34 protein-coding genes and 1 tRNA gene are annotated in these 44,833 nt (G+C 34.8%); 18 read left to right on the top strand and 17 right to left on the bottom strand.

Annotation, left to right across the window (positions count from 1 at the left end; translation table 11 throughout):
- The first annotated feature begins 7 nt into the window (after positions 1-7).
- From purN to lnt, 3 genes are all read left to right on the top strand, one after another.
- Positions 8-628: a phosphoribosylglycinamide formyltransferase gene (gene purN, locus N2201_02230; protein MCX7785036.1), complete on the top strand. Its 621-nt coding sequence runs from the start codon at positions 8-10 to the stop codon at positions 626-628.
- 72 nt (positions 629-700) lie between these two features.
- Positions 701-1,717: a Gfo/Idh/MocA family oxidoreductase gene (locus N2201_02235; protein ID MCX7785037.1), complete on the top strand. Its 1,017-nt coding sequence runs from the start codon at positions 701-703 to the stop codon at positions 1,715-1,717.
- A 214-nt stretch (positions 1,718-1,931) separates the two neighbouring features.
- A complete protein-coding gene (gene lnt / locus N2201_02240) occupies positions 1,932-3,467 on the top strand; it encodes an apolipoprotein N-acyltransferase (GenBank protein MCX7785038.1) in 1,536 nt (511 codons plus the stop codon).
- A 294-nt stretch (positions 3,468-3,761) separates the two neighbouring features.
- Here the strand turns inward: lnt and hypE are convergent, their stop codons facing one another.
- The 5 genes from hypE to N2201_02265 form a co-directional block, all read right to left on the bottom strand.
- On the bottom strand, positions 3,762-4,829 hold the full coding sequence (gene hypE, locus N2201_02245; protein MCX7785039.1) for a hydrogenase expression/formation protein HypE: 1,068 nt from the start codon (positions 4,827-4,829) through the stop codon (positions 3,762-3,764).
- 52 nt (positions 4,830-4,881) lie between these two features.
- Positions 4,882-5,940: a hydrogenase formation protein HypD gene (hypD, locus tag N2201_02250; protein MCX7785040.1), complete on the bottom strand. Its 1,059-nt coding sequence runs from the start codon at positions 5,938-5,940 to the stop codon at positions 4,882-4,884.
- 49 nt (positions 5,941-5,989) lie between these two features.
- Positions 5,990-6,709 (bottom strand): tetratricopeptide repeat protein, encoded by a 720-nt coding sequence (locus N2201_02255; GenBank protein MCX7785041.1) that lies wholly within the window; start codon positions 6,707-6,709, stop codon positions 5,990-5,992.
- A gap of 76 nt (positions 6,710-6,785) precedes the next feature.
- Entirely contained in the window at positions 6,786-10,022 is a 3,237-nt protein-coding gene (locus N2201_02260) for a hypothetical protein (protein ID MCX7785042.1), read from the bottom strand.
- A 98-nt stretch (positions 10,023-10,120) separates the two neighbouring features.
- A complete protein-coding gene (locus N2201_02265; protein ID MCX7785043.1) occupies positions 10,121-14,176 on the bottom strand; it encodes a choice-of-anchor J domain-containing protein in 4,056 nt (1,351 codons plus the stop codon).
- 515 nt (positions 14,177-14,691) lie between these two features.
- On the opposite strand from N2201_02265, the gene N2201_02270 reads away from it, so the two are divergent.
- The 5 genes from N2201_02270 (at position 14,692) to N2201_02290 (ending at position 18,852) form a co-directional block, all read left to right on the top strand.
- On the top strand, positions 14,692-15,135 hold the full coding sequence (locus N2201_02270) for a DUF296 domain-containing protein (protein ID MCX7785044.1): 444 nt from the start codon (positions 14,692-14,694) through the stop codon (positions 15,133-15,135).
- A 31-nt stretch (positions 15,136-15,166) separates the two neighbouring features.
- Complete coding sequence (gene uvrB / locus N2201_02275; protein MCX7785045.1) at positions 15,167-17,179, top strand: excinuclease ABC subunit UvrB; 2,013 nt, start codon at positions 15,167-15,169, stop codon at positions 17,177-17,179.
- 118 nt (positions 17,180-17,297) lie between these two features.
- A complete protein-coding gene (locus N2201_02280; GenBank protein ID MCX7785046.1) occupies positions 17,298-17,651 on the top strand; it encodes a nucleoside recognition protein in 354 nt (117 codons plus the stop codon).
- Between the two features lie 200 nt (positions 17,652-17,851).
- Positions 17,852-18,274 carry a nucleoside recognition protein gene (locus N2201_02285; protein MCX7785047.1) on the top strand — a complete coding sequence of 141 codons (423 nt, stop codon included), beginning with the start codon at positions 17,852-17,854 and terminating at the stop codon, positions 18,272-18,274.
- Positions 18,275-18,480: 206 nt separating this feature from the next.
- Positions 18,481-18,852, top strand: coding sequence for a hypothetical protein (locus N2201_02290; protein MCX7785048.1), 372 nt, complete (start codon positions 18,481-18,483; stop codon positions 18,850-18,852).
- 110 nt (positions 18,853-18,962) lie between these two features.
- Here the strand turns inward: N2201_02290 and N2201_02295 are convergent, their stop codons facing one another.
- From N2201_02295 to N2201_02330, 8 genes are all read right to left on the bottom strand, one after another.
- Complete coding sequence (locus tag N2201_02295; GenBank protein ID MCX7785049.1) at positions 18,963-19,205, bottom strand: hypothetical protein; 243 nt, start codon at positions 19,203-19,205, stop codon at positions 18,963-18,965.
- 77 nt (positions 19,206-19,282) lie between these two features.
- Positions 19,283-19,765, bottom strand: a complete 483-nt coding sequence (locus N2201_02300; GenBank protein ID MCX7785050.1) for a hypothetical protein — start codon at positions 19,763-19,765, stop codon at positions 19,283-19,285.
- Between the two features lie 229 nt (positions 19,766-19,994).
- The gene (locus N2201_02305) at positions 19,995-20,171 is read right to left on the bottom strand and encodes a 2-oxoisovalerate dehydrogenase (protein MCX7785051.1); all 177 of its coding nucleotides are present in this window, start codon (positions 20,169-20,171) and stop codon (positions 19,995-19,997) included.
- Positions 20,172-20,789: 618 nt separating this feature from the next.
- Entirely contained in the window at positions 20,790-21,482 is a 693-nt protein-coding gene (locus N2201_02310; protein ID MCX7785052.1) for a hypothetical protein, read from the bottom strand.
- Between the two features lie 189 nt (positions 21,483-21,671).
- Entirely contained in the window at positions 21,672-23,588 is a 1,917-nt protein-coding gene (gene mnmG, locus N2201_02315; GenBank protein ID MCX7785053.1) for a tRNA uridine-5-carboxymethylaminomethyl(34) synthesis enzyme MnmG, read from the bottom strand.
- 270 nt (positions 23,589-23,858) lie between these two features.
- Positions 23,859-24,137 (bottom strand): hypothetical protein, encoded by a 279-nt coding sequence (locus N2201_02320; GenBank protein MCX7785054.1) that lies wholly within the window; start codon positions 24,135-24,137, stop codon positions 23,859-23,861.
- An 11-nt stretch (positions 24,138-24,148) separates the two neighbouring features.
- Positions 24,149-27,070 carry a HEAT repeat domain-containing protein gene (locus tag N2201_02325; GenBank protein MCX7785055.1) on the bottom strand — a complete coding sequence of 974 codons (2,922 nt, stop codon included), beginning with the start codon at positions 27,068-27,070 and terminating at the stop codon, positions 24,149-24,151.
- Between the two features lie 6 nt (positions 27,071-27,076).
- A complete protein-coding gene (locus N2201_02330) occupies positions 27,077-28,975 on the bottom strand; it encodes a metallophosphoesterase (GenBank protein ID MCX7785056.1) in 1,899 nt (632 codons plus the stop codon).
- Between the two features lie 624 nt (positions 28,976-29,599).
- On the opposite strand from N2201_02330, the gene N2201_02335 reads away from it, so the two are divergent.
- The 5 genes from N2201_02335 to N2201_02355 all read left to right on the top strand — a co-directional run bounded on the left by N2201_02335 (position 29,600) and on the right by N2201_02355 (position 33,880).
- Complete coding sequence (locus N2201_02335) at positions 29,600-30,385, top strand: tRNA (adenine-N1)-methyltransferase (protein ID MCX7785057.1); 786 nt, start codon at positions 29,600-29,602, stop codon at positions 30,383-30,385.
- 48 nt (positions 30,386-30,433) lie between these two features.
- The gene (locus tag N2201_02340) at positions 30,434-31,402 is read left to right on the top strand and encodes a cobalamin-binding protein (protein MCX7785058.1); all 969 of its coding nucleotides are present in this window, start codon (positions 30,434-30,436) and stop codon (positions 31,400-31,402) included.
- A gap of 106 nt (positions 31,403-31,508) precedes the next feature.
- Entirely contained in the window at positions 31,509-32,405 is an 897-nt protein-coding gene (locus tag N2201_02345) for an iron ABC transporter permease (protein MCX7785059.1), read from the top strand.
- A gap of 146 nt (positions 32,406-32,551) precedes the next feature.
- The gene (locus N2201_02350; protein ID MCX7785060.1) at positions 32,552-33,325 is read left to right on the top strand and encodes an ABC transporter ATP-binding protein; all 774 of its coding nucleotides are present in this window, start codon (positions 32,552-32,554) and stop codon (positions 33,323-33,325) included.
- A 12-nt stretch (positions 33,326-33,337) separates the two neighbouring features.
- Positions 33,338-33,880 carry a hypothetical protein gene (locus N2201_02355; protein MCX7785061.1) on the top strand — a complete coding sequence of 181 codons (543 nt, stop codon included), beginning with the start codon at positions 33,338-33,340 and terminating at the stop codon, positions 33,878-33,880.
- A 66-nt stretch (positions 33,881-33,946) separates the two neighbouring features.
- Here N2201_02355 and hutU read toward each other — a convergent pair whose 3' ends face one another.
- The gene (hutU, locus tag N2201_02360; GenBank protein ID MCX7785062.1) at positions 33,947-35,590 is read right to left on the bottom strand and encodes a urocanate hydratase; all 1,644 of its coding nucleotides are present in this window, start codon (positions 35,588-35,590) and stop codon (positions 33,947-33,949) included.
- 55 nt (positions 35,591-35,645) lie between these two features.
- Positions 35,646-35,719, bottom strand: a tRNA-Met gene (locus tag N2201_02365).
- 470 nt (positions 35,720-36,189) lie between these two features.
- Here N2201_02365 and rho point away from each other — a divergent pair.
- From rho to N2201_02390, 5 genes are all read left to right on the top strand, one after another.
- Complete coding sequence (rho, locus tag N2201_02370; protein ID MCX7785063.1) at positions 36,190-37,446, top strand: transcription termination factor Rho; 1,257 nt, start codon at positions 36,190-36,192, stop codon at positions 37,444-37,446.
- A 19-nt stretch (positions 37,447-37,465) separates the two neighbouring features.
- Entirely contained in the window at positions 37,466-37,669 is a 204-nt protein-coding gene (rpmE, locus tag N2201_02375; GenBank protein ID MCX7785064.1) for a 50S ribosomal protein L31, read from the top strand.
- Positions 37,669-38,770, top strand: a protein-coding gene (prfB, locus tag N2201_02380) for a peptide chain release factor 2 (protein ID MCX7785065.1) whose coding sequence is annotated in 2 segments (ribosomal slippage) — positions 37,669-37,734 and positions 37,736-38,770 — 1,101 coding nt in all. Because the reading frame shifts where the segments join, the coding sequence is not laid out codon by codon here. Before rpmE ends, prfB begins: the two co-directional genes overlap by 1 nt.
- A gap of 326 nt (positions 38,771-39,096) precedes the next feature.
- Positions 39,097-40,539, top strand: coding sequence for a proline--tRNA ligase (gene proS, locus N2201_02385; protein MCX7785066.1), 1,443 nt, complete (start codon positions 39,097-39,099; stop codon positions 40,537-40,539).
- A 481-nt stretch (positions 40,540-41,020) separates the two neighbouring features.
- The gene (locus N2201_02390) at positions 41,021-42,634 is read left to right on the top strand and encodes a HEAT repeat domain-containing protein (protein MCX7785067.1); all 1,614 of its coding nucleotides are present in this window, start codon (positions 41,021-41,023) and stop codon (positions 42,632-42,634) included.
- 82 nt (positions 42,635-42,716) lie between these two features.
- On the opposite strand, the gene N2201_02395 is transcribed toward N2201_02390, so the two are convergent.
- Both N2201_02395 and N2201_02400 read right to left on the bottom strand, forming a co-directional pair.
- Entirely contained in the window at positions 42,717-43,316 is a 600-nt protein-coding gene (locus tag N2201_02395; GenBank protein MCX7785068.1) for a Maf family protein, read from the bottom strand.
- A 590-nt stretch (positions 43,317-43,906) separates the two neighbouring features.
- On the bottom strand, positions 43,907-44,257 hold the full coding sequence (locus tag N2201_02400) for a helix-turn-helix domain-containing protein (GenBank protein ID MCX7785069.1): 351 nt from the start codon (positions 44,255-44,257) through the stop codon (positions 43,907-43,909).
- Positions 44,258-44,833 lie beyond the last annotated feature (576 nt).

Consider the following 44,833-nt stretch of genomic DNA (forward strand, 5'->3'; position numbering starts at 1 on the left):
ATTAATTATGGCGATAATTAGACTCGGTGTCTTGGTCTCTGGTTCTGGCACAAATTTGCAAGCAATTATTGATGCAATCGAACGAAAAGAAATCCCGGCTGAAATTAGTGTGGTGATAAGTAATAAAAAGGACGCTTATGCTTTGGAGCGTGCGAAAAGACATAATATTCCTGCAGTTTTTATTAATCATAGAGATTATCCGACACGCGAACTTTTTGAAGCAGCGTTGATAAAAGAATTGGATGCGAGAAGTGTTGATTTGGTCTGTTTGGCCGGATTTTTACGAGTGCTAACGCCTTATTTTGTTAATCACTACCAGATGAGAATTATGAATATTCATCCGGCTTTACTACCGGTTGCAAAAGGTTTGTATGGCGAATATGTGCATAAAGCAGTCTTAGATTCTGGAGCCAAATTTTCAGGTTGCACCGTTCATTTTGTAACGGAAGATGTTGATGGTGGTCCAATAATTTTGCAGAAAATCGTTGTGGTCGAGGATGATGATACGCCCCAGACATTAGCCGAACGAGTTTTGCAACAAGAACATCTCGCTTATCCAGAAGCAATTAAACTTTTTGCGGAGAATAAATTAGAAATAGTCGGTAAGCGAGTAAAAATAAAGAAATGATGTTATTAAAGAAATGATAATATAATAAATATTTTTCACTATGCTTTGTTATTAATTAAAAAAGGGAGTAATATGAAAGAGAAAATTGGCATTGGTATTGTTGGATGTGGTGCTCAAACTCAATTGGTTTATTTGCCCGCACTTAAGCGAAATAAATTTGCCGAAGTTGTCGCGATTTGTGATAATGATGTGAGGAAATTAAACTATTTGGCAGAACGGTATAATATCAAGCACCATTATCAAGTTTATAATGACTTTATTGCGGATGCGGAAATTGATGCGGTGATTGTTGCTACTCCCAATTATCTTCATGCACCAATGGCAATTGGCGCTTTGGAATATGATAAAGATGTTCTGGTAGAAATTCCGATGGCGGTAAATGCTAATGAAGCCAAAATAATGGTAAAAATGGCTGAAAAAAAGAAACGCATTCTAATGCCCGCATTAAACCATCGGCTACGCGCTGATGTCCAATTAATTAAAAACTTCATTGATGGTGGCGAAATTGGTTCTTTATATTACTGTAAAGCTGGTTGGCTCAGAGGACGAACTGAATGGTCGTTTTCCGGTTGGTGGGGCGAACGATTACGTGCTGGTGGAGGTGCTTTCCTCTCTTTGGGAAGCCAGATTTTAGATATCGCAATGTATCTGCTTGCCCAAGAAAAACCAATTTCTATTGTCGGCACAGGTTATAAGAGAAGTCCAGCCAATCAAGTTGAAGATAGTGCGTTTGCCTTGATACGCTTAGAAAAACAAATTCTGACAATTGAAGTAGGATTTAGTATGCTTCAAGACAAAGACTTTACCTATTTTAATCTTTTTGGTAATAAAGGTGCGGCTTTACTTAATCCTGTACAGATTCATCGTGAAATGCATGGCCATTTAGTTAATGTCACGCCATCCAATATTTCTGCACAGAAAGATTATGTAAAAATTGCTTATCAACTATTGGTTGATTTATTTGTCGATAGTGTGTTGAAGAAAATAAAACCGCCTATTACTGGTGAAGACGGTCTCTTAATAAATCAGATTACAGACTCATTTTATAAATCTTACAAAACTCAAAAAGAAGTTACAATTAACTGGTAATCAATGAGTCAAACTAAAGATTAAAGACTCAAATGGAAATTGCTTTAATAATTTATAAATCTTACAAAATCCCCAAAGTCAGTAATCACCAAATCAAACTAAAGATTAAAGACTCAAACGGTAATTGCTTTAATAGTTTATAAGTGTTACAAAGACCAAAAGTAGTTACAATTAGTTGCTAATCACCAAGTCAAACTAAAGATTATAGGCTAAAATGGTAGTTGCTCTAATAGTTTCAGCACTTATCTTAAATTTTGCTTTTGCTCCATTTGGCGTCCGATTTCTCGCCTACTTTACTTTGATTCCGTTGTTATTGTTAATTTATCGCTATCCGTATAAAAAAGTATTTTGGTATGCCCTTATTTTCGGTTTTGCCTTTGCTTTTTTTCATCTCTGGTGGTTGTATTTTTTAATTGTGCCTGTTGAACCGATGACTAAAATTTTATTATATTTAGGAGTCACAATTCTTTTTGGATATTTGGGTTTATATACCGCAATCTTTGCTGTGACGACAAAATTTTTAGGGCTACTTTTTGCACCTTTGGTTTGGGTAATTTTAGAATTCATTCGGACAAAATCAGAAATTGGTTTTCCCTGGGGATTTTTAGGATATACCCAAACCTCATATATTCCGATTGTGCAAATAGCATCAATCTTTGGAGTTTATGGTCTTTCAGCCTGGGTCATCTGGATTAATCTTATAATCTTTTGGATACTTCAGAGAAAACATAAATTAACTTATTTTGTGCTTTTAATAATTTCTTTTATTATCCCAATTAGTTATGGATTAGTCAGAATTAATACACCTAAATTAAAACCTCAAATAAAAGTTGCCGTTATCCAACCTAATGTTAGTCCTAATGAAAAAGGTGATTATGAAAGTCGTCAGCGATTGTTAAAAGAATTGATTGATTTAGTAAAACAAGCCTCAGTCCAAAAACCAGATTTGATAATTTTACCGGAAACAGCAACTCTGGTCGATATCACTCGTAACGAGGAATTGAGAAATAAACTTCAGACAATTGTTGATTCCAATAAGGTTTATCTTTTTACTGGCACACCATTATATGAACCAACGAGTCCAGTGTATTATAATGGCGCGGTGCTTTTTGAACCCAATAAAACGGATAGTATTATATGTATCGTACCCGGTGATTCTTTGCTAAAAATTCGAGCACCATACTTTACCAAAATTTATCGTAAAATTCACTTGGTGCCTTTTTCCGAAAGGATTCCTTATGTCGATAGAATAAAATTTTTACGTAAAATTGAGACCGGCGATATGGGTGATTGCACACCAGGAAAAGAATACACAATATTCCAAATCACAAATTCAAAATCCCAAAGTCCCAATCGATTTGGATGTCTTATCTGTTTTGAATCGATATTTCCGGATTTGACTCGAGAATTTACTAAACGTGGTGCAGAAATGTTAATAAACATCACAAATGACGGTTGGTTTGGTAAAACTCCTGGACCGCATCAACATTGTGAGTTAGCAATTTTGCGTTCAGTAGAAAATGGTGTTCCTTTAGTGCGCTGTGCTAATAATGGCATTTCTTTAATTACTGACCCATTTGCAAGGATTGTTGATAAAACAAAACTATTCATTCAAGATATTTTAGTTGCGGATATAACCAGTGCCCTTAAATCAACATTTTATCGCAAATATGGCGATATTTTTATTTATATTGCTTTAATAATATTATTTCCGGCAATAATTCTAAATCTATTTAGGAAAAGCAAATGAAAAGTAAATTATTTACAATCACAATGACAATGAAAATCTTATTGATTGCATTACCGCTATTGGGGGCAAGAAAAGGTTAAAGACACTTCATTTTTGATTCGAGTCTTTTTAGTTTATAAAAAAGATAAAAAAGTAGGATAAAAAATAATATATAAAAAATAATTATAAAAAATAAGTTATATAAAATAAGTTATAAAATAAGTTATAAAATAAGTTATATAATAAGTTATATAATCAGAATTATTATGTAAAAATCAAATTTATTATTAAAGATATTTAAATTTTTCTTGAGTTTTAACAGATACGAGGGATTTGATGACCTTCTAATTGAAGAACAGGCCTTTGGCTTCCAATTTTTGTATTTAACCAAACACCAATACCGTATTTTCGTTCGGTAACTTTACCAATTAGTGCCGAGTTTTTACCGAGTGGATGTTTTCTCATTATTTTTAATATTCTCTGGCTATCTTTAGTATCAGCAACAATAACTACTTTACCTTCATTTGCTAAGTATAATGGGTCAAAACCAAGTATCTCACAAATGCCTCTAACTGATTTCTGTATCGGAATTGATTTTTCATCAATAACAATGCCTAAATTAGAGGCATCAGCAATTTCATTTAAGGTTGTTGCCAAACCACCGCGCGTTGGGTCGCGCATCATTTTTATCTTACATTTATTTTGTGCTAAAGTTTCAATTAATGGATATAAAGATACACAGTCGCTTTTGACATTTGCCTTAAAGTCATATTCTCCTCGGGCTAAAATAATTGACGCTTCATGTTCGCCGATTGAACCATTGATAATTACCGCATCGTTCAATTTAATATTTTGAGCACCTAAAGTGGGATTTTGAAAGTGCGTTAATATTTTACCAATGCCACAAGTTGTGATAATAATTTCTTCACTATTAGTCCTTTTCTCAATGATTTTGGTATCACCTGTGACGAGTGGAACATTAACTGCTTGAGATGCCTTAGCAATTGAAAGACAAATTTGTTCTAAAGTTTTTATGCTAAGCCCTTCTTGGATGACAAAGGAAATGGCAATATAGAGTGGTTTTGCACCTTTGACTGCTAAATCATTTATTGTGCCACAAATTGATAGTTTACCAATATCGCCACCAGGAAAGAATAGCGGTTGTACAACATAAGAATCAATCGTATAACAGAAATCCGGTTGATTCGTTTGAAGTTTTAGTTCAGCCGAATCTTCAAATTTTGCTAAAATAGGATTTTGAAAATATTTATAAAATAATTCGCGAATGAGCCGATGCATTTTACGACCACCAGAGCCATAATCGAGAGTTAGATGCAAGTCTAATTCTGATTTCGGATTTTTGATTTCTGATTTTTCTTTCATTTTCGGTTATTTAGTATTTGTAGAGTAATTTAAGTGCTTTCAAGTTTATCTCTTATCTTTCATATTTATAGTACGCAGCACAGGCACCTTCTGATGAGACCATACATGGTCCATATGGATTTTCTGGTTGGCAGGATTTAGCAAATAATGGACACTGTGGAGGAATAATTAGACCCAGCAGTATTTCGCCGCATCGACAAGAAGATAATTTGGGTTTAGGAATTTTGAGGTCAAAGTAATGCCGGGCATCAAATTTATCATATTCACGAGTAAATTTTAAGCCGGAGTCCGGGATTGTGCCAATGCCGCGCCAATTCGCATCCGTCTTGTCGAAGACTTGATTCATTATTAATTGGGCTTTTTGATTACCGAATTCTTTGACACTTCTTTTATATTGAATCGTAACTTCGGGTTTTTGTTTTGTGATTTGTTCCAGCAGAAAATAGACGCCTTCCAAAATATCCAATGGCTCAAAACCAGTAATAACACAAGGCAGATGAAATTCTTTTACTAAAAACTCATATGGTTTCCTGCCGATAATTGTGGAAACATGTCCAGGTAAAATAAAGCCGTTAATATTTACCTTTGGATGTTGTGCGATTACTCTTAAAGCAGGAGGGATTAGTTTAAATAAAGGTAAGACATAAAAATTTTTAATGTTTTGTTGTTGGGCTTTTATGATTGTCGCAGCAATGGTTGGCGCGGTAGTCTCAAATCCAACACCAAGAAAAACCACAGGTTTATTAGAATTAAGAGCAAATCTTAAGGCATCGAGAGGTGAGTAAACTACTCTAATGTCAGCGCCTTTACTTTTTTCTTGGGCTAAAGAACTTTCAGTGCCAGGGACACGGAGTAAATCACCGAAGGTAGCGATAATCGCTTGATGAGAACGGGCTAATGCTATCATCCAATCAATATCTTTCTGGTCTGTGACACAAACCGGACAACCAGGACCGGACAGTAATTTTATTGGCGAAGGAATGAAATGACGAATTCCTGAAGATGAAATGGCATTGGTGTGTGTCCCGCAGACTTCCATTAAGGTGACAGTTTTTTTAGTTAATCGTTCTATTTTTTGGAGATATTGCTGTGCTTTATCAGATAAATCCATTTAATAATATATTTTTATTTTATTTCGGTTAATATTATATATTCACAAATTATTTAATCTTGCTTTCTTTCTTACCTTCTGTGTCAATAATTGCTAACTTAGCGCGTGCAAAAAAAGCCGGTATTGAAAACGGAAAATCCGTAATGAGGTCTTCCAAGACAGTCCTGGCACGAGCAGTGTCTTTAAGCGATTCTAAGTAAATTAATCCTAATTCATATCGTGCCTTCGGATTGAGGTGGCTTTCGGGAAATCTTTGCACGAACTCATCTAATGTTGCAATAGATTGATTGATTTCCTTTTTTGCCCGATAGATTCTTTCTAAAAGCAGATAGGCATATTCAGAGACTTTATTCGTTTTGACAATTAATTGCTTACAATCTTTTATTGCATTATCATAATCGCCAATTTCATAATCTAAATGGGCTCGTGCATAAATTTTTAAATCAGCGTCACTGCTTTTAGTTTCCGTAATTAAAATTCCTAACTCTAATGCATCGTTAAGATATGGACTCTTTGGAAATTTTGTTGCTAACTCGGTAATAAATCTTGGTATCGTGTCAAATTGATGAGCATAAAAAAGTACCCTAATATGTCCCCAAAGAAGACGGTCACTTAAATCATATTTAGTCAATTGCTGAGCGAATTTAATATCACCAATGTGAAGAAAAGATTTTTGTAATCCAAACCAGGCAGATTCATTATTAGGGGCTTTTTTTATTATTGATTGATAATATTCGATGGAGTCTTGAAAAATTTGAGGTTGTGCCATAAGTATGGTGAATGTAAATAATATAATCAATAGATATTTGCTATTTACGATGAAATTAACATTTAACATATTTAATCTATTCTTGAATAATTGTCTCAAAGTAATTTTTTATCATTGTTTCATATTCTTTGGGATAACCTTCCTGCAGAGCCCGTAATAGTTCTTCGCGTAATCGTTTTTTGGTTTCGCCTAAATTTTTATCTAAAATTGGACTTGGAGGTATGGAATAGTCTTTACCAATTTCCCGTTCCCGTTTTTCTGAATATTCTTTTTGCCGGATACTTCTCTGCGCATCTAACATCCGATTGATGATTTTTTCTTGACGTTCGATTGTTTTCCGAGAGATGTTAAGTTCGGAGAGGTCTTTTTCAATATTTTTCATTTCCTCAATAGCGCCTTCAACACTGCCACTCAAACCGGGCAACTCGCCATATTTGCCGGTATTAATATCTTGTAATAACTGCTCGAGTGCTGACCGCAATTGACTTTGCATTGATAAAAGTCTTTGCAATTGAGAGAGTTGTTCTTGTGATAAGCCACCCGAGATGGGCAAAGGAATCATACCACCCATTTGTTGACCCAGCATCATTTGTTCGGCAGTAAGTTGCGATAATGCTTGTAAGAGGCTCTCAAGACCGGCACCAAAATTATTTGGCATTTGTCCTTTGGATAGAAACTGCAGAATTTGTAAAGTAGTCTTATCAATTTGACTAATTGCTTCCTTTTGAAGAACCTGTGCCTGAGTGATTTGAGCATTATTGTGGAGCGCATCTTCAATTATGGTTGATGCACGTTCCATTAAAGTAAATGTTTTCACTAAATCTTTGACCCAATGAATAGGGATTAAAATAGATTTTTCGGAAAGACTGGCAATACTTTCGGCTAAAACGCGTGTTGCTTCTACTAATCGCATCTGCGTCAATACCAGATTTCGGCTTAGCGCTTGGTTTGATTGATTGATAATTTGCTCTTGTTCCTGAGAAAGTTGATTTAAAGCAAGCGCATTTTTTAATAGGCGCTCCATAATTGCTAAGTGCTGATTTTGTTTATAACTATCTGCCAACTCTTGCAAACGTTCTTTTAAGCGTTTCAAATCTTGTAATAGTTCTTGAGAACCTTTTTTGGCCTGACCTTTTTGATTTTGAGATAGATTTTGAGTAATGGTATTAACTTGCGAAGATAACTGCATTTTATTGAGTTCATTGGCAATATCAGAAAGTTGTGCTTGAATAGCGCTATCGTCGAAAGTTTTGCTTAATCCATTAATCTGGTTCTGTAAGTCTTTTATCTCTTCACCGATTTGCTGTTGTGGTTGAATGAGATTAGATAGTTTTTCATTGTCAATGCGATGATGGAGTTGCGATTGTTGTTTAAAAACTTCTTCGGCTTTACGCGCTAAAGATTGTAACAGCGCTTCTTTTTGCAGATTTTTTAACAATTCCAGCGCACGAGATAACGCTTGTTTCATCTCATCTGAGGATAGTTTTAGTTGTTCTAAGGATTTACTTAGATCAGGATTTTTTTGTAAGGCCTGCTCGGCTAAAATCTGTAATTTTTCCTTTAAGTCCTGAGGAAGAATCTCTGAAAGAATTTTGCTGATTTCTTGTAGTTTTTCTAAGGTCTCTTTATCAATCATTAAGCCTTGATAGAGTTCTGATATTGTATTATTAATTTCGTCCTGTAAGGCTTTAATCTCAGAAATCAATTTTTGTTTTTCAGATAATACTTCGGATAGTGTCGATTTTTCTTCCCAATCTAAATTTCGGTATGCTTTTAATTTCTCTGTTATCTTTTCAAGTTGTTGTGAGATTTTCTGCTCGGTTTTAGCAAGTGGAGATAATTTTTCAATTGTTGTTTGCGTCTTTTCGGTGACTTGTGAATAGATTTCATTGAGTGTGGGAAACCTTATGATATAAGTTTCACTCCGGCTGAACTTATTACCGGAAACGGCATCATTGTCATAAATTTCTGCAAAATAATTTATTTCTTCACCGGGTAAAAAGATAATTTTATTCAAATCCCATAAATAATAAGCAGTATCTTCGTTTTTACCAAAACTTGATTTTACTAAGATTCGAGATGTTTCGGTGCTAGTCGATTTGAACCAATATAAATAGAAACGATTTATGCCGAAGTCATCAATGCCATACATTCCAATTAACACTTGCATATTTACTGGAACATCAAGGTCTTGGCCTGGTGCAAAGATTCGGACATAAGGTGATTCATCGAAACGCGGTCGAATCGCATACCAAAATGATTTACCTTGGGTTTGCTGGTTACCTTTAAGAAGAAAATAGAATGAGTCGGGCTTTATAACCGTAAAATGTCCTTTGAATTCTCGATTGTTGACACTTAAAGTTTCGGTCAAACCGATTGAATTAATTCGATATGCAGAAATTAATGAATCAGATGCGATTGCTTGGAAATATACTTTAGTGCCGAGTAAAGCGTTTATTTCTTGGACACGCTGTTGAGAAACAGGGAGTTTTGTATAAGATGGATAATGATAAAAAAAGACTAAATCAGTAATCTCAATTGGCTCAAAAAGTTTAATTTGATAAGTTGGGCTTCTTCTAATCGGAACTCCCCATGCGGACCGTATGATAAAATAATAGGAAAATGCTTTATCGGCTTTAATATTAATCGATAATGATTCCTTACTCGTATATTCTACTCCTTTGGCATAAATAGTAGCGGATAAATTTTTAATCGGGGTTGTGAAATTTAATCTTAAATTAACCACACTATCTTTATTAACAAAGGTATTGCCGGGGCTTATATTTAAGAAGAGAGGAGCATCTTGAGGAGCGAATGCTAATTTCCAACCAAATCGGAAATGAGTTGGAGTAACATAGATAAATCCAAGCATTATGAAAATTAAAATAAATGTTACTATTAATGCATACCAAGTTTTTTTGTAGTTGATAAGATTTTTTAAGGGTAAATTTTTTATTTGGTTATTGACTTGTTCTATTGCCGCAGTGATAAGTTCTGAAGAATAATTCTCTTTTTGGACAAGCAATGTTTGTTGATATTGATAAAGTTGAAGTGCCGGAATTAATTTACCTTTGATTTCGGAGAAACTATGCTCTATTCTCTGGGCTATTTTGAAGAAGGAACACCGAGAAAATGAATACAAGGAATATAAGGGAATTGATATTAGGGCTAATAAGATTAACCGGTTTAGGAAAAGACCAGTAATCAGTAGCAACAATAATATGAGTAGAGCAATAAAGACTGAAATCAAAAAAATAATTTGATTCTTAATAAATCGGTGCTGAAATTGTTTAAGGCGATAGTATAAATCCATATGCTTTATTATACTACCTATTTATCTGGTATTCAAGATTAGTTTGTGAACTAAAAGATTTTGGTTATTGAATGATTAGAATATAATTTTATATTAGTCTACTCTTTGACAATTTTCAAAACTTTTTTCCCGGTTATATCTCCATTTAACACTTGGTAGTCGATTACGATAAAATAGACTCCTGCAGGAATATCTTTCAAAAACAACGGTATATGATATTTGCCAGATGCAATTGAAGATTCTTTGACTAATCGGTTAAGCGAACCGGTTTGGTTAAAAAGTTTAATGGAAATTTTACTTGGTTGCGGAATGTTGCAAGAGACATTTGCTGAAATATTACACGGATTAGGTTTAACATCAAAAAGAAACTTCGAGACTGAAACTGTAGTTTTTTCTTGAATTACAGGATATGTTATGGTCGAATTGGTGTTGTCCGCTAAGAAGTTTTTGTCAACATAAGGAACATAATTCCAGAATTCACGAGTATTATTACCTTTCTGGAGATAGATTTTGGCTGTACTTGCAGTTAATCCAGCACCGCCTTTAGGTACACTCTTTTTATCAAGTCTTCTTATCGTATCTAATAAAGTCCAAGTGCCTTTATTGTCATTGGGAGTATATTTCCAAAATTCGTTGACGCCACCGCCTTTGATAGCATAAATTTCATTATTGAGCACAGTCAGGGCACCACCGGCTTTTACTCGGGTTTTCTTATTTACATCCCAGAATGCTCTTTGAGGAATTGTATCGCGTAGACTATCTCCGGGCCGATAAGACCAGGAATCACCAATAATATCATAATAATAGAACTCGTTAACTTTAGAACATCCTTTGAGCGCATAAATTCGGGAATTACCGTCAAAAACAATTGCAGAGCCCGCCTTGAATAATTTATTATCTGGACCAGCCGGAGCATTCGGTTTTTTTATCCAGGTGTCGTATTCGACCGCATAAGCGTAAAATTCAAATTGATTATTAGCACCTTTCAGTAAATAGACAAAAGAGGTTTCTTCAAATTGTTTATTATTTTGAGGCATCTTCTTATCGATTAGTTGTAAAAACTTTTTACTCTGAGCAGGAACATAAGTTATACTTGAGCCATCTTTACCACAGCCACCAGGAATTGATTTCTTTTGAATCCAAGTGTCAGTTTTGGGATTATAAACCCAGAATTCGTCGGCATTGTTACCTTTGATTGCGTAAATTAGAGTATCACCGAAACACATTGAAGCGCCTTTTTTCACTTTGCGTGCTTTAGGTTCAATGCCAAGATAGGCAAATGGTATTTCAGATTTATTTATCCAAGATGAGTCCTTAATCTTATAAGCAAAGAAGTCTCGCGTATTATTACCTTTTAACACATAAATACTGGAGTCTAATGGACAATAGACTAAACAACCACCATCTTTAACATTTTTGCCACTGATCCCTAATGGAATATCCTTTAGTTTATACCAACCGAAAATAGGTTGTGGTGGAGGAATTACAGTCAATTTTCTTGGTTCTGAGGTCGGTCCGTATGGCATACCAGCTCTTACTCGCCAATAATAAGTGCCACCGGGCATTGAAAGATTATAAAAAGTATCCGAAGTTGTATTAACCGAATAAGCAATTTGGAATAATGAGTCACGAGCAATTTGCAACTCATAAATAGTAGCACCAGCAACCGAGTGCCATTGGAAAGGAATTGTAATTGCTAAAGTTTCAAGTCTGTTAGTTGGATAGATTAACGAAGGACCAAGTGGATACCAGGTGACAGAAAAGTCATCAAGATACCACCAGTATTCATCATAGGCACCATAAAGAAAACAGACCCGAACATCAGGTTTTCCTGATGCATAAGCAGAGATGTTATGCACTTTTCGACCCGAATCAGTAACATTGGTATATTGAGCAATTCTGGTCCAAGTCAAACCGCCATTATTACTTATCATTACAACTCCTGAATCTCGTCGGGTTGAATTCCAATCCCGGTACCAATGCCAATAAGAAAGATTATAAATGCCCGGATTAGAGCAATTCAGTCGTGGTGAGATTAATCGGTCATTATGGTTTTCTCGTGGACTGAAAAAGATTTTAGCAATAGTTCTGATATTAGAACCATAACGACAAGTATCACGGTACCAATCATTGGTGTTCCAAGTCGCAGGATTTTCCGTGCCGCCAGCAACAATCCGCCAGCCACCAAAAGGCGGCGCATCACCATAAGGACCCCAGTTTTCATTAAAATTGGCAGAATAGGGAATAGTTTGATATTTAGGCGCAATTACTGCATTGCGTCTTAAGGTATCGTTAGCAGGGTTCTGGTCATTGGGATTTTTCGTCCAGGTTTTTATGACAATTGTATCATATTCAGTCGGATTAAAGGGGTCAAAGGTAATCGTGCAGATTTCTCCTTCTTCTAAGGAGAGAACTTCAGTTGAATCAAGATAATTGAGCGTATTACCAGTGATTTGATAGAAGACCCAAACATCACTGGCACCGGTGTTGATGCTGTTGTTTCGAAAAGTCGCTTTTGGTGTATAGACAGAGTCAATAATGATTGGTAAATTCGGTGCGTCAATTCTTTCGGCAAAAAAATCGTAATGCGGAATTGGCTGAGGTAATATAATATCATCTAATCCAATCCAGTATTTATCAAAACAACGATAATGGAATGCAATATACAAATTAGCACTGTCAGTGAGATTTAAGGGGATAATTTTTCTTTGCCAATTGGTATTGTTAGTCACAATTCTTTGTAGTAAGACAAAATTTGCCGTGTCGAGATTATTTGCCGATGAGATGCGCACTAATAGTGTTTCGTAATAACTGGCTGATGCTGAACGATACCAAAAGATTATTGAGTCATTAGGAGCACAAGCAACCTGAGGACTTATTAACCAGTCATTATTGGGCCAATAAGGATATTGGTCATAAACAATACGAACACCAGCAGGTTTAGTATAATAAGCACTTAGAGTATCCCGCATCCATTGGTTACCGCCATTGAAATTATAGATTGTCCAGCCAGCCGGTGGAAAATCAGTTGATTCAAAAGTCTGGCGGTACCCATGAGTATATACAAACACTGAGTGTTGAGCCGTATCATTGTCAGGAACTGGGTCACCGCTCAGTTCGGTCCAAACTTTTATTTGCCAATCTCCAGGTTGATTGGGAACATTCCAGGCTGGTTCAAATGTGATAATTTCAGTTCCATTACGAGCAAGCGAAGTTTGGGTGTAACCAGTATCCATATAAGTCTCAGTGCCTGTGATTTGCAGAATTACCGGAATACCTGGAGATAAAGTATTTCTGCCGTAATTTCTTACTTGGGCTTTAATGGATATTGAGGTATCACTTTTTTGTACTTTATCAACATCAACTATTTGCTCTGTGCCAATATTATTATCTAAAGGCGTATAACTGACTACTGCTTCTTGAAGAAAATCATAATTGTAATAACTCCAAGATTGAGTAGGCAATCTCCGTGCATTTCTGGTTGTATCGGAATTTAATGAACCATCAATGAGTTGATAAACATCTGTAGTTAAACAGAAAATACCAATCCAGAAATTTTCGCCTGGATTGAAAGTGATATTAGAAGTTGTAAAAGTTAAACTAAACCAGGCATAGTAACCTGCCTGCCAAGTGCCGATTGTATACAAAGATCTAAATACAGATCGGCCTGGTCGGTGGACATCATTTACAATTGTGTCGCGCCAAATTAATAAACTGCAAGGTGCAGGCGCGGTACTTGCGGGTCGATATAATGCAAAACGAATTGCTTTCACTGTACACTGAGATGCGGATAAACTTGGCATAGTTAAGCGAGTAGCAAAATAAGTTGAATCGATTGTAAAATAACTGCTTGCTGTTCTATCATGATTGCGAAGTGTGTCTAAGCCAGCGCCGGTTAAAAGAAGGTGCGATGCGTGAGGAACGATAGAAGAGAAACGAGGCGAAATTTTAGAAACAGTGAAAGAAGGTAAGTCAGGTTCATATTCAATAATTTCGGATTTAAGAGCAAAATTTTTACCAATTTGTTTCGCAACAACTGGAATAGTTAAATCCGTAAAAGAGGATTTCGGTTCTGACTTTGATATTGCATCGGAAAAAGAATATAAATTGAAAATTAAAAACCAAAAACTAAAAATTAATATTCGTATTTTCATAGATATAAGTATAATTTGAAATTTGATAATTGTCAAGATTTTTTAAGAGATATCCACAAAAGCCATTTTTAACACGAAAGCACGAAAAATAAACAAAAGTAAGAAACTCGTTCTGGCTCGAAACAGGATAGGTTAAAACTGGATATTTTGGGCCTTTGTGCTATTTTCATATCTTTGGGACTTTTTAGTGTGTTTCCTTTGAGAGCTAAAAAAACAATATACACGACCGGATTTTGTGATAATTTTTGGTAAGACTATCTAAATGTTGGTATAAGTTCTGAGTTATTTGTAGAATGCCAAATCGGGAATTTTTTCTGCGAGCCAGAGCCAATGGCATCTAAATGTTGGTATAAGTTCTGAATTATTTGTAGGGTTGACATTCATTTTTAGTTAAGGTAAATTTTATTATGATTGTTAAAGTAATTATATGAATAAAAGTAATTATATGAATATTCGAATAAATAATTATATGAACACTATATTAAAAGTAAAAAAATAAATTAAGGGAAATTTTTATGCAAGTCTTAAAAGTAAAAAATGGATATGTTTTGAAATTAGAAACAAACGAAGATATAATGGCATTACTCAAAGACTTTACGAAACAAAAGAAGATTAAAGGAGCATTTCTCTTTGGACTCGGTGCTGGTAAAGAGATTACACTGGGATATTATGACCCGTTAAAAAAGAACTATCAGAAACGATTTTTTGCGGAAGATTATGAGTTTGCTTCCATCATCGGCAACATTGCCTATTTAGATGAAGAGCCAATATTACATATTCATTGCACAATTAGCCCGGGTAATTTTAATACTTATAGTGGCCATCTGTTTTCAGCAAAAGTAGCAGCAACGGTCGAACTCTTGATAATTCCTTTAGATAAAAAATTATTACGAAAACCTGATACCAAAACCGGACTTAACCTGCTATTTTTTGACCCGAGTAAAACAAGTAAAAGGTAAACGCAAAAACTCGAAATTCGATTCTCAAAAAATGTTCAAATTAAAAGCACCTTTTAAGCCCACTGGCGACCAACCATCAGCAATCTCCGCTTTAGTTAAAGGTCTTAAGGAGAATAAAAAGTATCAGACGCTTTTGGGTGTTACTGGTTCTGGTAAGACCTTTACAATGGCTAATGTAATTGCTCAAATTAATCGGCCGGTGATTGTTATCTCCCATAATAAAACTTTAGCTGCACAACTATATGGAGAATTCAAACAGTTCTTTCCCGAAAATGCCGTAGAATATTTTATTTCTTATTATGACTACTATCAACCGGAAGCCTATGTGCCGGAAATGGATTTGTATATTGAGAAAGATGCTTCAATTAATGAAGAGATCGAACAGATGCGTTTACGAGCAACATCAAGTCTCATTGAACGCAGAGATGTTATTATTGTTGCTTCGGTCTCTTGTATTTATAATTTAGGTGAACCTGAAGAATATAAAGAATCATTATTGCCCATTAGTTTGGATAAGAATATCAGCCGAGATGAATTGATTGAAAAACTGGTCTATCTGCAATATGCACGCAATGACACTGAACTTAAAAGGTCTTGTTTTCGCGTGCGTGGGGATGTTATTGAAATTCATCCTTCACATCGTGATTATGGAGTAAGAGTTGAATTTGGCGCAAATAATATTGAACGGATTTCAATCTTTGATATTCTTAATCGGTCAGTATTAGAAACCAGAGAACGGATTGTTATCTATCCGGCAAAATATTTTGTTACCAGCGGTAATAAGTTGGAACGTGCCATTAGAAGTATTGAAGCCGAACTTTCCCAAAGATTAGCCGAACTCCAGTCCCAAAATAAGTTATTAGAAATGCAAAGATTAAAAACCCGAACCAAATTTGACATTGAAATGTTACGCGAATTTGGTTATTGCCCAGGAATTGAAAATTATTCTCGACATCTTTCGGGACGGCCACCAGGTTCAAGACCTTATTGCCTTTTAGACTATTTTCCGTCTGACTATTTAATGATTATTGATGAATCACATCAGACAATTCCTCAAATAATCGGAATGTATAATGGCGACCGAGCGCGCAAAGAAGTCCTGGTGGAACATGGTTTTCGTTTACCTTCTTGTTTAGATAACCGACCATTGAAATTTGATGAGTTTCAGTCTTTAATCAATCAATGCATCTTTACTTCAGCAACCCCAACTGAGTTTGAAATTCGGTTAAGCGGGGGAGAGGTAGTGGAACAAATAGTGAGACCAACTGGATTAGTTGACCCTCAAATGATTGTCCGGCCAACAACTAATCAAGTTGATGATTTAATTAAAGAAATCCGCATCAGAATGGAAAGAAAGGAACGCGTCTTGGTTACAACCTTGACAAAACGGATGGCAGAAGATTTGGCAGAATATCTGACCGAAATGGGGCTTAGAGTAAAATATCTCCATTCAGAAATTGATGCCATTGAAAGAATTGAGATTCTACGCGGATTGAGATTAGGTGAATTTGATGTACTGGTCGGAATTAATTTGTTGCGGGAAGGACTGGATTTACCCGAAGTATCATTAGTCGCAATTTTAGATGCTGATAAAGAAGGATTTTTACGAGATGAACGCAGTATTATTCAGACCGCAGGTCGTGCGGCACGCAATGTTTCTGGAGTTGTTATTCTTTACGCGGATAATATCACAAAATCAATTAAAAACGCTTTGGCTGAAGCCGAACGCAGACGACAAAAACAGATTGAATATAACCGCCAACATAAGATTACGCCCAAATCCATCGAAAAATCAATAACTCAAGTAATCAAAACAACCATTGTGGCTGATGCAAAAGTAAGCAGTGATGTTATTGAAGAGATCGAGCAAGGTGCAGATAAAAAGGAAATTTTGACTCGTTTAGAACAAGCAATGCGCCAAGCCGCAGAGAATTTAGAATTCGAAAAAGCAGCAAAGATTCGTGACCAAATTAAAAAACTAAAGCAAGAATTACTTGACCAGGAATTCATTAAGAACCGAAAAAAACCGACGATTCACAAGTAACTAAGTCGCAATGTGTCTTGCGAAGTTCCTTGAGGGCTAATCATTGAAAATTTTTCCCCTGATTTATAATTTCTTTATTTCAGTAAGCAAACGGACAATAAATACCTTTTTAAGTCTAATGAAAATAATTATTCCTGTTTACACTTTGGTGTATATACTTTCTTTAACACCGGTATTAAAAACCTTCGCCGATTTTCTTAAACCCGCAATGAAGCATTTTGGATTACCAGGAGAAAGTGCTTTAGCACTAATTCTGGGCAATTTTATTAATCTCTATGCCGCAATCGGCGTAATCCCATTATTAAAACTCTCACCGCACCAAGTTACGACCATCGCCTTAATGCTTCTAACTTCTCATAGTCAGATTCTGGAAACATCGGTCTTTATTAAACTCAAGACACGATTTTTATTCCTCTTATTTTTAAGAATTATCATTGCGATAATTGTTGGTTATGTCTTTGCCCGCATATGATGATTGTAATCTCCAATAAACATTATTGTCAGAAATTATTTTTTTGTTCAATCTCTCGTTATCTACCTCATAGACATTATCAGCAACATTACGGGCGATATCTTTTCTCACTTATGATTATTATCTATTTTGGATGTTTGTTCGGACCGGGTTTTCTAAAAACAATTATGATAATCGCTTGATTATCTTTCTGCGCACTTATGATTATTGCTAATTATTTGAAAGGTATTTCCAGTTTAGGTATTAAAACCTTCATTATTCTTTTCTTAGTCTTTGTTTTATTGGAACTAATCCAAAGAAGCGGAATCTTAAGTAAAGGTTATCAAGCAATAGCAAAAGTTGTTAAGTTTATCGGATTTAATATTCAAGGCACGGCACCCCTTTTAGCCGGGATTATCTTGGGTATTATTTATGGTGCCGGAGTTATTGATGACTTGATTAAACAGGGAAGTGTTGATAAGAAACAAGTCTTTTTAGTGTCCGTATTTCTTTCAATGTGCCATGCAATATTTGAAGATACAGGGTTATTTCTCATGCTCGGGGCAAGTTTTTTTTGGATAACCGTGCCCAGATTATTACTGGCAATAGTCGTAACATTTATAATCAGTAAACTCACTAAATAATACCTGAAAAAAACAACAATTACCCAAAGAAACATTATAAAAATTAGTTTTCGTTACTGAAAGCACAAATCAATTTATATTTTCTGTATTTTCCGTGAATGAAGCGGTATATTCTGAACCTCTAAAACTTTTTACTTGACAAAAATCCTAAAATCTGTTATACTATAACAAAAGTAAGGATTTTAATAAGAAAGGCGGTGATAGAAATGCCGGTAAGAACTACTTTAAGAAGAGTGCAAAAGTTTAAGGCAAAGTATGACCCGGAAGTAATTCGCAATGCGGTTGAAAAACAATTGGATGCAATTATTGAACAGCAGACTTATGCTCAAACGCAACTGGAGAAAGTTGAAAACCTGACTAAAGTTATTTTAGGCCAAGAAGGTGTGCCTTCGCCATTGATTCCAGCCTATTTAAACTTTGCTCGGCAGGTTTGGCGGATTCGAAATAAATTTTCGGCTGAAACCTTAAAGATTGAAACCGATATCGCATTATATAAATGGGTAAGGCGTTCATTGCAAGAATCAGTCTTAATTCGGATTCGGGACCAAATCTTTACTCTTGAAGCACCTGCGTCATAAGAGACTGTCGACATATCCAGAGTTATAGAGCCGATTAGTTTCTCTAAGTTTCAGTTTCTACCTGTTTCTATAGATATTCATTTTATAATATGCTTTTTTGTGTTTGATTTTTATTTTGTAAGGCCTGAAGGGTGTGATTGGTTGCCTAAAGGGCGAGCCGGTCGGCAAGCCGGGGGGCAGGCCGAGGGGCATACCCCTCGGCAACCCACCGGCTCGCTCAATCGACTGCCAAATCTATAGATTTTTAGATTACCTTTTATATTACCCTTTGGTTTAACCTCTAAGTTATCAATAGGATAACAGGGTAAGTTGCCTAATATTTTGCCTACTATGTCGAGCAGACCAGCAGACAAAAATCTTTAGCAAGTCGGACCTACTTTCTTCTTTTCGGTTTTCCAATATTATATACTATACAGATCAATTACTTCCATTACTTCCATATTATAAGAGTTCCACATATAAATTCTGCAAGAACTTTTCTTTCACCACTGAAAAAACCATATCGCGGATTTATAAATCCCATTGAAGGAACCTCACGCCATTCGCGTATATACTCAATATTTATTACAGCATCGACGTTTCTTCTAAACGCTTCTTCTCTTAATGCTTCAATTGCCTCTTCTGGGGATATGTCTCCGAGTTCTGTTCCTAAACAACTTTTAACTACTTTTAATGGAATAGTGACTTCTCCAATGCCTTCATATTGATATGGGATAGCCTCACCTTTCATAATTAATTGGATATCTTGAGAAGACTGATGTTGGCGTCTCTCATATGATAATTTAATCGGGCGGTAATTGATTATTGGTTTTGGTGTACATTGTAATAAGAATATACAGAAAAAAGAATAAATTATAGATTTTGTAAAAACAATTTTTTTATTTTGCTTTTTTCTAATTTCAAATATTTTCATTGCTACTCCTTGTTGCTATATCTATTTTAATATAGATTATAGATGAATAGATTACTCATTATTTCAATTCCTACCGTTTGTTGTCAAAATTATTTTTGATATTCGTAGAAACTCAGTAGCAAATCATTTGAAGTTTATTGTTTAACTAAACGATTCTTTAATTACTTCTTGCTTATCTTTTTTTAATGTAATCCGCAACATCATTCAAAATATTATTTAGCGTCCTTTTTTATCGATTAATACGCGGTAAATCTTTTTCATCAAAATGACATTTAACTGCATCAATTATCGATGTCTTCAATTCATCCAAAGAATCTGCCTCAGTAAAAATAGAGTAACCTAAAGCCCGTGCTTCATAACAACCTTCTTTTGACTCTTCAATTAAAAATATTATCTCTTTATCCATTTAATCACCTCCTGATTTATTTATTTAATACTCATACAATTTTATGGTATTGATTAAAGTTTTATTGTTAATACTTGTAACACGAGTAATATTTGTAATATAATTAAGTATTTGCATTTTTCATAGATTCAATCTTTATAATTATTACAATCTCAATCGCTTGATTGTCAAGATTAATTTTTAAGCCTTCTGAAAAAGTGCCACTGACTGTTCTGCAGTACCGCAGACATCACTCACTAAAAATACAGAAAGCCTGATACCCGATACAAGTATCCGAACCGGATACAGATTCTATTAATTTAATAACAAACATTTGTGATATGCACCAGTTTCTGGGTCGGTCAACAGCGAAGGAACAAAGTACTTGAGACCATTCTCCATCGTTTCACTCAGGTCAGGGAGATATCGGAAACAAGAGGCATTCTGAGCCTCGTGAAGAATCCTAACAGCGAAGAAACTCAATATTTGAGACCCTTTGACAAATTTAGAGTGATATAGTATGTCTATTTCAAGTTTATTTCGTGGTTAAAATTCATTATGAATTGAACACCAATTACACAAAGTTTAGCGATTGCAGTATTACGAATAATAATTTAAGAATAATTTGTGCGATTCGACTTATTCGTGGTTAAAATTCCTACCGGAACAAATTTTAACACATACTCCACAGATATATTGTCCGACATATCCTTTTCGCTGAAATTCTTTTAACTTTTCAAAACACTTTAGATGGTCAAAGGCTTCAGGTCTTTCTTTTATTGCCTGTGCCGGACATATCTCAAGACATTTATAACATTCTTGGCAGTTTTCCGATACTGGCATATCAGTTGGAAGGGGCATATTGGTTAGCACTGTTACTAAGCGAAATTGTGAACCATACTCGCGGTTAACTAAAAGATTATTTCTGCCAATCCAACCCAGTCCAGCAAAAAGACCAATCCTTTTATGAGAAAGATGCGCCCGCTGATTTTGCCAGTCAACAATCTGTGATGCCGGAATCGGTAAGGCTAAAAAATTGTTGCTTTCAATAGATAGTGTAATCTTTAACGCAATCCGGTCTAATAATGCATTGACTTGACGATAATGGTGAAAATAAAGTTGAGTCGGATGGTCAACGATTTCTTCTAAAACTGCTTTTGATAAGACAACACCAACACTGATGGCATATGAAAATTTTGCCAGCAGTGATTTTGCTAATATGAAATCATCGGTTTTAATTTTGCTTAAATCAGCCACGCCAAATAATGACGCACCTTCTTTTAGGGCAAGTTCTTTTAGTGCAGAATATCTTTGTTGATTATCGATTGTCATTATCCGCCTTTTATTTCCTTCCTTTTTGTTTTTGGGGATTAAATATCGCTGATTATCGGCAGTCATATTTTAAAAATGACTTTCCTTTAAGTGACTCTATTATTTCTAATTTTTCTCAAACCAGCAATTCTAAAGAATATATTATCTTCTTTTAATGCGACTTGTTTAACTTCTAAATCTCGTTGATGATTATTTTTCATTTTTGATATTTGATTTTTGGTCTTTCTTTAAGTGGACCATTAAAGCAAATATTGCTGAGGGGGTCACGCCAGGAATTCTTTGCGCTTGGCCAAGATTATCCGGCTTAAATTTAGTTAGTTTTTCTTTTATTTCATTAGATAAACCATGGACAGTTCGAAAATCGAGACTGCTCGGAATTTTGATATTCTCCAATTCGTTAAATTTTTCAATGTCATTTAAGGTTCTCTCAATATATCCTTTATATTTCACTTCAATTTCAATGTTCCAAATTAAAGAGGTGTCTTTTAATAAGGGAATATTTGCTGGGGAAATGATTTCTGCAAGATGCGAATAACTTATTTCAGGTCTTCTTAATAATTCTTCTAAAGTAACCGAATACCTCAGGGGAGCAGTATTAAATTGTTTAAGTTTCCTATTAATTTTATCAGATGGTGAGATACGGGTTCGCTTCAACCAATCTAAGGTTTCGTTAATCTTTTTCTGTTTTTGTAAAACTTTTTTATAGTATTTATAAGGAATCAAACCAAGTTGATAACCTTTGGGTGTTAATCTTAAATCGGCATTATCTTCGCGTAAAAGTAGTCGATATTCAACTCGGGAAGTAAACATTCGATAAGGTTCATTCGTGCCTTTAGTAATTAAATCATCAATCATTACACCAATATAAGCATCAGCCCGGGTCAAAATAAATTCGGGTTTTTCTTGGGCTTTTAATGCCGCATTAATACCGGCAATCAAGCCTTGAGCACCAGCTTCTTCATAACCAGTTGTGCCATTAATCTGACCAGCAAAAAATAAGTTCTCATATAGTCTTGTTTCTAAAGTTGGCTTTAATTGTGTTGGGTCAGAATAATCGTGTTCAATGGCATATCCTGGTCTTAAAATTTCAACCTCTTCCAATCCTTTAATACTTCGTAACATCTTAATCTGAATATCTAAAGGTAGGCTAGTCGAAATACCATTAGGATAATATTCAATTGTATTTAATCCTTCGGGTTCAATAAAAATTTGATGTCGGTCTCGTTCAGGAAACTTTACAATCTTATCTTCAATTGATGGACAATATCTGACACCAGTTCCTTTGATAATTCCAGTATATAATGGCGAGCGATTAAGGCCAGATTTTATAATTTGATGGGTTTTGGGATTAGTATAAGTGATATAACAAGGACGATAATTTTTGACTTTCTTCTTGGTCCAGAATGAGAAAGGAATTGGTGGTTCATCGCCATATTGTGGTTCTAATTTAGCAAAATCAATTGTTCTGCCATCAAGTCGAGCCGGAGTCCCGGTTTTGAATCGGCCCATTGCAAAACCGAGTTCTTTTAAGTTTTGACTCAATTCGTTTGCCGGATATTCGCCTAATCTGCCTGAAGGAAAATTGACTAAGCCAATATGGATGAGACCTGATAAAAAAGTGCCTGGGGCAAGCACAATAGCTTTGGCATAAAACTTTTCACCAATTGTCGTTTCCACGCCAATTGCGATATTGCCTTTTACTAAAATTTTGCACACCGTGCCAGTATGAAGCAATAGATTTTGTTGTTGTTCTAACACTTCACGCATATAAGTCTTATAAAGTTGTCGGTCAGTTTGAGCTCGGGACGAATGCACTGCCTGACCTTTTTTAGTATTAAGTTGTCGATATTGAATTGCACTGCGGTCAGTATTTTTTCCCATCTCGCCACCAAGGGCATCAAGTTCTTTTACTAATTGGCCTTTACCAATGCCACCGATTGCGGGATTGCATGACATCAGTCCAATTGTATCAATATTCATTGTAATGAGCAAAGTTAAAGAACCGATTCGTGATGAGGCTAAAGCGGCTTCAATACCCGCATGACCACCGCCAACAACAATCACATCATATTTTCCACTATTTGGTGTAATGATATTATTCCGCATTGTATGATATTTTATAATCTAAAAAATCAAATGTCAATTAAATACTCATTGAGACGAACTCTAAAAAAGTTAATTTTGTTATTAGTTGTAATTAGTGAAGTGTTTCGAAGTGGTTATTTAAATGTTATGTACCTACTTTATACTCATTATTAAAAATAAAAGTAGTTTCTCCGTTTTTACCAAAGCCCGATTTTATCAAGATTCGAGATGTTTATAAAGAGAGTTTAAGAAATAACAATTTTGAATAGATTTAATAAATACGGAACAGGTTTAACGGAAGGCGTTGACTAATAAATAAATAATCCCGATAACTGCAGTGATTACCCAAAGAAAGTCTTCAATCGTCCGAAATTGCCAGGGTTGCTCAAAAAACGATTTGGTGCGTTTGCCAAAAAAGAAAAGAATATAAAGCAGAATCGCAATTAACCAACCGAGTGCTTGATTAATATTCTTAATCTTAAATGCAAAGGATAAGAAAAATATAAGGACGATGATTTTAATTATTATATATAGCACTTGTCTTGACTTTTTCTCTTTTATTTCATCCATTATTATCACCCCTATTTCAATATTTCTTGATACTTTTTTATAACAAACTCATTTGTTTCTATTGCCATCTTTTCTTGTAATATTAATTTTGCTTCTTTGAATTGAGATAAGACTTCTACTGCTTTTAAGCGCACACTTGGATTGGAATGTTCTAAATAGGGTTTGATGATATTAATGATTTGTGCTCGGTCATTTTTCTTTTCAATTGTATCTAATTTAGCACCTAATACTCCGATTACTCCCAAAATTTTCGGGTCATTAGTTTTTGTTAATAAAAATTTTAAGGATGAATCACCGATTGAAACTAAGGCAGATTCTGCGGACATCCGCACAGTAAAAAACCTATCATTTAACGCATTATAAAGAGCAGGAATTGCTCTTGGGTCTTTAAGTTTTGCTAAGGCTCTGGCTGAGGCAATTCGTGTTGGTTCTTCTTTATCTTTAAGATAAGGAATTATTATTGGTACAATTGATGAGTCGCCAATATCTTCAAATGCTCCAATCATTGCTCGTGCTCGAATTCGTTTCTGATGGTATGCTAAGATTAAAGAGTCAATCGCATCTATCGCTTTGATTTTACCCAGTAAATAAGCCGAATTACTCCGTGCCCATCGGTCTTTATGATACAGTGACTGGTAGAGTAATTTTTTTAATTTATTTTTAATTAAGGTATCAGGATAACTCGTATCCTGGATTGATTTTGTCAATTCTTCAATTGCTCTTAACTCTAATCCATCTTTAGTAGCAATTTTCTTGTCAAAAATATAATTAATTGCTTGTTCCCCGCGTTTTAGTAATTCTTTTCTTCCGGCTCTGACTCTTTTTTTTGCACTGCCAACTTCCCATAAAGATGCCTCTTTGAACACATCTTCAATTGGTCCAGTGATTAATTTTATTGTATCTGGTTCTTCTTGAATTTCGGCTTCAAGATCTCGTGGTTTGCCTTTAATGTCAATACCAAAACCGTAAACTGATTGCGTCCAGTTTGTATTATTCTCAGCGAAAGATTCGCGCGGATATTTATCATCGCCCTGCAAATCTAAAAAGACGCCGATGCCACCAAATCCACGAGACCAGTTTGCCATTCCTTGACCAAAATATTTTTCTTTTGTTGTGTAAATATCATCGCCTTCATTATCAATAAACAATCCCAATGAGTTCGTCAAACCAATGCCTTGTCCACCACTTGTGACATAGTAATCATTACCTTTTTTATCAATGAGAATGCCGACTGAAAAATCATGGCCTTCACCTTGTGCTGGTCCAAATCGGGAAAAATAATGGTCATTGCCTGAACGGTCAACTAATATTCCAATTGATAGGTGAATTCCGGCACCTTGAGAGTATTGTGTGGCATTATAAAAATCATTCCCTTCCTTATCGTATAACATTCCCAGTGAATACCAATAACTTGTGCCTTGCGCGTAAACACTGCCATTATAATAATCTTGACCAGATTTATCATAAAGCAAAGCAATACCACCACTGGCAGTTGGACGAAAACCTATAGAGAAACCTTGACTCAAGGTCCGATAATCATTGGGCAATAGTGGTTTGTGAAGATATTTGCCACCCGCATAATATAAGTCATTGCCGTCAAAATCGGTAAGTAGTCCATATCCCCAGGTAGAACTGAACGCTTGACAATTCTCATAGCCATAATATTTATCATTACCTTTAATATCAGTAAGCATACCGACACCGAGATTACCGGCTCCTTCACTAAAACATCCGGCAGAATAAATGTCATCGCCTTCATAATCTAATAAAACACCTGTGCCTAATAGTCCTGCACCTAATGAATTATGAAAACTTCGGTAAGTATCATTTCCTTTTTTATCAATTAAGATGCCACAACCTATTAGTGCAGCACCAAAGTTGAATAATTTTTCAGGAGTGTCATATAAATCATTCCCTTCTAAATCGATAACAACTGAGAAAGGATTAGATAAAATGCCGATAGCACTGCCAATTCGTGCTTGATATTTGTCGTCACCTCCAATATCAATAATTAAAGCATAATTTTTGTAAGTTCGTGCGCGATATTTATCATTACCAAAAGTATCATTTCCATAATAGACGTTATCTTCTTCACTACCAATGACAATTTTGCCCCATTTAGTCTCTTGATAAAAATAGACTGAGCCAATAATACCGTCAACATTAAATTTTGGCAGAGAATCAAAAAATATCTTCCCTAAATCCGGCATAACATTTTCAATTCCCATAGCAACTGCTAATCCACTAAGTGCCAATGCTTTTCGGTCAATCTTGGTAAATAGTTCTAAAATCGTGTCGATTTCAATCTTTTTACTCGTATCAATCTCAATACCGAATTCTCGATGTAAAGCACCTTTCAGACCACTTAAAGTATCTTCTTCATCACTCCACAAAACAGGTGTCATCATTAAAAGTTTATCAATTTCAGAACGAGATAAATTTCTAATGGATTGTCTTAAATACTTATCAGCGCACTCATAACTGGCTAAAATAGTGTTTACTTTTGAAATAAGATTTCTCGATGTTTTTATATGAAGCCCAGGTTTTATATGAATCCCGGTTTTTATATGAAGCTCAATCTCTTTGTCTAATTTTTTAAGGTCTTGATGAGTAATTTCTAAGTCGATTTGATTTGATAAGAAACTCAGTTGGTTGACTATTTTATCCTTAAAATTATCAATCTCGTTTATGCTTTTATCAAGATAATCTGGTGTTTGTAAGGGTTGGTCTAAAAGTTGGGTGACGATTTTCAGACGATAAATACTATCCCAAGCCCACTTTTTTTCAAAACCAAGCTCTTTTTCAGTTATACTTTGAATCTGAAGACATTCATTAATCTTTTCTCGTTCAATTTTGCCAAGCGAAGGTTCAATTGCCCAAGAAAAACTAAAAATAAAAAAACTAATCCAAAGAAGGAATTGTGATTTACTCATTTTAGGTTACTCAATAAATTTTAATGTTGCGAAGGATTTTGGGTTATGTTCAAAAGGAACTGAATAGATGCTTACGGTCTCTTTACGCTTCTGAAAACGGACTAAATTAAAACCCCATTCAGTAGGTGTCTTGGAACTCAAGTCTTTTAAGGGAATTGCGATTTCCAAGGTCCAGCCCTTAAAACTTTTGGTATTCATAACCTGTCCTTTAGCAATAATATTACAGTTCCATTTTGCATCTTTTTTAGAATCATTTCCTATCAGATAACATTTTCGGTCCATTACAGCACCATTAGCATTAACAAAAAATTGATAATAAGTATCACCTTTCACATCAGGCTGAAGAATGAAATTAAGATGGTCATCGTTATAAACTTTTTCATCCCGTTCTTTAATTGTAGTCGAAATCTTTTCAATTTCGTCATCGTTCATTTTCGCACCAAGATAAATATAATTTTCGTCATAAGCAAACTGGACTTGCCAAGGGTCAGTTAAGGATATTTTGCCGTCACTGGAACCAAAAATATAAATTGGCTTACTTTTTTGACCGAAACGGTCTTCATTACTTTTTGAATTATCGACTGAAATCAGTTTCGGATGCCAAATTGGTTCGTCTAACTTACCATCAATATTAATTGGTCTTTGGGTTTTAATACAAGTCGTAGTGAGTTTGATTGGTAATAATCGCTCAAGCAGATATATCTTTTTGCTATTAGCATAGGGATAGTGCAGTTTTATTTTGGGCAAAGGATAAATACTATCGCTTTTAATGCTTGTGGAAAATTCATATAACAAATTACTATCAGGTAGAATTGTGAGAATGGGGTTAGAAGGACTTATATACCATTGGCTATTTTCAGTTATCCATTCGCATTGTGTTGTAATCGGCGTTTCATTTATATTAGTTATTTTCAGAATGATGGAATTAGTTTTATCTATTGCAAAAGGTAAAATTTCAACTGCCTGTTCAATCTTTTTTATTTCTTGAATGTCTTGTAAAGTTACAACATCAGCGTTTAACTCTGAAAATTTCGCTTTGGATGTAACGTGGTTATCGGCTTTGATAACTTCGAGATTAACTTTATCATTTTTTACTGATTTAAATGTATCGCGGTCTTCTACTTTGATAACTTTGATATTAACTTTATTATTTTTTACGGAAACGACACTGAAATTTTGAAATGCGCCGAGTTCTTGTTTTCGGTAAATTTTGTATCTGCTACCGGAGGGGCCGACTTGGGTATAGGTAATGCCATCCCAAATTAATTGACAATAGAAATGGTCATGTCCAGAAAAGACATAGTCAACGCCATATTTCACAAACAATTTATGAAAAGTATCGGGCTTATTATTAATATAAGCATCTTTCCAAAACGATTTATGCATAAAACAGAAAATGGTGGCGCTCTGCTTAAGTTTACTCAGTGTCGAATTCAACCAGTTCAATTGAATAGTATCAATCTCATTAACTTTTTCTTGTCGGCTATTATCTAAGACAACAAAATGATTATTACCAATTGAAAAAGCATAATATGGTTTTTGATAACCAATGCGATAAAGATAAATTCGAAAACTCAGAGAATCCCATATATCGTGATTGCCGGGGGTAAAGTAAAATTTCTGTTTCCATTTACCGAGATTAGAAAAAATTGAATCCCACTCAAGGTTAATGGTAGTTTCATTTTTTGTATATCCTTCAATTAAATCACCAACATTAATAATAAAGTCTGGTTTGATGGAATCAATCGCTAAAAGTATTTGTTCAAAAATTTCTTGCTCTGCGCTACCAGTCCTATCGCCTAAAACTACAAAGGTAAAATTTTTTTTATCAACACGAGGATTTATTGTTTGACTATAGACAAAAATGGGTAATAAAAGAAAGAATATAATTTTAATATGTTTCATAGAAGTATTATAGATATTTTTAAGATATGGTCAAGGTCTGGTAAATACTGTTCCAAAGAATTCTATTATTTTTGTTTGATTAATAGAATATAATCAAGTTTTGTGTAAAATTTGATAGTGTTTTACTTATATCTGTATCCCAGCAGTATCGGGGCTAGGGTCGGGTTAGCCTAATCTTGGCCAACAGCCAGCACAGAACAAAGACTGTCTTATCCGATAATCGGCATACAAGGTTGCATACCAGTTAGGCTTATTTGTCTATTAAAATGTCTCGGAAGATTTATCGTTAGAAAAAATAAACTTTTACTCTGACATTCTATTGTATGAAATCTTCTTTTCTATTTCATAGGTTGTTTCTAAGATATTTTGCATCAAACTATAAGGAAAACTCTGAAGTTAAATCAGAAAGAAAGTTTAAGTTGCAAGGTGTGACTTTTTTAGTGTTTATTGATATGAGCGTTCTTGAAAAGTAGTGCTTGAGGCACGTATCTGTATCGGTGAAACATAGAAAAAATAAGAAAATATTCAGTAAGTTCAATTTATAATTGTAGTAAGAATTGATTTTTACAGGATTCTTCGATATTAATTCTTGACTTATAGATTTTTCAGAATAGAATTGGGATTATGTTAAAGGTTGGTGACTTAGTCTTGCTTTATCATAATGAGCGAGCAAAATATCTTATTGCTGTTCAAGACAAAGGGCATTTTTCAACTCACAAAGGAAATATTGACTTTGCCGAGGTTCTACATAAGAGTTTTGGTGAGGTTATAAATACTCATACAGGTATTCCATTTTTTATCCTAAGACCAACCTTGGCTGATTTGTCGATGAAAGTTAGAAGGACAACAACAATAGTTTATCCGAAAGATGCTGGACTAATGCTACTGAGAAGTTTTGTTTATCCTGGAGCACAGGTGATTGAAACCGGCACCGGTAGTGGTGCTTTGACTGCAATTCTTGCGACTTATGTGCAACCTTATGGGAAAGTTTATTCTTATGAAGTCCGACAGGATTTTTCGGATAATGCTAAAGAAAATCTAAAACGATTAGGTTTAGATAATTATGTTGAGTTTTATGTTCGTGATGTGGAAAAACAAGGATTTGAGCAAAAAGAGGTTGATGCGGTTTTTGTTGACCTGCCAGAGCCCTGGATTGCCATCAGACCGGCTTTTGATGCCTTAAAAGGTGGTTCTTCATTCTGTTCATTAAGTCCAAATACCGAGCAAGTTAGAAAGACAAAATCAGTTTTAGAATTAGAAGGTTTTGTCAGAATTAAAGTGGTTGAGATTTGGGAACGGGAACTTTTAGTCAGAGTTACCGGCACAAGACCAGCCGAACGGATGGTTTCCCATACCGCGTATCTGGTATTTGCACAGAAAGGACAGAGAATAATAAAAAGTAATGTGTAGTAAGCGAGAGCAATGGATAAATGTTAAGATCAGATAACACTCAATAAAATGATTGGCAATGGGAGAATTGTGCTTGATATTATGACTAATCATAAAATGGCTCGCATGTCAACGCACCGTAATCTCAGCGCACTTTGTTGGTACTCAAAATGGAGAAATAATTATGGCTTCATTTTGCATTACATTTTGATATTTTCATTTTTCATTGTGTGTTTGGTCCGATGTTCCAGTTCAACCAATAAAGTTACCGGTAAACGCATTGTATCATTAGTTCCCAGTGTCACAGAAATTATATATGCTTTGGGTCGGGATAGTCTTTTAGTGGGCAATACAATCTATTGTGATTATCCTGAACCAGCAAAAAAGATTTATAAAGTTGGTGATTTTTCTAATCCTTCTTTAGAAAAAATTCTTAAAAGAAAACCAACATTAGTATGTGCAACTTTGCCTGAACAAAAGAATATTGTGGAACAACTGAAAAGATATAAAATCCCAGTTTTTTGTAGTAAGCCTAGTTCAATTGATAACCTGTTTCAGGAGATGATTGCGATTAGTAAATTAGTGGATGCTGAAGAGCAAGGTAAGATTTTAGTTTCCGCACTTAAAAACAGGTTGATTGAAATTGCTAATAAGCATAATATTATTGATTCGCCCAAAGTCTATATTGAAATTGCCGGAACTCCAATAATGACTATAGGTAATCTTTCTTATATTAATGATTTAGTTCGATATGCTGGAGCAATTAATGTCTTTGCCGATGTCTCAAGAGAATATTTTGTAACTAATAGCGAAGAATTAATAAAAAGAAATCCAGATATTATATTGATATTACATCCTTCAGCAACAAAATCGCAAATCAGAAAAAGAGTTGGTTGGTCACAGATTTCTGCTATTAAAAAGAATCGTATTTATGCCGAATTAAATCCTGATTATTTTTTTCGGCCTGGACCACGATTTATTTTGGCCGTAGAAGAATTAGCTAAGATTGTCTATTCAACTTCTAAAAAACGGAAATAGTGATTTGAAGAAAAAGTTTAATTTTTAAGATGGTCATATAATTCTCTTGACGAAAAAAAGCACGAAAGGAACATATTCTGTAATTTTATTAATTATTTTATTGCTTGTGGCAATAATCGTGTCTTTTGGTTTGGGCCCAACAGGATTTTCACTATCCGACCTAAAAATACCTATTGAAATTCGTTTGCCAAGGATTGTTTTAGGAATTTTTGCCGGCGGGATTTTATCCTTAGTAGGTGCTACTTTACAAGGACTTTTACAAAATCCACTGGTTGACCCATATACTTTAGGCATTGCCAGTGGCGCAAGTTTTGGTTCTGTCATCGGGTATCTGTTTGGTCGATTTGGGGTTTTTACAATACCAGTCTTTGCTTTTTTAGGCGCATTCATAACAATTTTTTTGGTTTATAATTTAGCATTAGTTCAAGGCAAAATTACTAAAATTAGTTTGGTTCTGGCTGGTGTGATAATGAGTTTTCTTTTTTCTGGACTGGTTATGCTTTTAATGGTTTTAATAAAAAGACCGCTACCAGAAATTATTTATCTTCTTATGGGACGATTGAATCTTGTCTTTACCACAGAATTATTAGTTTTATTTATTGTTATTGTTATTTTAGCAGTACCGGTAACGCTATTCATTTTTAGTAAATGGCGCTCACTAAATATACTATCAATGAATGAAGAAGTTGCTGAGAGTTTAGGGGTTGATACTCAAAAATTAACGCGTAATATTTTTGTCACTTCATCTTTTCTTATTGCCTCGGTCGTATCATTTACCGGTGCAATTAGTTTTATTGGTTTGTGTGTTCCTCATATTGTGAGAATGATTTATGGTCCCGACCATTATAAAGTTTTGCCATTGTCATTTTTATTAGGAGCAAGCATCTTAATTTTTACAGATTTAATTGCACGAAGTATTGCGCGGATTGAACTACCAATAAGTGTTATCACCGCTTTATTTGGAGTCCCATTTTTCATCTATTTGTTAAAAAAGAAATTATAGCGTATGTGTAATAGCATTAAAAATATTAGTTTTCGTTATGGAAAGAAAGAAGTTTTATGAGAAATCTCAAAGAATATTCGTTCTTGCTATAAAAGAAGGAAATATTATCAGAAATCTCAAAGAATTGTTAAAAAGAATTGTAGAATATGTTTTCAATTGAATTAAAAGATATCACTTTTCGCTATAGGGAGAACGAAATCTTATCAAAAATTTCATTAACTATTAAACCAGGTGAGTTTTTTGGTATTATTGGACCAAATGGTGCGGGCAAAACAACTCTTTTGAAATTAATTGCTGGTCTGTTAAAACCCAATTCAGGTGAGATTAAAATCTTGGGTGAAGCCCTGCATTCATTAGCTTTAGAAAAACGGGCTAAATTGATAAGTTATGTACCCCAAGAAAATTTCTTTTATTTTGACTTTTCGGTATTAGATATTGTTCTTATGGCAAGACATCCTTATCTTAAACCCATGGAACGTCCCAAAAAAACTGACATCGAAAAAGCATTAGAAGCCCTGAAGATTACCGATGCTCTGGAACTAAAAGACCGAAATATTATGGAGATTTCATCCGGAGAGCGACAACGCGTAGTCTTAGCGCGAGCATTAGCATCTGAACCGGAAATTTTATTATTAGATGAACCGACTTCTTATCTTGATATGACACATCAGATTGAAATTATTAAAATCCTAAAACGGCTTAATGCAGACGGATTGACAATTGTCTTTTTATCCCATGATATTAATCTTACAAGTCTTGTTTGCGATCGAATTTTGCTACTTCACCAAGGTAGGGTAGTTGCTTGTGACGAACCACCAAAAGTTATTATTAAGGAAATAATTCAAAATGTTTATAGCATCTCGCCAGATATAATTGAGCATCCTAAAATTAAAAGACCACAAATTGTTCTTCCCTACTAATTACTCAAAATAATGGGTAATTTTCTTTATCGGTATCGCGGTGTTGTTGGATTTATTGCTTTTGTGGTGGTTTATCTTATGGCACATCCTGAATATAAATCTATTTTATTATCAATACCATTAATTGTAATTGGTTTGGTAATAAGGAGTTGGGCAATCGGATATATTGGGAGGCATTCTCGGTCAAAAGAGATTTGCGCACGAATATATATTACGGCTGGTCCATATCGTTTTATTAAACATCCGTTGTATATCGGAAATTTTTTTCTGGTTTTAGGAGTTTTGATTGCAATGTCAGCCCAATTTATAATTTCTGCAATTGTCTTACTTCTTTTTGGGTTAGAGTATTTTCTAATTAGCAAAAGCGAAGAAAAATATCTGCACAACAAATTCATGAACAAGGATAACACTCAATATTGTAATGAGGGTACTCTTCAACAAAAATTCAAATGGAAGAATGTGTTAATAGAATTTAACACAATAGTAACTATTATCTTTATATATGGTTTTATCATAATAAAAATACATTGGTGGGAACTTTTAAAAATCAAGTAGCGATAATATTAAATTTTAGTGTAGAATTTTGCTGGGGTTAGAGAGCAGGGGAGAAGTAATATGCGGTTAAATCTTTCGCATGGGAATTTTTATTTTGTATTTTTCTGCAGTTCTGACGGCTAATTCATATCCAGCATCAACATGACGAGCGACGCCAATTCCTGGGTCATTGGTTAAAACCCGTTCTAATCTTTCATCCATTTCTTTACTACCATCACAGACAACTACTTGACCAGCATGTATTGAATACCCAATGCCGACGCCGCCACCATGATGTACAGAAACCCAGGAAGCACCAGAAGCAACATTTAACATTGCATTTAAGATTGGCCAGTCAGCAATGGCATCAGAACCGTCCAGCATCTTTTCTGTTTCTCGGTTAGGTGAGGCGACCGAACCTGAATCAAGATGGTCCCTTCCAATTACAATCGGTGCTGAAATTTTACCATCTTTTACAAGTTGGTTCATTGCTAAACCCATTTTGTCTCTTTCGCCATAACCCAGCCAGCAGATTCGAGCCGGTAGACCTTGAAATGGAATCTTCTCTTGGGCTAATTTTATCCACCGTTTAAGTGACTCATTTTGGGGAAATAATTCTAAAACCAATTTATCTGTTGTATAAATATCCTGTTTTTCTCCAGATAAAGCGACCCATCGGAAAGGGCCTTTTCCTTGGCAGAACAAAGGCCGGATGTATTCTAAAACAAATCCGGGAATATTATAAGTATTTTTCACACCGGCTTTTTGGGCTTGAGCACGGATATTATTGCCATAGTCAAAAGCAATTGCACCACGGTTTTGCATTTCTAACATAGCCTCCATTTGACGAGCCATCGATTCGTAGGCGCGTTTGATGTATTCTTGAGGATTATTTTTTCGCAGTGCTAATGCTTCTTCTAAACTCATTTTACCTGGAACATATCCGTTTAATTCGTCATGGGCTGAAGTTTGGTCAGTTAAGACATCAGGAATAATTTCGCGTCTTAATAATTCGGGATGGATATCAGAAGCATTGCCAACTAATCCGATAGATAGCGGTTTTTTTTCTTTCACGGCAGAATTTACTAATTTTAGTGCTTCATCTAAATTAAAAACCATCGTATCACAAAAACCTTGTTTGACTCGGCGCTCAATTTTTTGAGGGTCGACCTCGACATCTAATATAACTCCTTCATTCATTGTAACTGCTAAAGGTTGTGCTCCGCTCATTCCACCCATGCCAGCGGTTAAAACCCATCGACCACGAAGGGTTCCGCCAAAATGTTTACGGGCACATTCAGCAAATGTCTCATAAGTGCCTTGAATGATTCCTTGAGTGCCAATATAAATCCAGGAGCCAGCAGTCATCTGACCGTACATAATTAAACCCAATGCTTCAAGTTTTCGAAAGTAATCCCAGTTGGCCCATGCTGGAACTAATAACGAGTTTGCAATTAAAACTCGAGGAGCATAAGGAAATGTTTTAAAGATTCCGACTGGTTTGCCGGATTGAATTAAAAGTGTTTCGTCATTCGCTAAGTTTTTAAGGGATTCGATAATTGCGTGATAACAATCCCAATTTCGAGCTGCTTTACCGGCACCGCCATAAACTATAAGTTCTTCGGGTTTTTCGGCAACTTCGGCATCAAGGTTATTCATTAACATTCTCATTGCAGCTTCTTGATGCCAACTCTTACATGTGAGCTCTTTTCCTTTTGGTGCTCTAATCATTTATTTTTCACTGGGTTTTATTTTTAGTATTTGATTTTTTAAAAATATTTACAGGTAGCGGGGGCTGGATTCGAACCAGCGACCTTGAGGTTATGAGCCTCACGAGCTTCCAGACTGCTCTACCCCGCAGTATGATTATTATAAATAAAAATTGATAAAAAGTCAATAAACCATCAGTTGTTATGCTTTAAATGTCCATTAATTAGTCGAAAACTATTACAAAAAATAAAGGCAATAAACACAAAATTTTATTATTGTTTGTTCTGTCTAATCACATATGAAGGTTTGTATTCAGGTTATTTTATGCTTTTGTGAATAAAATAATTTTTATCATTGTTTGGATAAAAAATATTTTTTGCAAAGATAATTTTGTCGGTAAAAGAAATTGGTTCGCGAAATTTTCTTTTTAAGTCTGTTTTAATATATTTTCAGTGTTATTATAATCTTTTAAAACTTCTTGTTGACAAATTAATTATTTTTAGTAAAATGTAATATCTTAAAATAAATTTAAATCATAACTAATAATTCCCAGTATTGTGGAAATTTAGAAGGTAACAATGAAACAAACAAACGCAAAAAAATCTCAAAAGGAGATAAGCATGGATGCAGAAGAATTAAAGAAGAAAAAACTGGCGGAACTTTATGAAATCGCAAAGGAGCTCAATATTCCCGATTATAGCGAGAAAAAGAAGCAAGATTTAGTATTGTCAATTTTAGAAGCAGGCGTCAAACAGAAAAGCGAATCCGCAGTTACGGTTAGTGGTGTGTTAGAAGTATTAGAAGACGGCTTCGGATTTTTACGGTCGCCTGATTATAGTTATTTACCGAGCTCGGATGATGTTTATGTTGCTCCCTCACAGATCAAAAAATTCAATCTTAAAACCGGCGATACTATTTATGGCCAGGCTCGACCACCAAAACCTGGTGAAAAGTATTTTGCTTTACTCAAGGTAGAAACTGTCAATAATGACCCTTTGGATGTAGTTCACGAAAGAATTCCTTTTGATGACTTGATTCCGCTTTATCCGCAAGAGCGCATTCGCCTAGAGATAGAGGAGAAAAATGATTTCTCAATGCGAGTCGTTGACTTATTTATTCCTATTGGCAAAGGTCAACGAGGATTGATTGTTTCACCGCCTCGTGCTGGCAAAACCGTATTACTACAAAAGATTGCAAACAGCATTACAACAAATCATCCGGAAATCGTGCTGATTATTCTTTTAATTGACGAACGACCTGAGGAAGTTACAGATATGGAGCGTTCGGTTAAAGCCGAAGTAATAAGTTCGACTTTTGATGAGGTCCCGGAACGACATGTAGAAGTTGCGGATATTGTTCTGGAAAAAGCAAAGCGATTAGTCGAACACAAGAAAGATGTCGTGATTCTTTTGGATAGTATCACTCGACTGGCGCGTGCGCATAATTTGGTTGTGCCCCATTCGGGCAGAACCCTATCCGGTGGTCTTGATTCTAATGCGCTACAAAAACCGAAGAAATTTTTTGGTGCAGCACGTAATATTGAAGAAGGCGGGAGTCTTACAATCATTGCAACCGCGCTAATTGATACCGGCTCACGAATGGATGATGTAATTTTTGAAGAATTCAAAGGCACAGGCAATATGGAGTTAGTTTTAGACCGGAAACTTGCTGACCGAAGATTGTTTCCTGCAATCGATTTACAAAAATCTGGAACTCGTAAAGAAGAATTACTGCTTTCTGAATTTGAACTCAACCGAATCTGGATTATCCGTAAACTTTTGGCGGAATTGAATCCGATTGAAATGATGGAATTTATTCTGGATAAGATGCGCTTGACAAGAAATAATATTGAGTTCTTAGAATCAATGAATGAATAGTCTTCACAATGAGGTACCAATGAAAGATAAAATACATCCTAATTATGTTGATTGCATCATTACTTGTTCTTGCGGTAATGTGGTTAAAACCCGCTCAACTAAACCAAAAATTTCCGTAGAAATCTGTTCGGCATGCCATCCGTTCTTTACCGGCAAGCAAAAAATTATTGATACTGCCGGAAGAGTGGAAAAGTATCGGAAACGATATCAGAAAAAAGTTTAATGCCAGATTTTCCTTCGGTTATCAAAACCTTATCCGAGCGTCTAACCACATTGCAGGAGTTTCTTTGAAATTGATAAGAAGAAACAAGAAATAGCCCTGCTTACGGAAAAGAGCCAAAAACCTGACTTTTGGCAAGACCCCAAAACCGCTAAAGAAATTTTAGGTCAAATCCAAAAACTATCTGAGATTGTCCGTTCGATAGAACAAATAAAAAGAGAAATTGAAGAAGCCCAAGAACTATTAGCGCTTTTTGCTGGTGACGAACATTTAGAGAATGAACTTAATGTCCACTTAAATAAAATCGAAAAAGATTTATTTGAATTACAATCGAAAAGTCTTTTTTTAACTCCCGAAGATAGCAAAAAAGCAATTTTGACCATTCACCCGGGTGCGGGCGGTGTTGAATCTTGTGATTGGGCAGAAATGCTTTTTCGGATGTATACCAAATATTTTAATCGTAAAGGCTTTAAGTATCATATTCTGGATTACCAACCAGCCGAAGAAGCCGGTATCAAAGACGCAGTTATTGAAGTTCTGGGCGAGAATGCCTACGGTTTGCTAAAAGCTGAAATTGGGATTCATCGATTAGTACGAATTTCACCATTTGATGCTAATAAAAGACGACATACTTCGTTTGCAGCAGTTTTTGTCTATCCTGAGATTGAAGATGTGGAAGTAAATATTAATCCCAATGATTTGAAAATTGATACTTTCCGTGCAAGTGGTCATGGTGGTCAAGCCGTGAATAAAATTTCTTCGGCGGTCAGAATTACCCATATTCCCACAGGTATTGTGGTTACTTGTCAGAATGAGCGCTCGCAATTTCAGAATAAACAAAACGCTATGAAAATTTTACGGGCGCGACTTTATGATTATTATAAAAAACAACAAGATGAAAAGTTACAGAAATTAGAAGAGACCAAAACAGAAATTGCATGGGGACACCAAATCCGTTCATATGTCTTTTTTCCATATCAAATGGTCAAAGACCACAGGACAGGTTTAGAAACCGGTGATATTCAAAAAGTTATGGACGGAGATTTAGATGACTTTATCTATGCCTTCCTTTTGTCAAAACAGAACAAATCCAAGCCCAATTAAATATATCTGCGTATTTTTTATACAAGATACCTTAATCAAATATATCTGTATATTTTTCTCATAAAACACCTTAATCGTAATTTCGCATCGAGAATTAAGATTATTTTTGCAATAATAGTAATGAATCTATGTTTTTTTAACTTCAAAGTTTGTGGCTTGAGATGTTTTCTAGATTGTGAAATTATAACTTCGAATAAGATTATTTTGCTTTTGAGTACACATAATATTTTTCCGTTTCTTCTGGTGACTTCAATGGCTTTTTCATACCTATTAGACACATTGCAATGTGTTCTTGACAAATTGGATTTTTATAGTAAATTAGGCATATGGCAGATAAAAAAGAATTTGTGAAAGAGATTCCATCAAAGCAAGATAGTTTCTCTGAATGGTATACTGCGGTGATTCTCAAAGCAGAATTAGCGGACTATGCGCCAGTGCGCGGTTGTATGGTTATTCGACCTTACGGTTACCGAATTTGGGAACTGATGCAATCACTCTTAGATAAAAGATTTAAAGCAACCGGGCATCAAAATGCATATTTTCCGATATTTATTCCTGAAAGTTTTTTACAAAAGGAAGCAGAACATGTTAAAGGATTTTCACCGCAGGTCGCTTGGGTGACAAAAGGCGGCGACGAAGAGTTAACAGAAAGATTAGCGATTCGACCGACTTCAGAAGCAATTATTTGTTCAATGTATGCCAAATGGGTAAAGTCATATCGAGACCTACCAATTTTAATTAACCAATGGTGTAACATTGTCAGATGGGAGAAGACTACCCGCTTGTTTTTGAGAACAACAGAATTTTTATGGCAGGAAGGTCATACCCTCCATCGCACAAAAGAAGAAGCTGAAGCCGAAGCCATTAAGATGTTAAATGTCTATGTAGACTTTGTTCAAAATGATATGGCGATTCCTTTAATCTATGGCCGAAAACCGGAAAGCGAGAAATTTCCTGGCGCCTTGCATACATACACTATTGAAGCCTTAATGCCCGATGGTCAAGCCCTACAAGCAGGAACATCTCATAACTTAGGACAATTTTTTTCAAAAGCATTTGACATAAAATATCTGGATGAAGATAATATTGAAAAATATCCTTGGGGAACTTCTTGGGGATGTACCACACGTTTAATCGGCGCTTTGATTATGACTCATGGTGACGATAAAGGTTTGAGATTGCCCCCGCGGATTGCGCCAATTCAGATTGTGATTGTGCCGATTCTCTTTGGAAAAAGCGATGAGAAAGTATTAGTTAAAACTAAAGAAATATACGACAATTTAAAAAATGATTATCGTGTCTATTTGGATGATAGATTAGAATATACGCCAGGCTGGAAATTTAATGATTGGGAGATGCGAGGTGTTCCCTTACGTATTGAAATCGGACCTAAGGATATTGAAAAAGAACAATTAGTTCTTGTGCCGCGTGATGAAACTGGTAAAAGAGCTATTCGTCTATCGGAAATAAAAGAAAATATTGAGACTATCTTAAATCAAGTACAACAGAATCTATTTACTTCTGCCCAGCAGAGATTATTTGAAAATATATCTGAAGCATATACCATTGAAGAATTTAATGACAAAATTAGCGAAAAACCTGGTTTTGTCAAGGTCTTCTGGTGTGAAAAACAGCAATGTGAAAATGAAATTATCGATAAGACTAAGACAACACCGAGATGTATTCCTCTTAATGAGAAGCATAAAGGTAAATGTATTATTTGTGGCAAAGAAACTGAGACTATAATTTATTACGCTCGAGCATATTAAACCAAAAATTCGGTATGGGGTAATATATTTTAGTCAAATTTGTATTAATGGATTAGCGGGCATAATCGAGATTTTATTGATTTTCCCTTTTCATAGAGATTTTATTGTCCTTGTTTATTATATTTTGTGTAAAATAAGTGTTTTAAGTGCCACAGACTAATTGAAAATACAGCGAAATAAGAGTAATGGTTTGATGTGTTCCGTATATTAAGGGGAACTTGACATTTTCAGAACTCTCTAATAGGTAGCGTCAAGAATTTTGTTTAATTTCTTTTTCTTATCTAAATTAAATATTGACGAATTTTTTATTTTTAGTATACTATAAAATAATAAGTGATAATATTAATAAATTATAAGTTGTACAGTGTTATAAATTGAGAAGGTTAAGAAATTTTATAATCTTAAAAAATTTATTTTTCTAATGCAGAGTTTTTTTCCATTGGAGAAGTAATTTCTGCACGGAGAAGATTGGAATTAGCAGATGACTGAAGATAAATTGCTGGAAAATTTATTGTCGCAAGACCCCAAAATTCGTTTTATTGCTCTAAAAACATTAAAAAATCTTGGTGTTAAAAAAGCCACCGAAATATTAATACCTTTACTGGGTTCAGATAATCAAGTAGTTCGCGATAGTGCGGTAGCAACAGTTTTGGCATTAGGCAAGCCGGCAATCTCATATCTGCTTGATGCGCTGAAGTCACCTAATGAATTAATTAGAATGAATGCAGTTAGGATATTAAGTGAAATTGGAGATGCTTCAATCAGCAGTGAACTTTTGGGGTTATTAAAAAAAGGAGATAGCAAAATTAAGGCTGCAGTTATTGATGTCTTGGGAAGAATCAAGGAATTCTGGACAATAGAATATCTTCGGGATTTTCTCAAAGCGCCTGAGCCGGTAGTACGTGCTGCTTCGGCGCGAGCACTTGGTGAACTAAAAGATAAATTAGCCATTGATGCGCTTTTGTTCCTTTTGTCGGATAAAGAAAAAGAAGTGAGAATTGCTGCAATTGATGCGTTAAGTAAAATTGGAGATATTCGCGCTTGTGATAATCTTTGGCAGGTGGCCAGCAATGATGTTGACTTTGAAGTTAGAAGCAAAGCAATGTCGGCTTTGAAAACAATTGGTGCAGAAATACTTAAACCTTACGAGGAGTGGTTAGTGTCAAAAGATATTAATAAAAGAGATTCGGCACGCTTAAAATTGTCGTCAATTGGTAAACCGGTGCTTTTGCCTTTATTGGAATATACCAAACATTATGATGCCTCGGTGCGTGAATTGAGCGCGAAAATCTTAGGCGATATTGGCGATAATTTTGCAACCGCCAGACTAATTGAATTGGCAAACGATATTGACCAAGATGTAAAAATAACCGCAATTGAAGCGCTGGGAAAAATAAAATCCGAATCAGCAATTCGGTTTCTTTTATCTTGTTTGGAAAGTCCTGATAGTTCAGTTGTTAATGTAGCTACTGAATCTTTAAGTAAAACAGGTAAAGAACTTATAAAATTTTTACCAGCAATTCTTAGTGAACATAATGTTCAAAAACAAATTAATATTGTTCAATTAATTGCTAAAATCGGTGATGTTGAATATATTCCTTTACTTAGTGAATATATTGACCACCCAAGTATATGGGTACGAATGACAATCTGTTCAGCCTTGGGGGAATTAAAAAGTCCGTTATCAGCCGATTTATTATTAAAAAAACTTTATGACGACCCATCGCCATTGGTTCGAGTAGCATCAGCGAAGGCATTTGGTAAATTAAAAATTCCTGAAAAAATCGATTCTTTAATTTGGGCTTTACAAGAAGAAAAAGAGGAGACAGTTCAAATCGCAATTATTGATGCGCTTGCCGAAATAGGTGAAGAAATGGTAGGTTCGTTTTTGCTAAAGTATTTGTCGCAGGATTCGATAGAATTAAAAATTGCTACGATAAAAGCATTAGGAAAGATAGGTTATTTCGGTGCTATTCCTTTCTTAAAAAAAATAACCCAGCCCTGGCCATTTAGTAATGAAAATGCAGAAGTTAAAAGTATTGCTCGGGAAGTATTGAAAAAATTAAGTCTTGAATCAACAATCAGTAAACCCTAAATTCCCCTGCTGGATACTAAAAAGTCCCAATGCGATTCAATATGAAAAATGTCTTTGTTTTATATCGGATAGTTGATAGAATTTAATTTTTATTCCGTTTATGCTGAGTGTTAAGATAATTAAGATGTTTTATTAATTTAGATACCGGTAATCCTACAACATTGAGATAACAACCTTCGATTCTTTCAACAAAAAGCCGGGCTTTGCCTTGGATTCCATAAGCTCCGGCTTTATCATAAGGTTCTTTGGTCTTAAGATAATTTTCGATTTCAATTTCAGTTAACTTACGGAATTTTACTTTGGTCCGTTCAAAATCAATTATAATAGTATTATCAGGTTTGCTTAAAAGACAAAGACCTGAGATAACATGATGGGTTCTGCCACTTAAAAGATTTAACATTCTTCTGGCATCTTTTCGATTTTTAGGTTTGCCTAAAATTTTTTTGTTAATCGTAACGATTGTATCAACACCAATAATGATTCCTCGATGCACTTTATTTTCAACTGCATTAACTTTCTGATGGGCAATTTTGATTGCATAAAGTTGAGGATTTTTCTCTGAAATGCATTCAGAAATCTTGGGAATCAGAATCTTAAATTTTATGCCTAATTGTTTTAACAGGTTTTGACGGCGGGGGGATTTTGAGGCGAGATAAATCGGATAGTTGTTTAATTGTGTCATATTTTGATAATTATTAGATATATTTTTGGTGCCAGACTCTTTCAATAACTCGTTGCTTAAATTTTTCTAACATTTCTGCATTTAATCCTTGGATTGCCATTTTTTCATAACTTCGGCTGAAAATTGTTTTAATAATAAAGCATTTTGGAAATAATATTTCTTTAACAACTTAAAACACTTACGGCAAAGTCGTTATAAATATATACAGAATACATTCAACATTAAGTTCTGTGAGGAGTTTGTGATGTCAGTCTCTATGGTCTCAATCGCCGTGCGAAATATTAAATAACCGGTTGTCATTTTTTTGTTTTTCGGATTAAAGTGTTTTTTCTTCTCAGTATATTTGGTCTTACAAATAATAATTTTGATTTTTGGAAATTATTTTATAGTTTAATCCTGTTTGATGATATTTTCTGGAAAACTTTTTTAAATTTATCACTATTAATGCTTAATAAGATTTCATTGGCACAATTAAGATATTTGGGCAATAGGTTATCCATAATACGATGATTATATAGCAAGATTTTGATTTATTTTCAATTTTTTGTTTTATTAAATCAAGGTCAAGTTTATCTGACTTTTGGCAATGTTTAATTCCATCCAGACATTTTGCCGAGATTCGGCCAAGTTTTTGGATTTTGTTGTATCAAATTTATGTTATTTTCTGATACATCTTGAAATAACTGAGGAGGCTCTTGCTTAAAATAGATAGCAGACAAATCAGCAAGAAAGGATTGCCAGTATGAATGACAGGGAGTAAGATAGAGAAAAATTGTGTCTAAAGATGGATTTTTAATTTTACTATTTTCTAAATACGAAATGTAGACTTTCTTCCACCCAAAGTCTTTTGCCAGTTCTTTTTGTCTCAAGCCAGCAGGCTTTTGGTGTTTTCTAAGAAGTTGTGCCATTTCTTTGTTAAAGATGAAAGTTTTATTAGTCATAAATGGTCATAGAAGTATAACTGCCATTTTAACAAAAATCAAGGATAGTTTTTATATAATTATTGATTTATCTAGTATTATCTCAAGATCAGTTTAACAAGGGAAAGAGAATATTGACAATGTTTTTGAAAAGACTGGTAGATTAAAGATAAATATATTCTTTGCCGAAATATTGTTAATGTTTTGGGAGGGAAAATTCTGGTAAACTAAAGATAAGTATATTCTTTTACTGAGATATTGGCAATGTTTGTGAAAATTCTGATAAACTAAAGATAAGCATATTACTTTACCAAGATATTGGCAATGTTTGGAGAAATTCTGATAAACTAAAGATAAAATATTCTTTTACCAAGATATTGGCAATGTTTGGAGAAATCATAGTAAATTAAAGAAAAGATAAACATATTCTTTCCTGCTTTTTAATGTTCTGGCTTTATGTTTATGTTAATAGACAGTCCTTGTAATCAAATCAATTATACTTTTCCTCTAACCACCGGCTTAACTGACATCCTCGGTTACCTAATAGGTAAGCCGGTCGGCAAGCCAGGAGGCAAGCCGGGGGGCATACCCCTCGGC

It is taken from the genome of candidate division WOR-3 bacterium, from assembly GCA_026418155.1.
GTDB lineage: Bacteria > Hydrothermota > Tepidihabitantia > Tepidihabitantales > CAIPLT01 > JAOABV01.

What these genes read in the sequence shown, in the direction of transcription:
- purN (MCX7785036.1), top strand. Translation starts at nt 8, where the DNA reads ATGGCGATAATTAGACTCGGTGTCTTGGTCTCTGGTTCTGGCACAAAT.
- N2201_02235 (MCX7785037.1), top strand. Translation starts at nt 701, where the DNA reads ATGAAAGAGAAAATTGGCATTGGTATTGTTGGATGTGGTGCTCAAACT.
- lnt (MCX7785038.1), top strand. Translation starts at nt 1,932, where the DNA reads ATGGTAGTTGCTCTAATAGTTTCAGCACTTATCTTAAATTTTGCTTTT.
- hypE (MCX7785039.1), bottom strand. Translation starts at nt 4,829, where the DNA reads ATGAAAGAAAAATCAGAAATCAAAAATCCGAAATCAGAATTAGACTTG.
- hypD (MCX7785040.1), bottom strand. Translation starts at nt 5,940, where the DNA reads ATGGATTTATCTGATAAAGCACAGCAATATCTCCAAAAAATAGAACGA.
- N2201_02255 (MCX7785041.1), bottom strand. Translation starts at nt 6,709, where the DNA reads ATGGCACAACCTCAAATTTTTCAAGACTCCATCGAATATTATCAATCA.
- N2201_02260 (MCX7785042.1), bottom strand. Translation starts at nt 10,022, where the DNA reads ATGGATTTATACTATCGCCTTAAACAATTTCAGCACCGATTTATTAAG.
- N2201_02265 (MCX7785043.1), bottom strand. Translation starts at nt 14,176, where the DNA reads ATGAAAATACGAATATTAATTTTTAGTTTTTGGTTTTTAATTTTCAAT.
- N2201_02270 (MCX7785044.1), top strand. Translation starts at nt 14,692, where the DNA reads ATGCAAGTCTTAAAAGTAAAAAATGGATATGTTTTGAAATTAGAAACA.
- uvrB (MCX7785045.1), top strand. Translation starts at nt 15,167, where the DNA reads ATGTTCAAATTAAAAGCACCTTTTAAGCCCACTGGCGACCAACCATCA.
- N2201_02280 (MCX7785046.1), top strand. Translation starts at nt 17,298, where the DNA reads ATGAAAATAATTATTCCTGTTTACACTTTGGTGTATATACTTTCTTTA.
- N2201_02285 (MCX7785047.1), top strand. Translation starts at nt 17,852, where the DNA reads ATGATTATTGCTAATTATTTGAAAGGTATTTCCAGTTTAGGTATTAAA.
- N2201_02290 (MCX7785048.1), top strand. Translation starts at nt 18,481, where the DNA reads ATGCCGGTAAGAACTACTTTAAGAAGAGTGCAAAAGTTTAAGGCAAAG.
- N2201_02300 (MCX7785050.1), bottom strand. Translation starts at nt 19,765, where the DNA reads ATGAAAATATTTGAAATTAGAAAAAAGCAAAATAAAAAAATTGTTTTT.
- N2201_02305 (MCX7785051.1), bottom strand. Translation starts at nt 20,171, where the DNA reads ATGGATAAAGAGATAATATTTTTAATTGAAGAGTCAAAAGAAGGTTGT.
- N2201_02310 (MCX7785052.1), bottom strand. Translation starts at nt 21,482, where the DNA reads ATGACAATCGATAATCAACAAAGATATTCTGCACTAAAAGAACTTGCC.
- mnmG (MCX7785053.1), bottom strand. Translation starts at nt 23,588, where the DNA reads ATGCGGAATAATATCATTACACCAAATAGTGGAAAATATGATGTGATT.
- N2201_02320 (MCX7785054.1), bottom strand. Translation starts at nt 24,137, where the DNA reads ATGGATGAAATAAAAGAGAAAAAGTCAAGACAAGTGCTATATATAATA.
- N2201_02325 (MCX7785055.1), bottom strand. Translation starts at nt 27,070, where the DNA reads ATGAGTAAATCACAATTCCTTCTTTGGATTAGTTTTTTTATTTTTAGT.
- N2201_02330 (MCX7785056.1), bottom strand. Translation starts at nt 28,975, where the DNA reads ATGAAACATATTAAAATTATATTCTTTCTTTTATTACCCATTTTTGTC.
- N2201_02335 (MCX7785057.1), top strand. Translation starts at nt 29,600, where the DNA reads ATGTTAAAGGTTGGTGACTTAGTCTTGCTTTATCATAATGAGCGAGCA.
- N2201_02340 (MCX7785058.1), top strand. Translation starts at nt 30,434, where the DNA reads ATGATTGGCAATGGGAGAATTGTGCTTGATATTATGACTAATCATAAA.
- N2201_02350 (MCX7785060.1), top strand. Translation starts at nt 32,552, where the DNA reads ATGTTTTCAATTGAATTAAAAGATATCACTTTTCGCTATAGGGAGAAC.
- N2201_02355 (MCX7785061.1), top strand. Translation starts at nt 33,338, where the DNA reads ATGGGTAATTTTCTTTATCGGTATCGCGGTGTTGTTGGATTTATTGCT.
- hutU (MCX7785062.1), bottom strand. Translation starts at nt 35,590, where the DNA reads ATGATTAGAGCACCAAAAGGAAAAGAGCTCACATGTAAGAGTTGGCAT.
- rho (MCX7785063.1), top strand. Translation starts at nt 36,190, where the DNA reads ATGGATGCAGAAGAATTAAAGAAGAAAAAACTGGCGGAACTTTATGAA.
- rpmE (MCX7785064.1), top strand. Translation starts at nt 37,466, where the DNA reads ATGAAAGATAAAATACATCCTAATTATGTTGATTGCATCATTACTTGT.
- proS (MCX7785066.1), top strand. Translation starts at nt 39,097, where the DNA reads ATGGCAGATAAAAAAGAATTTGTGAAAGAGATTCCATCAAAGCAAGAT.
- N2201_02390 (MCX7785067.1), top strand. Translation starts at nt 41,021, where the DNA reads ATGACTGAAGATAAATTGCTGGAAAATTTATTGTCGCAAGACCCCAAA.
- N2201_02395 (MCX7785068.1), bottom strand. Translation starts at nt 43,316, where the DNA reads ATGACACAATTAAACAACTATCCGATTTATCTCGCCTCAAAATCCCCC.
- N2201_02400 (MCX7785069.1), bottom strand. Translation starts at nt 44,257, where the DNA reads ATGACTAATAAAACTTTCATCTTTAACAAAGAAATGGCACAACTTCTT.